Annotated in this window: 51 protein-coding genes and 3 tRNA genes (2 of these 54 cut by a window edge); 21 read left to right on the top strand and 33 right to left on the bottom strand. The window is 65.8% G+C overall.

Annotated elements, in window-relative coordinates; all coding sequences use genetic code 11:
* Together KF724_07520 and KF724_07515 are read left to right on the top strand one after the other, a co-directional pair.
* Window positions 1-548, top strand: partial view of a type II secretion system protein gene (locus tag KF724_07520; protein ID MBX3355531.1) — the 3' portion only. It extends 217 nt beyond the left edge of the window; 548 of the gene's 765 nt are visible here — the last part of the coding sequence; its start codon lies beyond the left edge, outside the window; its stop codon occupies window positions 546-548.
* A 22-nt stretch (window positions 549-570) separates the two neighbouring features.
* Window positions 571-1,401, top strand: a complete 831-nt coding sequence (locus KF724_07515) for a dockerin type I repeat-containing protein (GenBank protein ID MBX3355530.1) — start codon at window positions 571-573, stop codon at window positions 1,399-1,401.
* A gap of 178 nt (window positions 1,402-1,579) precedes the next feature.
* Here the strand turns inward: KF724_07515 and KF724_07510 are convergent, their stop codons facing one another.
* From KF724_07510 to KF724_07500, 3 genes are read right to left on the bottom strand one after another with little or no spacing between them, the layout of a single operon-like run.
* Window positions 1,580-3,340: an ABC transporter substrate-binding protein gene (locus KF724_07510; protein ID MBX3355529.1), complete on the bottom strand. Its 1,761-nt coding sequence runs from the start codon at window positions 3,338-3,340 to the stop codon at window positions 1,580-1,582.
* Window positions 3,337-4,188 (bottom strand): ABC transporter ATP-binding protein, encoded by an 852-nt coding sequence (locus KF724_07505; protein ID MBX3355528.1) that lies wholly within the window; start codon window positions 4,186-4,188, stop codon window positions 3,337-3,339. The genes KF724_07510 and KF724_07505 overlap by 4 nt, the downstream gene beginning before the upstream one ends.
* Before the next feature lie 10 nt (window positions 4,189-4,198).
* A complete protein-coding gene (locus tag KF724_07500; protein MBX3355527.1) occupies window positions 4,199-4,996 on the bottom strand; it encodes a hypothetical protein in 798 nt (265 codons plus the stop codon).
* A gap of 104 nt (window positions 4,997-5,100) precedes the next feature.
* On the opposite strand from KF724_07500, the gene KF724_07495 reads away from it, so the two are divergent.
* Window positions 5,101-6,408: a hypothetical protein gene (locus KF724_07495; protein MBX3355526.1), complete on the top strand. Its 1,308-nt coding sequence runs from the start codon at window positions 5,101-5,103 to the stop codon at window positions 6,406-6,408.
* Between the two features lie 143 nt (window positions 6,409-6,551).
* Here the strand turns inward: KF724_07495 and KF724_07490 are convergent, their stop codons facing one another.
* Complete coding sequence (locus tag KF724_07490) at window positions 6,552-7,523, bottom strand: class I SAM-dependent methyltransferase (GenBank protein MBX3355525.1); 972 nt, start codon at window positions 7,521-7,523, stop codon at window positions 6,552-6,554.
* Window positions 7,524-7,566: 43 nt separating this feature from the next.
* Here KF724_07490 and KF724_07485 point away from each other — a divergent pair, with 43 nt between their 5' ends.
* Window positions 7,567-10,128: a sodium/proton-translocating pyrophosphatase gene (locus KF724_07485; protein MBX3355524.1), complete on the top strand. Its 2,562-nt coding sequence runs from the start codon at window positions 7,567-7,569 to the stop codon at window positions 10,126-10,128.
* A gap of 34 nt (window positions 10,129-10,162) precedes the next feature.
* Window positions 10,163-11,089 carry a DedA family protein gene (locus tag KF724_07480; GenBank protein MBX3355523.1) on the top strand — a complete coding sequence of 309 codons (927 nt, stop codon included), beginning with the start codon at window positions 10,163-10,165 and terminating at the stop codon, window positions 11,087-11,089.
* Between the two features lie 63 nt (window positions 11,090-11,152).
* Here the strand turns inward: KF724_07480 and KF724_07475 are convergent, their stop codons facing one another.
* On the bottom strand, window positions 11,153-12,895 hold the full coding sequence (locus KF724_07475) for a VCBS repeat-containing protein (protein ID MBX3355522.1): 1,743 nt from the start codon (window positions 12,893-12,895) through the stop codon (window positions 11,153-11,155).
* 207 nt (window positions 12,896-13,102) lie between these two features.
* Between KF724_07475 and KF724_07470 the strand changes: the two genes are divergently transcribed.
* Window positions 13,103-13,185, top strand: a tRNA-Tyr gene (locus tag KF724_07470).
* 81 nt (window positions 13,186-13,266) lie between these two features.
* Window positions 13,267-13,341, top strand: a tRNA-Pro gene (locus KF724_07465).
* Window positions 13,342-13,459: 118 nt separating this feature from the next.
* Here the strand turns inward: KF724_07465 and KF724_07460 are convergent.
* From KF724_07460 to KF724_07440, 5 genes are all read right to left on the bottom strand, one after another.
* Entirely contained in the window at window positions 13,460-14,425 is a 966-nt protein-coding gene (locus KF724_07460; protein ID MBX3355521.1) for a hypothetical protein, read from the bottom strand.
* Entirely contained in the window at window positions 14,422-15,822 is a 1,401-nt protein-coding gene (locus KF724_07455; protein MBX3355520.1) for a glutathionylspermidine synthase family protein, read from the bottom strand. The genes KF724_07460 and KF724_07455 overlap by 4 nt, the downstream gene beginning before the upstream one ends.
* Window positions 15,819-16,607, bottom strand: coding sequence for a hypothetical protein (locus tag KF724_07450; GenBank protein ID MBX3355519.1), 789 nt, complete (start codon window positions 16,605-16,607; stop codon window positions 15,819-15,821). Before KF724_07450 ends, KF724_07455 begins: the two co-directional genes overlap by 4 nt.
* A gap of 39 nt (window positions 16,608-16,646) precedes the next feature.
* Window positions 16,647-16,719: transfer RNA gene (locus KF724_07445), tRNA-Thr, on the bottom strand.
* Window positions 16,720-16,826: 107 nt separating this feature from the next.
* Window positions 16,827-18,908: a tRNA uridine-5-carboxymethylaminomethyl(34) synthesis enzyme MnmG gene (locus tag KF724_07440; GenBank protein MBX3355518.1), complete on the bottom strand. Its 2,082-nt coding sequence runs from the start codon at window positions 18,906-18,908 to the stop codon at window positions 16,827-16,829.
* 85 nt (window positions 18,909-18,993) lie between these two features.
* On the opposite strand from KF724_07440, the gene KF724_07435 reads away from it, so the two are divergent.
* On the top strand, window positions 18,994-20,574 hold the full coding sequence (locus tag KF724_07435; protein MBX3355517.1) for a leucyl aminopeptidase family protein: 1,581 nt from the start codon (window positions 18,994-18,996) through the stop codon (window positions 20,572-20,574).
* Here the strand turns inward: KF724_07435 and KF724_07430 are convergent.
* The 4 genes from KF724_07430 to KF724_07415 all read right to left on the bottom strand — a co-directional run bounded on the left by KF724_07430 (window position 20,540) and on the right by KF724_07415 (window position 23,548).
* Window positions 20,540-21,409, bottom strand: coding sequence for a hypothetical protein (locus KF724_07430; GenBank protein ID MBX3355516.1), 870 nt, complete (start codon window positions 21,407-21,409; stop codon window positions 20,540-20,542). The genes KF724_07435 and KF724_07430 overlap by 35 nt on opposite strands.
* Window positions 21,406-22,428 (bottom strand): hypothetical protein, encoded by a 1,023-nt coding sequence (locus tag KF724_07425; GenBank protein MBX3355515.1) that lies wholly within the window; start codon window positions 22,426-22,428, stop codon window positions 21,406-21,408. The genes KF724_07430 and KF724_07425 overlap by 4 nt, the downstream gene beginning before the upstream one ends.
* An 86-nt stretch (window positions 22,429-22,514) precedes the next feature.
* A complete protein-coding gene (gene rpiB / locus KF724_07420; protein ID MBX3355514.1) occupies window positions 22,515-23,045 on the bottom strand; it encodes a ribose 5-phosphate isomerase B in 531 nt (176 codons plus the stop codon).
* Entirely contained in the window at window positions 23,042-23,548 is a 507-nt protein-coding gene (locus tag KF724_07415; GenBank protein MBX3355513.1) for a hypothetical protein, read from the bottom strand. Before KF724_07415 ends, rpiB begins: the two co-directional genes overlap by 4 nt.
* A 29-nt stretch (window positions 23,549-23,577) precedes the next feature.
* Between KF724_07415 and KF724_07410 the strand changes: the two genes are divergently transcribed.
* The gene (locus KF724_07410; GenBank protein ID MBX3355512.1) at window positions 23,578-24,327 is read left to right on the top strand and encodes a hypothetical protein; all 750 of its coding nucleotides are present in this window, start codon (window positions 23,578-23,580) and stop codon (window positions 24,325-24,327) included.
* On the opposite strand, the gene KF724_07405 is transcribed toward KF724_07410, so the two are convergent.
* Window positions 24,252-24,656, bottom strand: a complete 405-nt coding sequence (locus KF724_07405; GenBank protein MBX3355511.1) for a hypothetical protein — start codon at window positions 24,654-24,656, stop codon at window positions 24,252-24,254. The genes KF724_07410 and KF724_07405 overlap by 76 nt on opposite strands.
* 109 nt (window positions 24,657-24,765) lie before the next feature.
* On the opposite strand from KF724_07405, the gene dnaN reads away from it, so the two are divergent.
* Window positions 24,766-25,899 (top strand): DNA polymerase III subunit beta, encoded by a 1,134-nt coding sequence (gene dnaN / locus KF724_07400; protein MBX3355510.1) that lies wholly within the window; start codon window positions 24,766-24,768, stop codon window positions 25,897-25,899.
* 149 nt (window positions 25,900-26,048) lie between these two features.
* Here the strand turns inward: dnaN and KF724_07395 are convergent, their stop codons facing one another.
* Complete coding sequence (locus KF724_07395; GenBank protein MBX3355509.1) at window positions 26,049-26,762, bottom strand: redoxin domain-containing protein; 714 nt, start codon at window positions 26,760-26,762, stop codon at window positions 26,049-26,051.
* Window positions 26,763-26,865: 103 nt separating this feature from the next.
* Complete coding sequence (locus KF724_07390) at window positions 26,866-27,819, bottom strand: hypothetical protein (protein MBX3355508.1); 954 nt, start codon at window positions 27,817-27,819, stop codon at window positions 26,866-26,868.
* 146 nt (window positions 27,820-27,965) lie between these two features.
* On the opposite strand from KF724_07390, the gene KF724_07385 reads away from it, so the two are divergent.
* Entirely contained in the window at window positions 27,966-28,484 is a 519-nt protein-coding gene (locus KF724_07385; protein MBX3355507.1) for a rhodanese-like domain-containing protein, read from the top strand.
* A 74-nt stretch (window positions 28,485-28,558) separates the two neighbouring features.
* Here the strand turns inward: KF724_07385 and atpG are convergent, their stop codons facing one another.
* The 3 genes from atpG to thiE are packed head-to-tail and all read right to left on the bottom strand — an operon-like array spanning window position 28,559 to window position 31,439.
* Window positions 28,559-29,443: an ATP synthase F1 subunit gamma gene (atpG, locus tag KF724_07380; GenBank protein MBX3355506.1), complete on the bottom strand. Its 885-nt coding sequence runs from the start codon at window positions 29,441-29,443 to the stop codon at window positions 28,559-28,561.
* Window positions 29,431-30,342 carry an MBL fold metallo-hydrolase gene (locus KF724_07375; protein MBX3355505.1) on the bottom strand — a complete coding sequence of 304 codons (912 nt, stop codon included), beginning with the start codon at window positions 30,340-30,342 and terminating at the stop codon, window positions 29,431-29,433. The genes atpG and KF724_07375 overlap by 13 nt, the downstream gene beginning before the upstream one ends.
* The gene (gene thiE, locus KF724_07370; protein MBX3355504.1) at window positions 30,339-31,439 is read right to left on the bottom strand and encodes a thiamine phosphate synthase; all 1,101 of its coding nucleotides are present in this window, start codon (window positions 31,437-31,439) and stop codon (window positions 30,339-30,341) included. Before thiE ends, KF724_07375 begins: the two co-directional genes overlap by 4 nt.
* Window positions 31,440-31,643: 204 nt before the next feature.
* Here thiE and KF724_07365 point away from each other — a divergent pair, with 204 nt between their 5' ends.
* Window positions 31,644-32,276 (top strand): superoxide dismutase, encoded by a 633-nt coding sequence (locus tag KF724_07365; protein MBX3355503.1) that lies wholly within the window; start codon window positions 31,644-31,646, stop codon window positions 32,274-32,276.
* Window positions 32,277-32,303: 27 nt separating this feature from the next.
* Here KF724_07365 and KF724_07360 read toward each other — a convergent pair whose 3' ends face one another.
* Entirely contained in the window at window positions 32,304-33,077 is a 774-nt protein-coding gene (locus KF724_07360; protein ID MBX3355502.1) for a hypothetical protein, read from the bottom strand.
* 21 nt (window positions 33,078-33,098) lie between these two features.
* On the opposite strand from KF724_07360, the gene KF724_07355 reads away from it, so the two are divergent.
* Window positions 33,099-34,373 carry an amidohydrolase family protein gene (locus KF724_07355; GenBank protein MBX3355501.1) on the top strand — a complete coding sequence of 425 codons (1,275 nt, stop codon included), beginning with the start codon at window positions 33,099-33,101 and terminating at the stop codon, window positions 34,371-34,373.
* Window positions 34,370-35,029 (top strand): site-2 protease family protein, encoded by a 660-nt coding sequence (locus KF724_07350; protein ID MBX3355500.1) that lies wholly within the window; start codon window positions 34,370-34,372, stop codon window positions 35,027-35,029. The genes KF724_07355 and KF724_07350 overlap by 4 nt, the downstream gene beginning before the upstream one ends.
* A gap of 92 nt (window positions 35,030-35,121) precedes the next feature.
* On the opposite strand, the gene KF724_07345 is transcribed toward KF724_07350, so the two are convergent.
* Genes KF724_07345 through KF724_07310 form a run of 8 tightly spaced genes read right to left on the bottom strand, consistent with a single transcriptional unit; the run spans window position 35,122 to window position 46,180 of the window.
* Window positions 35,122-39,060, bottom strand: coding sequence for a hypothetical protein (locus tag KF724_07345; protein ID MBX3355499.1), 3,939 nt, complete (start codon window positions 39,058-39,060; stop codon window positions 35,122-35,124).
* Window positions 39,061-39,110: 50 nt separating this feature from the next.
* Window positions 39,111-40,034 (bottom strand): hypothetical protein, encoded by a 924-nt coding sequence (locus KF724_07340; GenBank protein ID MBX3355498.1) that lies wholly within the window; start codon window positions 40,032-40,034, stop codon window positions 39,111-39,113.
* Window positions 40,031-41,026 (bottom strand): VWA domain-containing protein, encoded by a 996-nt coding sequence (locus KF724_07335; protein ID MBX3355497.1) that lies wholly within the window; start codon window positions 41,024-41,026, stop codon window positions 40,031-40,033. The genes KF724_07340 and KF724_07335 overlap by 4 nt, the downstream gene beginning before the upstream one ends.
* Window positions 41,023-41,931 carry a VWA domain-containing protein gene (locus KF724_07330; GenBank protein MBX3355496.1) on the bottom strand — a complete coding sequence of 303 codons (909 nt, stop codon included), beginning with the start codon at window positions 41,929-41,931 and terminating at the stop codon, window positions 41,023-41,025. The genes KF724_07335 and KF724_07330 overlap by 4 nt, the downstream gene beginning before the upstream one ends.
* Window positions 41,928-42,869, bottom strand: coding sequence for a hypothetical protein (locus KF724_07325; protein ID MBX3355495.1), 942 nt, complete (start codon window positions 42,867-42,869; stop codon window positions 41,928-41,930). Before KF724_07325 ends, KF724_07330 begins: the two co-directional genes overlap by 4 nt.
* Complete coding sequence (locus KF724_07320; GenBank protein ID MBX3355494.1) at window positions 42,866-43,756, bottom strand: DUF58 domain-containing protein; 891 nt, start codon at window positions 43,754-43,756, stop codon at window positions 42,866-42,868. The genes KF724_07325 and KF724_07320 overlap by 4 nt, the downstream gene beginning before the upstream one ends.
* A 4-nt stretch (window positions 43,757-43,760) precedes the next feature.
* Window positions 43,761-44,774, bottom strand: a complete 1,014-nt coding sequence (locus tag KF724_07315) for a MoxR family ATPase (protein MBX3355493.1) — start codon at window positions 44,772-44,774, stop codon at window positions 43,761-43,763.
* Window positions 44,771-46,180: a redoxin domain-containing protein gene (locus tag KF724_07310; GenBank protein MBX3355492.1), complete on the bottom strand. Its 1,410-nt coding sequence runs from the start codon at window positions 46,178-46,180 to the stop codon at window positions 44,771-44,773. Before KF724_07310 ends, KF724_07315 begins: the two co-directional genes overlap by 4 nt.
* Window positions 46,181-46,555: 375 nt before the next feature.
* Here KF724_07310 and rpsP point away from each other — a divergent pair, with 375 nt between their 5' ends.
* From rpsP to queD, 4 genes are all read left to right on the top strand, one after another.
* Window positions 46,556-46,879 (top strand): 30S ribosomal protein S16, encoded by a 324-nt coding sequence (gene rpsP / locus KF724_07305; protein MBX3355491.1) that lies wholly within the window; start codon window positions 46,556-46,558, stop codon window positions 46,877-46,879.
* Window positions 46,880-46,910: 31 nt separating this feature from the next.
* Complete coding sequence (trmD, locus tag KF724_07300) at window positions 46,911-47,654, top strand: tRNA (guanosine(37)-N1)-methyltransferase TrmD (GenBank protein MBX3355490.1); 744 nt, start codon at window positions 46,911-46,913, stop codon at window positions 47,652-47,654.
* Window positions 47,651-48,136 carry a 50S ribosomal protein L19 gene (rplS, locus tag KF724_07295; protein ID MBX3355489.1) on the top strand — a complete coding sequence of 162 codons (486 nt, stop codon included), beginning with the start codon at window positions 47,651-47,653 and terminating at the stop codon, window positions 48,134-48,136. Before trmD ends, rplS begins: the two co-directional genes overlap by 4 nt.
* A gap of 98 nt (window positions 48,137-48,234) precedes the next feature.
* The gene (queD, locus tag KF724_07290; GenBank protein ID MBX3355488.1) at window positions 48,235-48,597 is read left to right on the top strand and encodes a 6-carboxytetrahydropterin synthase QueD; all 363 of its coding nucleotides are present in this window, start codon (window positions 48,235-48,237) and stop codon (window positions 48,595-48,597) included.
* Here queD and KF724_07285 read toward each other — a convergent pair.
* Window positions 48,526-52,515: a protein kinase gene (locus tag KF724_07285; GenBank protein MBX3355487.1), complete on the bottom strand. Its 3,990-nt coding sequence runs from the start codon at window positions 52,513-52,515 to the stop codon at window positions 48,526-48,528. The genes queD and KF724_07285 overlap by 72 nt on opposite strands.
* Window positions 52,516-52,658: 143 nt before the next feature.
* Between KF724_07285 and KF724_07280 the strand changes: the two genes are divergently transcribed.
* Both KF724_07280 and KF724_07275 read left to right on the top strand, forming a co-directional pair.
* Window positions 52,659-53,150: a DinB family protein gene (locus tag KF724_07280; protein MBX3355486.1), complete on the top strand. Its 492-nt coding sequence runs from the start codon at window positions 52,659-52,661 to the stop codon at window positions 53,148-53,150.
* A gap of 9 nt (window positions 53,151-53,159) precedes the next feature.
* The gene (locus KF724_07275) at window positions 53,160-53,366 is read left to right on the top strand and encodes a hypothetical protein (GenBank protein MBX3355485.1); all 207 of its coding nucleotides are present in this window, start codon (window positions 53,160-53,162) and stop codon (window positions 53,364-53,366) included.
* On the opposite strand, the gene KF724_07270 is transcribed toward KF724_07275, so the two are convergent.
* Together KF724_07270 and KF724_07265 are read right to left on the bottom strand one after the other, a co-directional pair.
* Complete coding sequence (locus tag KF724_07270) at window positions 53,350-54,780, bottom strand: DUF1080 domain-containing protein (protein MBX3355484.1); 1,431 nt, start codon at window positions 54,778-54,780, stop codon at window positions 53,350-53,352. The genes KF724_07275 and KF724_07270 overlap by 17 nt on opposite strands.
* A 370-nt stretch (window positions 54,781-55,150) precedes the next feature.
* The gene (locus tag KF724_07265) at window positions 55,151-56,065 is read right to left on the bottom strand and encodes a choice-of-anchor A family protein (GenBank protein MBX3355483.1); all 915 of its coding nucleotides are present in this window, start codon (window positions 56,063-56,065) and stop codon (window positions 55,151-55,153) included.
* A 329-nt stretch (window positions 56,066-56,394) separates the two neighbouring features.
* Between KF724_07265 and KF724_07260 the strand changes: the two genes are divergently transcribed.
* Window positions 56,395-57,024, top strand: a complete 630-nt coding sequence (locus KF724_07260) for an HNH endonuclease (protein MBX3355482.1) — start codon at window positions 56,395-56,397, stop codon at window positions 57,022-57,024.
* 103 nt (window positions 57,025-57,127) lie between these two features.
* Here the strand turns inward: KF724_07260 and KF724_07255 are convergent, their stop codons facing one another.
* Window positions 57,128-57,336, bottom strand: partial view of a CPBP family intramembrane metalloprotease gene (locus KF724_07255; protein ID MBX3355481.1) — the 3' portion only. Its footprint extends 1,405 nt past the window's final position; only the last 209 of its 1,614 coding nucleotides appear in the window; its start codon lies beyond the right edge, outside the window — the gene reads right to left on this strand; the stop codon is at window positions 57,128-57,130.

Raw genomic sequence — 57,336 nt, 5'->3', positions numbered from 1 at the left:
TCGATGTGGGGCTTCCCCACGGAGGCGGCGGCGACCCGAAGCGTTCGTTCGTCACCACGCTTCGAGGCTTCGGGATGGATGAAGTCGCGCTTCGCAGTCCGCTCGATCGGAGTTCGCACTGGGCGCCTGAGTTCGGCGAAGGCGTTCCGGTGAGTCTCTCGGGAGGCACCCCGCTCTATCGACGCACGAGCTTCGGCATGAACAACTACCTCTCACGGACCTACTCCCCCACCATGATCACCGGCGCCGGTGCGCCGGCCGATCGACTGTCGCGCGTCCCTCGCCCCGATCAGGTCATCTGCTTCCTGCTCATGACCGAACGGGGCAACTACGCCGGCAGCGATCACCCCCATGTCGAGAACTGGGGCGTGGTGAGCAATCCGGCGGCGCTCGCCGCCACGCAATGCCAGATCAACGCGATCGATCGGAGGCCGCCCTCCGGCAGCTCGCGCTCCAACTGGAGCTTCGTCGACGGACATGTCGCGACGCTCACCTTCGACGAGGTCTTCACCTCGCCGCAGGAGAACCGATTCAACCCCGGTCTCTGACCGGATTCAGAAGGACCCCCCAATGACCTTGTTCAAAGCTTGGCCACTTTCCCTGCCGCGCACCGGAACGGTCGCGGCCCTCACCCTCGCGTTCACGGCCTCGGCCCTCGCTGACGGCGTGCACGATGGTGACATCGTGCTGCTCATCGACAACTCTCGCATCACCACCTTCGAAGCCAACGAGGAGGGCGTCGCACCTCGTCGCGTCTTCGCCGGGACGCTCGGTGAGTTCGGTGTTCCCGGTGTCGGCGATGAGCCTGGATTCGACAACCCGGCAGGTACCTTCGAGCCGGGGAGCTTCATCAGCTTCACCATTCAATCGCCGCTGAAGGTCTGGAGCGGCGAGGACTTTCAGCCGACCGCCACGAATCCGATGGATGGCGTGCGCATCCGCCTCTCCTTCGCGTCTCTTTCCGCAACGAGCGCCGATGGCCCCGTCGATGGCTTCGGGCTCGCGGTCGCGCCGAATGGCGAGTGGCACATTCACTACATCTTCGAAGTGCTTCCGGCGCCGGGTGACGCCGAGGTCCCGGCGGGTGCCTACCTGCTCGAACTGGTGTTGCACACGACGCAGGAGGGGATCGCCTCGAGCGAACCCTTCTGGATCGTGCTGAACCATGAGCTCGACGAGGAGGCCTTTGAAGAGGCCTTCGAGTTCGCCGAGGAGACTCTCGGCGAGGCGTGCGTGGGCGATTTGAACGGTGATGGCACCGTGAATGGCGCCGATCTTGCGGTGCTGCTCGGGCTCTGGGGCGAGGAGGGCGGCTTCACCGCAGCAGATCTCAATGCGGACGGCACTGTCAATGGCGCTGACATTGCGATCCTGCTCGGCGCGTGGGGCGACTGCCCCTGAGCGACCTCGGCACCGCCGTCACTCGTGATGGTGTGCGCCAAGGCGACTCGTTGAAGGCGCTCTCCGCGCATGCCGCGCCAACGGCACGCCGGCAGGCAAGCGCATGACATTGCGGCCGGGAGTGGGTCCACACGGGCCCGCTCCCGGCCGTTTCACATGCTGAAGCGCCTTCGTTCAGTCAGCGCATGAGCGTGGCCGGTTCGTAGGTTCCCCTGATGAGTCCGAGCTCGCGCATCTGGGCCGCCAGTTCGCGCCAGCGCTCGGGGTCCATCGAGCCGAGGCCATGCTCGCGGGTCCACTCGGTCTCGATCAACGGGTGTTCGCGCTCCGCGGCGATGTTCATCGCCTCGAGAGACATCGCGGGGTTGAGTGCAGCGATCGCCGGATTGAAGCGCGCGGGGTCATCGAGATAGGCGCGCCACGCTTCGCGAAGCGCATCGACCATCTTCTCAACCACCTCGGGTCGCCGCTCGAGCGTACTGCGGCGCACGGCGATGACCGCGGTGTAGGGGTCGTAGCCACTCTCGGCCACGGGGAGCACGCGGACCGGCACGCCCTGAAGTTGCATCTGCACAGGTTCGGCGCTGATGAAGCACTGCTGCGCGAAGGCCGGATCGCGCGCGAAGAGCGCGAGCGCCCCGCCGTAGGGCACCAGCGTCACGCCACCTTCTCCGTAGCGCCGATTGAGGTAGGCGACATAGGGCAGCCCCGGCTCCACCGCGACCGTTGATCGGCTCGTCCACAGTTCACGAATGGAGGTGATGGGATTGGCTTCGTGGACCATGATGCCGACGGGACTCTGCTGGAAGATCGCGTAGATCGCCACGAGGTCACCGCCCTGCTCACGAATCTGGAGGATCTGGTCGGCGCTCACCACGCCGAAGTCGCACGCACCCGAGGCAATGAGCTGTGGTGTGGCCGTGCCGGCGCCGCCCTTGATGATCTCCACCTCAAGCCCGCGAGCATCGAACGCACCGATCGCCTGCGCCGCGTAGATGCCGCCGAACTCAGGCTCTGGAACCCAGTTGAGTTGCAGCGTGACGCGCGTGCGCTCCGACGACCCGGCGTCCGATCCACTTCGGCGCTCGCATCCACCCGAAACGAGAGAGAGCACGACGCCAACGGCAAGAAGCCAGACGACGGCGCGGACCACGCGCCCCTCGGCCGAATTCCCGGAGGCGTGCCAGCGCCGCAGGAAGAGCCATCCGCCGAAGCCCACCATGCCGAAGAGCATAAGTCCCACGAGCGACGAGAGCGCAATCGAGGCGAAGACGAGATCGGCGCGATTCTCCCGCATGGCTGAGAGGATCACGACACCGAGCGGAGCCTGACGACCGGCGTACCCCGAAACGAACTCGCCGACGATGGTGCCGATGACGGCGAGGCCCGCCGCAATCCGCAATCCCGTGATGATCTGCGGTGTCGATGCGGGGAGCCCGAGCTTCCACCAGGTGACCACGCGACCGGCGCGAGCCATCGAGAAGAGCTCTCGGAGTCCGGGGTCCACCGACCGCAGGCCATCGAGCGTGTTCGCGAGAACGGGGAAGATCGCGACGATGGCGCTTGCCGCGATCGTCGCCCCGAGGCCGTAGTGGAACCAGATCACGAGTAGCGGTGCCAGCGCCACCAGGGGCACCATCTGGAAGAGTGTCGCCAGCGGATAGAAACCGCGCTCAAGAAAGCGAGACATTGAGAGAACCGTTCCGAGGACGACACCGCCCACACCGGCGAACAGGAAGCCGAGGAGCGCACTGAGCGCCGTGCGTCCGGTCGCCGAAAGGAGTCGTTCAGCGTCGCCGACGAGCGCGCGGACCACATCAATGGGGCCCGGCAGAAGATAGGCCGCCGGTTGAAAGAGCCGCACCGCGCCCTCCCACAAGAGAAGGAGCGCCATCACGATCGTGACCGGCGGCAGTGCCGCGCGCAGGAGCGCCTTCACGCGCCACCTCGTGGCGAGGCACTCGCCGACTTTGCATCCCGGCTCGAAGACGATCCTCGCTCGCCGAGCATTTCGAAGATGCGAGCCGTCAGCGGCCCGAAGTCGGGAGTACCGCGACGAGCGACACCGGGCGCCCCAAGGTTCACGGTCAGCTCTTCACGCACGCGACCGGGCGACGAGGCCAACACCACGATGCGATCGGCCAAGGACAGCGCTTCCGAGATCGAGTGCGTGACCATCAGCACCGTCGCACCACTCTCCTGCCGAAGGCGAAGGAGTTCCTCGTCAAGCTCGAGCCGCGTCACTTCATCGAGGGCCGAGAAGGGCTCATCGAGAAGGAGAAGTCGCGGCTTGGTCACGAGCGCCCTCGCGAGCGCCACTCGCATGCGCATGCCCCCGGAGAGTTCGGCAGGCAGCGCCCTTGTGCGAGCGCCAAGTCGCACCAGTTCAAGTGCTTCGACGGCTCGGCGCCGCCGTTCCTCGCGCGGCACCCCGGCCAGTTCGAGGGGCAAGGCGACATTGTCGCGGGCGCAGCGCCACGGCAGAAGGCGCGGCTCCTGGAAGGCAAACCCGAGATCAAACCGCCGAGCCTCACTCGGTGCCGTTGCGATCGCCGCCGCCCCCTCTTCTCGATCGAAGAAATCGATTGAGCCCGCGTCACATCGCTCGAGCCCCCCGATGATCCGCAGGAGCGTCGTCTTCCCGCAGCCGCTAGCGCCGACGACCACCACGAACTCCCCCGGTGCCACCTCCATCGTGACTTGTCGGAGCGCCTCGACCTCTCCAAAGCGCCGCGAGACACTCTGCGCGCGCAACCCGAGCGCCGGTCGCCAAGCGCCGGTCGTCACACCACGCCTCTCATTGGACGCGAATGTCCACTTCGCACCCTTCGGCGGCTCGCGGAAGCTTCGCCCTCAGGCTCGTCTCAAGCTCCACGGGGTCGAGGTCCGAGGGAATGTGCGCGAGGAAGACGATCTGGCGCTTCTCTTCATAGACGCTGGCACCCTTGATGCGGCAGTGATTCTTGTGGAGGAATTCCTGCACATCGGCGTAGATGTGCCGAATGTCCAGCTTGGAGTTGAGCTTGAGGCGAATGCGCGCCGAGAGATGCGAGTCGAGCCAGAAGATGAGCCCCCACCCGGCCACGGTGACGAAGACCGCCATCGCCCACTCACCGAGACCCGCCGCGAGGCCGACGACCACCACCAGGATCGCTTTGCCGGTGACCTTGGGATTGTCGAGCACCGTGCGGAAACGAATCAGCGCACCGATGCCGAAGATGACGAAGGCGACCGCGGGATTGACCGTGAGAAGTTCAGAGGCGACGGCACCAACCATCCCCAGGAGGATCAGCGTCTTGCGCTCCTCGAGGTCGGAGAGAGGATCGACGCGCGTGCTGCGCCGCGGATGCCAGGCGATGATCCATGCACAACTGACGGCAATCGCAAGGCCCAGCAGGAGCCTTGTCAGGAATCCCCAGTGATAGAACTTCGAGGCGCTCCGGGCGATGGCGTCCCAGCTTCCAGATGCTGACGCCGCCGCGGGCGCTTGCTCCATCGACAGGATCGCGTTCTCTGCCTTGTCGGCAAAGGCCGGCCCTTCGAAGGCGAACCACGCAAAGAGAACGACGGCGAACAGAACAATCGAAGGACGCATCCGGAACTCCCAGCAGGAGGTGGCGCGAGGAATGCTCAAGCGGTGGGTATCTTGACTCGAAGTGGCGCATTCCACAAGCCACGCCTCATCCGGAGATTTCCCCAATGTCGATCCGATTCCCCTTCCCCTCCACGACCGCCGCTTGCCGCGTCGGCCTCGCAGGACTTTGTGCGGCGTTCCTCCTCTCCGCGCAGCCTCTGGTCGGATGCTCGGACGCTGGCACGCCGAGTGAGAAGGATCAGCGGCATCATGACCGGAAGGACCATGATCGTCACGACCGCGATCACGGTCACACCGACGCAAGCGAACACGACCACGATCATGATCATGACAAGGACAAGGAGAAGGAACGCCACGGGGGCCACGACCATGGTGATGGTGGGGGCCAGGCTGATGCCCACGGACATGGCGATGCGTCCGGTCACCATGGAGCCTCCGACTCCACGAGCGGCTCGAGCGGCCATGGCCATGACCCCGGCGCGGATGAGATCGTCTTCTATGTCTCGATGCATGGTGCAGACGGCGGCAACACCATCATCGGCCTGACCTCAACCGGCGAGGTCAAGGGCAGCGTGCTGCGCGGGGCTCCAGCGGGTGCCGCGGGTGACTCGCTCAAGGACCTGCGTGGCATGTGCCTCCTTGGCGATGGAAGCCTGCTGGTGGTCAACGCCTGGCTCAAGGACACGCGCATCGTGAAGTTTGGCGCGCCGGGAAGCGACGGCGTTCGTGACTTCCGGAGCGTGTTCATCCAGGGCGGCACCATGAATCCCGCGCTGATGCACACCTACTCGGTCGTTGTGGGTCCCGATGGCGCCATCTACTGCTCCAATCAGGACACCAACACCGTGACGCGCTACGCCGGTCCGGGTGGACAGACTCCCGGTGCACCGCTTCCACCACCACCATCGCTCTCAGGTTTCGGCAACCTGGCGCCGGGCACCTTCATTCCGAATGACAAGACCTCGCCGGAGGGACTTGTGTCCGTTCGCGGAATCGCCTTCGGACCAGACGGACTCCTCTATGTGGCCGATCGTGGAGCCAGCCGGGTCAGCGCCTACGACCCCGCCAGCGGAGCGCGTCGAAGCGTGGTCGCCTCGGAGCGCGACGGCCTCGGGCACCCCATTCAGCTCGCCTTCTCGCCCGACGGGCGCTACCTCTTCATTGGCGACAACAAGGAGGATTGCGTCTGGCGCAAGGATCTCGACTCGGGCGCGATCACCCGCTTTGTCGCAAAGGGAACCGGCGGACTCGAAGCACCGAGCGCACTCGTCGTGACTGACTCGCACCTCTTCGTGGGCAATCGAAAGGAGAAGGCGATCCTGCGCTTCAAGATGCCCGAGGGCCACCTCGACTCGAAGCCATTCGTCGAGAAGCTGCCGGATGACCCGGAGTTCCTTCTCTACCTTCGCTGACAGTCGCTCTGCTGAGCAGCGCCCCGCTGAACTGCGCGTCGTTGAGTGACGCTCCTCTGAGCAACGCTCGCTGGACAACACTTCGCGCTGCTGGGATCCGCCGCGCCGAAGAGCCGACGAAGATCGAGCGCACGCTGCCGATCTCACTCGCCGGCGCGATCAGCCGCAGGCTTCGACAATCGCCAGCATCGATGGATCTTCCGATTTCGGAAGTCCTGCGGCACCGTGCGATCACCAAGGTCACGGCACTGAAGCCCCGCGGGCACGGCGGCGTTCTCCCACTTCAGCCCACGCGAGTTCGTCGAAAAGTAGAGGAAGCCGCCGGTCGCGAGAAAGGGCTCGATCAGTCGCAGGAGTTCGGGGTAGTCGCGATCAATCGCCCAGGTCGCACCACCCATCCGCTTGGAGTTGGAGAAGGTCGGCGGGTCACAGACGATCAGGTCATAGGACTCACCCGCCTTTGGACCGGCGCGAAGCCACGCGAGACAGTCCGCGGTCACCAGTCGATGCTCCGGTGACTCGCGCTGGCCGTTCAGCGCGAAGTTGCGGCGCGTCCAATCCTGATAGGTCCGACTCATGTCGACGGTCGTCGATGCCCGCGCGCCGCCGGCGCGGGCATGCACCGTGAAGCTGCCCGTGTAAGCGAAGAGGTTGAGAAAGCGCTTCCCCTCGGCGTAGCGGCGAATGAGGCTGCGCGTCGTGCGATGATCGAGGAAGAGGCCCGTGTCGAGATAGTCGGAGAGGTTCACCTCGAAGCGGAGGGCGTGCTCCGTCACCACCTTGACCGCGCCGCGTGCCTGGAGCCGCTCGTACTGATCATCCCGCGAGCCACCAGCCCTCTGCCCAGCCCGCTCCTTGATCCAGAGCCGCTCGGGCCCAAGCGCAAGGCCTGCGCGGATCTCCCCGATGGCCCGCTCCCGGAATGCCCGCTCAGCCTCGGGGGTGTCATCCCGTGTCCGGGGCATGATCCACGCCACGGCGTCCCCGTCGTACCAGTCGACAATCAGCGGAAACTCGGGGATATCCCGCTCATAGAGCCTGAAGCAGGAGACCCCCTCGGCCTCCGCCCAACCGCGGAGGTGCCGCAGGCGGCGGGCGAGGCGATTGGCAAGCATGGGTTCCATCACTTTGCTAGATTCTCGCCCTTTCACAACCACCATGCGAACACTCACACTTCCGCGAATCGTCGCTCCCGCCGCACTCTTCGCCCTGGCCCTCTCCGGGGCTGCGATGGCCGGCGAGGCCAACATCCGCGTCCCGCCGGTTGCTGACGCGGTCTACAACGTCGGCAACTTCCAGATCCACGGCGGCTACCTCATGATGATGGGGCTGCTGATCTGCGTCGTGGCGACCATCTTCGGGTGGTACCAGTATGTGCAGACGAAGGCCCTGCCCGTGCACAAGAGCATGGCGGCGGTGTCGAACATCATCTGGGAGACCTGCAAGAGCTACCTGATCCAGCAGGGCAAGTTCCTGATGGCCCTCTGGGTGCTCATCGGCGCCTGCATCCTCTATTACTTCGGAATCCTGGGGCAGCAAGCCGCCGACGACAAGCATCCCTGGATGGGCTGGAGCGGCGTTACGGTGGTGCTCCTCTCCAGCGTTCTCGGCATCCTCGGCAGCTACGCGGTGGCGTGGTTCGGCATCCGCATCAACACCACCGCCAACAGCCGGGCGGCCTTTGCCAGCCTGAAGGGCGACTTCCTGCCGGTCCTCGGCATCCCGCTCCGAAGCGGCATGAGCGTGGGCCTGCTGCTGGTGAGCGTCGAGCTCTTCTTCATGATCGCGATCCTCACCTACCTGCCCGTGGAACTGGTCGGTCCCAGCTTCATCGGCTTCGCGATCGGTGAGTCGCTCGGCGCAAGCGCCCTGCGCATCTGCGGCGGCATCTTCACAAAGATCGCCGACATCGGCGCCGATCTCATGAAGATCGTCTTCAAGCTCCCCGAGGACGATCCCAAGAACCCCGGCGTCATTGCCGACTGCACCGGCGACAACGCCGGCGACTCGGTCGGCCCGACCGCCGACGGCTTTGAGACCTACGGCGTGACCGGCGTGGCGCTCGTGGCCTTCCTCGCCCTCGCCTTGGGCGAGAGCAGCATGTGCGCCGCCCTCATCGTCTGGCTCTTCACGATGCGAGCGCTCATGATCGTGACAAGCCTCGCGAGCTACTTCCTGAATGAGGCGATCTCGAAGAGCCGGTACGCCGGGAAGAAGGACTTCCACGAGGAGGCGCCGCTCACCTCGCTGGTGTGGATCACCTCGATCATCTCGATCGTGATCACCTTTGCCGCGAGTTGGCTGCTGCTCGGCCGCATCTCCGAAACGACCACGATGGTGGTCGATGCCGCTCCAGCAACCCTGACCACGCCGGGGGCCGTAGTCGAAGGCGTCGCCGTCACCACCGCCACGGTCACGCACACCTTCACCGAGCTCTGGTGGGTCCTCTCCCTCATCATCAGTTGCGGAACCGTGGCCGGTGCACTCATCCCCGAGTTCACGAAGATCTTCACGAGCACGAACAGTCGTCATGTGCGCGAAGTGGTCAATGCTTCGGCGCAGGGTGGGGCCAGCCTGAACATCCTCTCGGGCTTCGTCGCCGGCAACTTCTCCGCGTTCTGGCAGGGATTGGTGATCGCGCTGCTCATGGCTGTGGGCTGGTGGGCCTCGCTGCGTCCGGACATTCAGGCGCTGATGCCGGTCGAGTATGACTTCGCCGCGCCGATCTTCGCCTTCGGCCTGATCGCGTTCGGCTTCCTGAGCATGGGCCCGGTCACGATCGCCGTCGACAGCTTCGGGCCGGTCACCGACAACGCCCAGAGCGTCTACGAGCTGAGCCGGATCGAGAGCACTCCGGGCATCCGCGAGGAAATCAAGCGCGACTTCGGCTTCGATCCGGACTTCGAATCCGCCAAGCACCAGCTTGAGAAGGGTGACGGTGCCGGCAACACCTTCAAGGCGACTGCCAAGCCCGTGCTCATCGGAACGGCCGTCGTCGGCGCAACAACGATGGTCTTCGGCATCATCCTGCTGCTTGACAAGGAGTTCGGCGGCGTCGTCAGCAAGCTGAGCCTGGTCCAGCCCGAGGTGCTGCTGGGGCTGCTGATCGGCGGCTCGGTGATCTACTGGTTCACCGGGGCCAGCACCCAGGCGGTGGTCACCGGCGCCTACCGCGCCGTCGTCTTCATCAAGAACAACATCAATCTGAACAAGGCGGCCGCGAGTGTCGAGGACTCGAAGGAGGTGGTGCGCATCTGCACGGTCTACGCGCAGAAGGGCATGGTCAACATCTTCATCGTGATCTTCTGTCTCGCGCTGGGTCTTCCCTTCTTCAACCCGTACTTCTTCATCGGGTACCTCGTCGCGATGGCCTTCTTCGGCCTCTTCCAGGCGATCTTCATGGCCAACGCCGGCGGCGCCTGGGACAACGCCAAGAAGATCGTCGAGGTCGAGATGCGAGCCAAGGGCACCGACCTGCACGCGGCAACCGTGGTTGGCGACACCGTCGGCGATCCCTTCAAGGACACCAGCTCGGTCAGCCTGAACCCGGTGATCAAGTTCACCACGCTCTTCGGCCTGCTCGCCGTGGAGATTGCCATCCAGCCGCAGGTGCAGGAGTACAAGAACTGGATCGGCGGTTTCTTCTTCCTGGTGGCCTTGTTCTTCGTCTACCGCAGCTTCTACGGAATGCGAATTCCCTCCGAAGTTCGCAAGGGCTGACCGAACCATTTGCAGGGATATACTCTCGCCGCCCATGCGGCCGCTGCGTTCCGTCGCGTTGATCGTGCTTGCACTCTGTCTTGGTGCGGGCGGAGCTATCGCCGCGGGGCACTCCGAGCCCGCGCACGGGCTCAATGAAATCGACGCGCCGAACCCTGGCGCACAGCAGGGCGATCACCTCCCGCCTGCCACCTGGGATGGTGATGGCTCAGCGCCCGACACGACCTGGCGCCCCACCACCGAGACAGGCCGTGACCGTCTTCCGGAGTGGCTCGAAGAGGCGATCAGGAAGTACGGGCCCGTCAGTGTCTTCTTCGTCTTTGCCGGATCCGCGGTCGGCATTCATGTCAACGAGGACATGGTGCTCATTCCATCGGGGTTCCTTGCCGCGGGCGATCCCCAGCACTCTGTGCGGCTCTTCTGGCAGTTCGCACTCTTTGCGTACCTTGGCATCATCGTCGGCGATGCCGGCTGGTTCTGGCTCTGTCGGGTCTTCGGCACCCGACTCCTCCACAGCCGCTGGTTCAAGCGCCTGCTCCATCCGCGGCGACTGCTCGAGGTCAAGCACCAGATCGATGTGCGCGGGGCCTTCGTGCTGATCGCGGCCCGCTTCATTCCCGGCACGCGGATCCCCGTCATCACCATGTGCGGCATCATGCACATGCCGTGGTGGAAGTTCCTTGCTGTGGAATTCTCGTGTGTGATGATCACCGTCTCGATGCAGCTCTCGATCGGCTGGTTCGCCGCGAAGGCTGCCGAAAGCGCCGGAGTCACAAAGCTCTCGCACCAGATTGGAATCGCCCTGGCCGTCACGCTGGCGGTGGCCGTCACGATGTATCTCATTCATGTCTGGCTGCGATCCCGAAGCCGCAAGCACCGCACGCCACGGGCCGCGGCGAAGTGGCTCAGGATCTACACCGTGAACGGCAACGGGACCACGCGACTGAGCGTCACTTCGTGATCAGGAGACCGCACCACGAACGCGATCGCGGGGGGGGCGGCGCGGTGCTCGCCCGCGTAGATCTCAGGGAGTCCATTCGCCCAGCAGAATCGCCAGGTCGGCTCCGTTCACCACGCCATCGTTGTTGAGATCGCAGAGTCGCGCGGGCTTGTCGGTCACAGGCCCCCATGATCCCAGCAGAAGCGCGAGATCAGCGCCACCGACAACTCCATCGCCGTCCAGATCGGCGATGTTCGGCGGCGTCACGACCAGGCGCTGATTGGTCGGAACATTGAAGAGGGTCTTCGTGTAGCCCGGCTGGAACTCGATGACGAGCTCATCGACGACCAGAGCATTGCCCAGCCCGAAGTGGATCAGCTCCTCGCTCGAACCACCGTAGCCGTGGCCGCCGTCGAGATAGCGCAAGCGTGACTGGGCTCCCGTCTTCGCGATGACCCGCGTTCCGCGTCCAAAGGGAGGAACACGCGGGTTGTCCATGGTGTTGAACCCAATCTGGAGCCAGCGGCCGATCGGGGTCGTGTCGTTTCGATAGACCTTCAAGGGACCATTGGAGTTGTAGATGATCACCAGATCCATGTCGCCGTCGCGGTCATAGTCGAAGAGCACGAGGGTCCGAGCATCACCGGCAAAGAGGCTCCAGGGGCTTTGCACCACTTCCGTGAAGGTGCCGTTGCCGTTGTTCCGCCAGATGTACTCGGGCTCGTTCAGCCACTCGCCGGCGTTGCGTCCATTGACCTCGATGAGATCGAGCCAGCCGTCATGGTCGATGTCCACGGCCTGCGTGGCCCAGCCCCAGCCCCCGTCCTTCACGCCCGCCGGACCCGCGTGCTCCTCATACTGGTGCGGTCCGATCTGCCTGTAGAGCGTGTTTCCGTTGAAGTTCCCGGGGTTCGGGAAGTCCTGGAAGATGCTCGTCACATACCAGTCAAGCTTGAGGTCGTTGTTGAAGTCGCCGATGCACTGCCCCATGCCGAAGGACTCGATGCCAACGCCCGCGGACTGCGTCGCGTTCGTGAATGTCCCGTCGCGATTGTTCACGAAGTAGGCGGTGGTGTGGAAGTCGCCGACGAAGAGGAGCTCGGGGTAGCCGTCGCCATCCATGTCGGCGAACGCCGGCTGAAAGCCCCAGGTCGCCGGGGGAATGACCGCGGCGACACCTGTCACATCTGTGAAGGTGCCGTTCCCGTTGTTACGGAAGAGGCGATTGCCCTCCGCAGTTCCGCTCCACGCGGCAACGGCGAGATCGAGATGCCCGTCGAGGTCATAGTCACCGAAGGCACAGCCGTTACCCGAGGGAATGATCATGCCGGTGAAGGCCACTCCTGCTTCGACCGCCACATCGGTGAAGGTGCCGTTCCCGTTGTTGCGGTAGAGGCGATTCTTGCCGACCTGCCCCTGGTTGTTCGCGACGGTCCCGAAGCTGGTGACATAGATGTCGGGCCATCCATCGCCATCAAAGTCACCCACGCAGCAACTGGCGCCGCCATGCGTCTGGGCGACGCCCCATGCCGCCGCCTGATCGGTGAAGGTGCCGTTGCCGTTGTTGATATAGAGGCGATCGGGTCCCTGCCCTCCGCGCATCACGAAGATGTCGGGCCACCCGTCACGATTGAAGTCGCCGATCGAGACACCGCCGAGGGTCCACTCCTGTGCGCGGGGAATGAGCAGCGGCGCAGGTTGATAGGTCATCGAGATGCCCGCCCCGGCAGTGACATCAGTGAAGACAACGCCAGCCTGGGAAGGACCCACCGCGACGACGACGCAACCACCAAGGGCAGCGACAACGGCGCCCGCTCGATGACCCACTCTCTGAAGTCCAAACATCCCTACCCACACCCTCCCTCAAGACGCTGCGGCTGCCCGCTGTCGGCAAGCCTGCCAACAGCCTCGAAGCGAACTGTAGCCGTGGTCGAGCGGCTGTCCATCGACAATCCCGGCGAAGGATGCAGTTGCTCGAGTTCTCAGCGGGCAGTAGGCTTCTCAGCCCATCCGGGCGGGACAATTCGACCGTTCGGGCGGTTACTCAAGTGGCCAACGAGGGCAGACTGTAAATCTGCTGGCTTATGCCTACGGGGGTTCGAATCCCTCACCGCCCATTTCTCGGAGCAGCGACCACCATGGCGGCGTATGCTCCTCCGTCTTCGATCGATGCCCGTGGCGTCGATGGAACACCCTCACGGGGTGTAGCTCAGCTTGGCTAGAGCGCTTGGTTCGGGACCAAGAGGTCGCAGGTTCAAATCCTGTCACCCCGATGAACGATAAGAGCCGCCCCCATCGGGCGGCTCTTGTCATTCCCGGAAAGGCCTTTCTCGCAACTCGGGGCTCCAACCGAGGCGCTTCATCAAGTGCGGGACGACCCCGCTTCGCGGTTCACGAGAACCCGCCGCTTGAGGAGACATCCGGCACCCGGCCACCGAAGCCCCCGCCACTGTTCGTTCGAAGGCCGATGAGGAACTGCATCACATAGTCCCCGAATGCTGCGAAGCGCGACAGCTCGATGGACATCGGTGTTACAGCGCCGTCCGCAAGGGAGAGCTTCTCGATCTGAAGCATCTCGCGCTTCCAGCCTCGCAGAATGGAGCGCAGGTCGTGAATCACATCGCCCCGCTCGCGAATGACGAGCACCCGTTCGATGCCCTGAGACCGCAGCATGCGGCCCGAGGGCATGTCCTGCGGGAAGAGCAGCCAGCGATTGTCATACATCCCGTAGCTTGGCTTTCCGTCGAGTCGCGCGGAGTCGATGAGGAAGGCTGGCGGAGCGAGTGGATCGATCCGGACCTTCTCGAGTTGCGCCGTCGCCTCAAGCAGAGCCGCGATCAGAGCATCAACTCGAACGAGATCGGAGCCGCTGCTGGTGCGAGGCGGTGCCGAAGGATCGTTGCTCTGTGCCGCTTGGAACCCCGCGGCGAAGCTGCCGGGCGCCGGACCCGCGGTGCAGTTGTGCAGCGGCACCGGTCGATAGCCGCGCTGCGCAGCGACGACGCCAGCATGGAAACTCGCCGGACCGGGCAGGTCGATCACCAGCGCACAGTGGCTGGCCGGGTCGGGCAACAGGCGCGCTTCGAGCGAGATCACCTTCGGCGCAGATGCCGGCTCGGCGATCGGCAGTGGAACGGGCTGCAGAAGGGCGTCATCGGGAGTGGGCGAATCCGACTCCGTGCCCGCCAACGGCGGACTTGGTGGCGATGGTGGCGGCGGCGGTGTTGGCGATGGTTGCGATGGCGGCCTCGGTTCGGCGGCGTAGGTGAAGAGCACCGGTTTCGCCCAGTCGGACCAGGGACTGTCATCGGGCGCCCAGACTTCGAAGAGTTGGAGCGCCTTCTCTGATCGTGTCATGCCGGGACTCCTTGACGGCGGTGGGACTCGCGAAGGCGCTGCGGCCGAACACTCTCGCGATCGAGCAGCACGGGAACATCCATCGCACGACCATCGATGAGGGCTCGCTCGCTCGCTCGCGCATACACGCCGGCCGCCCGCCCTTCAACGACGAAGATGCCGAGACAGAGATGAACTTGACTCGAAGGCAGACTCGACTCGCGCGGATCAGTGACCGCGGTCGGTCTACTCGGCACGCGCCCCCGCGCGCTCGGCGAGGGCTCACCCCCACTGCCGTTCGCGTCATCGCCCGCTTCGACCGCCATCGGTGTGAAGCGCTCCTGAAGGACCCATGACCTCGGCCAGAGCCGCGCGGAGTGCTCCGCATCACGAACATCCTGCGAGGGAGTTGCCCCATGCACGACCACACCGCCGCCGACCCTGCCCCAGACCGGCTTGAGAACCCAGCCAGGTGGCGTGACATGCCATGCAAAGCGGCGCGCGCCAATCGCCGCACTCCGCGGTGTGAGGGCGCTCCAGCACGGTGCCGAGAGCCCGAGTTGCTCCATGACGATTGGAAGTCGCTTGCTCTGGAGCAGCAGCGCCGTGAGCGGATTCACCTGCGGCAGTGCGGGATCCGCAAGGACTCGCGCCCACGCCCCGCGACGCGGCAGAACCGAGAGCCACTCACCGGGATAGAAGCGGATCACGCCGTCCACCGCCTGTCCGGTTGTGGCGAGGCGCACCGGACCGCCACCCTGGCCCCTTTCAAGATGATCGGGCGCCGCCATCACGCTCGCCACGCCGTGCTGCGCAAGCGCCTCGCCCATTCTTCGGACCACCTGCTGGTCATCAACGAACGCCGTCGCGTGGACGAGCGCCACCGTTCCTCCCGCAAGCGAGTTCGAGACCGCCTTGGCGAGAACCTCCGCCGGGTCGGGCGGAGCATCGCACTCGGGGAAGAACTCCGCCGCCAAGCGCGTCAGAACGCCCGCCTCGATGTAACCCCCCGGCACATCGGCGTTCACCTCGGAGATGCGCCACCCATCGGCCGTGGGGTGAAAGTCAAAGCGAGCGACGCGCAGATCGCGGCGTCCACCGGCCTCGCGCGCTCGATCAAGCACTCTCCGAAGCACCGGGTCGATGTCGAGCCAGCGCCAGGCGCGCGCGTCGGTCGCCAGTGCTCGCTCGACTTCGAGCAACTCCGCGAACGCCTGCTCCGCTGAATGCGCCAGCGTCGCCCATGTGCTTGCCTTGAGTCGCACTGCAAAGGGCGCGATGGCCGAGCGATCAAAGGCCTGTGGATCGAGCTTGCCCGCGACAAAGATGGCCTGTCGCCGAAGCTGCCGGACGCGCGCGGGGTCAAGCGGCGTCACACTCCACTCCTGCGGCGCGACGCCTTCACCGGAGACGATCATGGCGGCATGCCCAACCAGATCACGAAACCGATCGCAGCACCTAGGTAGAGGAGCGCGAGCAGCCCATCGAGCACCAGCGGCGTGCGCGAGACACCCATGCGGGTCACGATCGTCACCATCGCATCGAGCACGATCAGGGGGAGCAGCGTCCACGACACTTCGAGAAAGTCAGTCAGCGTCGCTTCGAACGAGACCCATGTCCCCGCGACGGCGCGCCCGCCAACCACGCCGGCAGCAATCATCACCGCGGCGAGTCGAAGGGCGACACCAACATCGCGATCGACAAGGACGCGATGATCGACCCGCACAATGAAGTGCTCCGAGATGATGACCACCCAGAGAGCAAGGCTCGAGAGAACCGCCGCGAAGGTCACCACCCACCACCCCGGTCCGTCCCCGACATTCGCGCCGGCGAATGCACAGGCGAAGCCGATGACAGCGCCGAGGTACATGAGCAGCGCGCCGGGATTCCGCCGCTCGGTCACATCCGCGATCTGAAGCCCGGAGAGGCGGAGCGTCGCCACCCAGAGGGAGACCCATCCGAACCCCATCACGGTGTACATCGAGAGGTACCGCGGATCGTTCCGAACATCATGGGAGGCAACGAGGTGCAACAGTGGAAGCAGGAGCGCCACTGTCAGCACCGGTAGGAGCAAGAGCCCCCACCGCATCGGCCCGCGCGCAATGGCTGGATTGACGGAAATCGCGCGACCGACGATGCGCAACCAGAAGGGCAGCGCCACGATCAACGACACCACGGTCGCGATGACCTCATCCACACTCACGACGACGGAGTGTAGAGAACGCACCGTCGTACGCTGCAAAGCCGCCGACCGGACTTGAACCGGCAACCTCGAGATTACAAATCACGCGCTCTGCCAATTGAGCTACGGCGGCTTGAGGGTCGCGAGCAACCCGCTCGCGAGCATCGAGCATCCGGCCGACGAGACTCCATCAACCGGATGGCGAGGAGAATCCTACGCGAAAGAAGCCGGGACCTCGCTCTAGGGCGCTCGGCGTCGCTGCCGCTCGATGGCCACGGCGAGCAGCGACATGTCGGCGGGATTGACTCCGGCCAATCTCGACGCCTGCCCCATGGTTCGAGGTCGGAAGCGACCGAGCACCTCGACCGCCTCGCGACGCAAGCCTCGGATCGACGACGGTTCAAGCGCCTCCGGAATGAGCATCCGCTCCGCTTCGTGCAGACGCCGAATCTCCGCGTCCTGCCGACGCAGATAGCCCTCGTAGCGCAGATCGTGGATGAGCCGCTCGACGAGTCGAAGGCGCTCCGCATGCGCCTGTTCAACGGTGATCGGCGACGCTGGTCCTGAGGCGTTATCCAACGAGGCGCAAGCCGTGAACCGATCGCCTCGTTCGCTGCCCGCGTCGGCGCGCGAGAGATGGCGCAGGACTTCGTTGGCACTCGGCTCAGCTCGTCGAATCCAGTCAACCAGCGGGGCACTATCGACCCGGGCGGCTCGCATCGCTTCTCGAAGGGCCGCCAGCGAACACTGCCGCTCCCCAAAGAGCCTCCATCTCAGATCGCAGACCGTCCCCAGGTCTCTGCCGCGCGGGGTCAGTCGCTCATCGGTCGTGTCGGCCCGCAGTCGCAGGCGATGCTCCGCACGGCTTGTGAACATCCTGTAGGGCTCGCGGGGCGTTCTCGTCACGAGATCGTCCATCAGGACACCAAGGTAAGCCTCGTCGCGCCCGAATCGAACGGGATCGCTGCCGAGCGCCCGCCGCGCGGCGTTGATGCCCGCGACACAGCCTTGCGCCGCCGCCTCTTCGTAGCCGCTGGTGCCGTTGATCTGCCCCGCCAGATAGAGCGAGCGCACGAGCTTCGTCTCCCCCGTCGCATCGATCTGGTGGGGCCAGACCATGTCGTACTCGACGGCGTAGCCATAGCGCACAATCTCGGCTCGACTGCAACCCGGAAGCGCTCGGACGATCTGGAGCTGGATCTCCTCCGGCAGCGAGGTGCTGATGCCATTGCAGTAGATGTCACTCGTCTCGAGTGACTCAGGCTCGAGGAAGACATGGTGCGCCGCGCGATCGGCGAATCGAACGACCTTGTCCTCGATCGAGGGGCAATAGCGAGGCCCACACTCCGCGTCGACCTGGCCGCTGAACATCGGGGCGCGGTGCAGATTGGCGCGGATCAGCTCATGGATCGCGGCGCTCGTGCGTGTTTCTCGACACTCAACCTGCGGCAGCACGGGGAAGCGGCCGTCGATGAGCGCTGTCGGCGAGAGATCGGAGAAGGGCACGGGCCGGGTGTCGCCCGGCTGGGCCGGCAGTGCATCCCAGTCGATCGACGCGCGAGCAAGTCGCGGTGGTGTGCCCGTCTTCAATCGACCGAGTTCAAAGCCGAGGGCACGAAGCGCCGCGGCGATGCCCACGGCGCTCCCTTCACCGACACGGCCTCCGGCCACGCGCCGATCGCCCGTATGCATCAGTGCCCGCATGAAGGTGCCGGTCGTCAGGATGACGGCCTTGGCCGAGAGAAGCACCGTCTCCGAGCCCGCGGAGGCGCGTGCCTCCGAGGCTGTCGAAGTGCTGGCGCAATGAACTTGCGGTGCGCCGCATGGCGCGTGCGCGCCATCACCCGACGGTGAGGAATGTGCCTTGGCGGCCGCGATGCGCACACCCCGCACCTCGCCCCGCTCGACGATCAATTCCTCAACCGTTCCTGCGATCACCGCGAGATTCGGCCGTGTCCCGAGCAGGCGCTGCACCTCGCGGGCATAGGCGTGACGATCGCACTGGGCGCGCGGCCCTCGAACCGCCGCGCCCTTCGACATGTTGAGCATGCGGAACTGGATGCCCGTCGCGTCGGCGGCGAGTCCCATGACTCCCCCGAGTGCATCAATCTCGCGGACCATCTGGCCCTTCGCGAGGCCACCAATCGCGGGATTGCAGCTCATCGCGCCGATCTTCGCGGGGTCCATGGTGATCAGCGCGACCTCGCCGCGGCCGGCCAGCATGTTGGCCGCCACCCACGCCGCTTCAACACCGGCGTGACCACCGCCAATGACGATCACTTCGAACGGGCGGTGGGTTGATGTCGCGTCAAGGCCCTTCATCGAATGGGAACTCTACGCTCCGTGACCATTCGACGAGGCTTGGCCAAAGGTCCGAGGGCCCGGTGGCACCTACACTCCGCACCCCATGTTCAAGTCCATCTCCATCCGCTCGGTGTCCAAGGCGCTGCCAGTCGTCACCATCTTCTCCAGGGGTTCCGCCTCGACCGGACGCGGCCGTGCCAAGGGCGCACAAGGCAGCGCCGTCGCCCGCAAGAGCCGTCGTGGAAAGGGTCGTGCGCTCGAAGGGGGAACTTCCGTCGAACAGCTCCGGCTCCGCGCGCTTGACACCGCAGGCTTCAAGGGAGATATCGGCGAGACCATCGCCCTCGGACGGGACGGCGTGGCGGTCGGCCTTGGTGCCGAAGAGGCCTTCACGACCGCGTCGTTCCGTCGCGTAGGCGCGAAACTGGTCCGGGCGCTCGATCGCATGGGGGTCCATGCCGCAACGATCGAGCTTCCCGAGTGGCCCGCCCGCTCGCGCAAGGAGGCCATCGACCTCGAGCGCCTTGGTCACGCCTTTGGCGAGGGCATGGCGCTTGCCAACTGGCGATTCGATGAGTTCGACGGCAAGGCCTCGCGTCGACATGCCCCGCTGCCGCCGCTCGCCCTCGCCAGCGGCCATGCCGACTTCGACGCCGGGCTTCAGCGCGGTCTCCAACTTGGCGACGCTGTCAACCTCACGCGTCGCCTCGGCGCCACGCCGCCGAACATCTGCCATCCGGAGTGGGTCGTGCGCACCTCGCGGGCGCTCGCGAAGTCGCACGGACTCGGCTTCAAGGTGATCGATGCGACGCAGGCGCAGCGCCTCGGCATGGGCGGGCTCGTCAATGTCGGTCGCGCGAGCGTCAGCAAGCCGGCGCTCGTCATGCTCACCCACACGCCGCGAAAGCCCGCACCCGGCGCCCGCGGCGAACACCTCGTGCTGGTCGGCAAGACCATCACCTACGACACCGGCGGCTACAGCCTGAAGGTGAACAACGGCATGAAGGGGATGAAGTACGACAAGATGGGCGGCATGGCCGTGCTCGGCGCCATGCAGGCGATCGCGACGGCGAAGCTCCCCGTCCGCGTGACTGGCATCCTTGCGGTCGCGGAGAACATGATTGGCGGCGACGCCTATCGCCCCGATGACATCATCACCATGCACAACGGCGTGACGGTGGAGGTGACGAACACCGACGCCGAGGGACGACTGGTGCTTGCCGACGCCCTGAGTTACGCATGCCGCTCGATCGAGCCGACCGCCATCGTCGACATCGCCACGCTCACCGGCGGCGTCGTGGTGGCGCTTGGGCACTTCAGCGCGGGGTACTTCTGCGAGGATGACTCTCTTCGTCGCCGACTGGAAGAAGCCTCGTCGGAGAGCGGGGAGCGCATCTGGCGCCTGCCGCTCTGGAAGGAGCACCGCGACTTCATGCGTGGCCAGCACGCCGATCTCATCAACTCGAATCCGCAGCGCAGCGCTCATCCGATCCAGGGCGCCGCGTTCCTGAGCTTCTTTGTCGACGACGACATCCCCTGGACCCATATTGACATCGCTGGAGTCGACAGCGTCGAACGCGAGACCGACCTCCATGTCACCGGTCCCACGGGATGGGGCGTGCGCCTGCTGACCGAGCTGGCCGAGGGCTTCACTCGGCGGGCGCCGCGCGCCTCCAGCGCCTGAGCACGCTCGGCAGGAACCAAAGGGATCCGAGCGCCACGAGGGCGACGCCCGCCAGCGTGACGATGATCGCCAAAGGTGTCGACAGCGCCTCCTCGGCGATCTTCGTCCCACCTCGGACCGCCGCGGACACCGGTCCCTCCTGCCCGCTCACCAGCGCGGTGATCTCGATGACCGCCGCCGCCGAAATGGCCGCAGCACCGACGAGCACGCCAGGGTGGCGATCGAGATAGTCGAGGACCACGCCGGGTCGCTTCTCAAGCGCTGCGAGCACACTCCCCCGCTCCTTCGCGGGAAGTGATGCGACATCCTTCGACCATCGGGCCATCGACACTCCCTGTGCCTCGGTGAGCTGCGATGCGATTCGCGCGCCGTCATCACCAAGCGAGCCGACAATGGTCGCGCCGACACCCGGCAGGCGCGCCTCGGTCGCGACCGCGCGGCGCGCAAGGTCGCCGGACATCGAAAGAATGGCCGGCTCACGCTCAAGCGCCGCCACACCTCGCTTCAGCGTCTCCCCCGACAAGCCGTCGAGTGCCGCGATCGCGCGAGCCGGCGCCCGGCTGATGACACCGAGCGCCGGAGCACCCGCCTCGGACAGGAGCGTCGCCGTGCGCCGCACGAGCGCCTCGCCGCCTTCCCGCTCCGCCTGAACGAGCACGGCTTCGACGGCGGCACGGCCTCCCGCCCTCTCAAGCTGCACCACTGCAGCCCGACCGCCGGTCGCTCCGACTCGCTCGAGAACCTGTTCCGCCACCGCCCGCAGCGCCGTCGCCCCCTGGGCGAGCGTGGCTGCAAGCACCCCCACCGCCAGCGCTCCGCTCAATCCGGGGATCATCGTCGAGCTCCTTTCAACCACCGATCCAGTTGTGATTCGAGGGCAAGAGCATCCTGCTCCGCCGCCTTCTCGAAGCGATCTCGAAGGCCGCTGCCCGAAGGCGCGCCATCGCCCTCAATGAGCGCCCGTTCGAGGGCGTCGATGGCCACCTCGATGCGCTCGCGCACCACATGCCGCGCTGAGTCACTCATCCACCAGTCGACCGCGACACCTGCCGCAAGGCCCACCACGAAGCCCGCAATCGTCCCCGCCACCGGAATGAACGAACCCGACGCCGCACCACCCGCAGCACTCACGACGGCGGCGCTCGTGCCCATCGCCACGATTTCGGTCACCACGGTGGCGCCGATCAGCGTGCTCATCGCGGAGAGCAGCGATCGATCGGCCTGTTGCAGGAGCGCCCTATCAAGCCGCGAGGCGAGGCGCTCCAACTCCGTGGGCGCCATGACCTCCGCCCCGGAAGTCGACGCGGAGTGAGCCAAGTGACCTCGCACGCGAGCGAGCGCCCGCGCGCGGTCCGCGTGCAGCTCAAGGACGAGTCGCTCCTCAGCTTCGGCCACGGCCTCTCTGAAGTCGCGCTCGCTCGCCACGATTCTCTCAAAGCGCTCACGCACGAGCGCGCGACGCCGCCCGCCCTCCCGCGTGACGGCATCCTCCACACCATGCCAGGCGAGGGCCCCTCGCGTGCGCCAGCTCAGCAGTTCATCAGCCATAAGGCCCGATCGCTCGCGGAAGACCTCGAAGTGGGCTCGCAGCACCGACAGCGCCCGCGCCACGCTCATCTGCTGCTCAAGACGCAGGCGCAGCACGATCGCATCGACATCTGCAGGCTCCGCAAAGGGCGGCAGAGCGTCCGGCTGACTCCATGTCGCCTCGCGGAGCAGTGAGGTCCAGAGCGCTCCACCGACCGACGACAAGGGTGCGCTCACCACCGTGCCGACCACCAGCGCGCACCAGATCACCACGGCTCCAATCAGGCGAGCCCGCGCAAGCGGTGTCAGTCGATTTCTGGCGGCCATGGATCCGATCCTTCGGGGCATCATCGATTCGTCTTCATACGAACCGGAGCCCACCAGGTTGGATCGGCGTTTCACTGCCGAAGCGCTCAACTCCGCTGCGACCGTGACGGCTTCTCGGATCTTTCGGGCTGGGGCGTCGGAGCCTCGCGGTAGACGCCGTTGCGCTGCCCCGGGTCCCACCCCTCCTCGATCTTGGCAATCTTCTCGACGCGCCTCGCATGGCGGCCACCCTCAAAGGTGGTTCTGAACCACACCTCGACGATGCGCTTCACCAGCGCCTGCCCGAGAAGATCGGCGGAGAGGCAGAGGACATTCGCATCGTTGTGCGTGCGACTCAACTGGGCGCTGAGTTCATCTTGAGCCAAGGCCGCTCGGATGCCGCGCACCTTGTTCGCCGCGATGCACATGCCGATTCCCGTGCCGCAGATCAACACACCCCGGTCAGCCTTCCCGTGGGCGACCGCCGAGGCGACCATGAACGCGGAGTCGGGATAGTCGCAGGGCTGGCCGGATGTTTCCCCGAGGAGTTCGACCTGATGGCCATCGGCGCGAAGCTGCGACACAACCGCATGAGCCACTGCGAGTCCGCGATGATCGGCGCCGAGAGCGACTTTCATGGTGCGAGCAATTCAGCGAGGCGACCGGGAAGGAGATCCAGGAACTGCCTCGCCAGACGATCATACGCAGGCTGCCCCATGCCTACCGGATCTTCCACACCTCCCCGGGGGTTCAGCCGTTCTACGCGAACCAAGGGGGGCGGCCCGTCCCCCTTCGCCGATCCGCCCCGGCCCGCCTCGGCAAATCCCTCCCCCAGAAGTCGCCGAATCTCCGCCACATGGCCGTCGGTCATGCCCACCAGGATGGTCGCCCGGCGGGCCATCTCCGGGGTGAGACGCTTGCTGGTTCCATCATGGTCGATGTCGAGGCGGCGCAGCGCCACCACGGCTTCCTCGGAAATCGGGATCCCATCCCCCGCCGCAACGCCCGCGGAGGCGATGAAGAGCCCTTCGGCACCCGGAACACGACCTTCTTCAACAAGCCTTCGCGCGATCGCCTCCGCCATCGGTGAACGGCAGGTGTTCCCTGTGCAGACGAAGAGGAGCGTTCGCATGAGTGTCACGGACGGCGAGGGCTCGACGAGGCCGCCGTATGGACGATCCTACACCGCCCCGTGGGATCATCGCGATCATCCGCTACATTGATCGGGAGTCCGGAACCGTCACGCCGACACATCTCTCGGGCGCGAAGGAGCACACGGTGGAGTTCATCAGCTACTCGGAAGCGTGGCCCGCCCTTCAGTTGCAGGGGCTGGAGGAGGCCGATCGCAACGATCGTGAACTCCATCTCGGGCTTCTCGAGGACGAACGAGTGGTGGTGATCGATGTCGCCGCCAATGACCATCGCCTCGCCGCGACGCTGCCTGGCACCGTGCTTCGTGTCCCGCGCGAGGCCATGCCCGCCATCGTCGAAGGCGTGGTTCACAAGCTTCGAATCGATCCTGTGCTGCTCATCCCGGTGGGACACTGGCGCGATGTCTTCGATGCGGTCTCATTCGAGATGGCGGAGAACGCGCCGTGGAAGGCCATCGACCAGATGGCATCGGTGGAGCTCAACACGCGCGATCCACTGCTGCTGGGTCCCGGCGATCACCATACGCTTCGAGATCTTGTCCGCGCCCTTCTGAAGGCTGGCTCGAACGACACCCAGGGAATCTCCGTGGCGGCAACGGGCACAAAGATCCTCATCGAAGTGCTCCCCTGCGGACAGATGATCGTCTTCGCCGGCAATCCGCACCTTGGTGCGCAGGTGCGCGAGGTGATCGATCACGCCGCCGCCAACGGACCGGGCACACCTTCGCCTGACTCGGAGAAGAGGGCGCCGCAGCGGCCGCACTCATAGCAGGGCGGATCCTGCGGTCCGCGCAGCGATTCATCCTCAAAGGCGATGTCCGGCCGGACCCATCGGTGCACCGACGCTTCGGCATGGCACTCGGGGCAGCGCGAGGCGCGCAGCCATCGCCGCATCCACGCGCGCTCCAGTGCGGCCAGGCTCATCGACACCCCTACGACGACCGGCAGCGTGAAGATCGCCGCAAAGAGCATGAAGAGCGCCCCGACCGGGAAGACGACCACCACCATGGTGAACGCAAGGGCAAAGGCGATGAGGTATCCCCAGAATGCAGCCAGCGCGAACCAGTGATTCAGGCCCTTGAGGATGGCGAGAAACATCTCCTTCACGGTAGCCCCCCGCCGGCGACCATTCCACCGGGCCGAGGGAGCGCCAAGCGGTCGCGGGTACACTCCCAGCCTCCGCTGGGGAGCATGAAAGAAACACACCATGGCCGACACTCTCAAAGTTGTTTGTGACCGCACCCACCTCCTCGATGCGCTGACCACCGCCGTCGGCGTCGTGGCCCCGCGCAACACCTCCCCGGCGCTCGCCTGCGTTCGGGTGACGGCCAAGGACGGCCTGCTGACGCTCCGAGCGACCGACACCGAGGTGAGCGTTGCCGTGAGCGTTCCGCAGGTGGATGTGCAGCACGAGGGAGACACGCTGGTGCCCGGGGAGAAGCTCCTCCAGATCGTGCGCGCGAGTGAAGATGCAACGCTCACCTTGGAGATGCAGGGGAACTCGATGATCCTGCGCGGCGAGGATGCGAAGTACAGGATCTACTTCCATGATCCGAAGGACTTCCCGAAGATCCCCGAACTCCCCGAGTCGAAGACCGACTTCGAGACCACCGCGGAGCAGTTCCGGCGATTGGTGGCCCGGACGCTCTTCGCGACGGCCATGGACACGAGTCGCTACGCCTTCAACGCAGTCCTCATCGATCGAACTGGCAAGCGTCTTCGCATGGTGGCGACCGATGGCCGTCGCTTGGCAGTCGCCAGAGGCGATTGCTCCAAGGGCGAAGGTGACTTCCGCGCCATCGTGCCAACCAAGACGATGAACATTCTGAACCGCCTGATGACCGATCCGGCGGCCCCCGTGACTGTGGCTCGCGAGGAGACTCGCATCCAGTTCCGCGTCGGCACCGGTGCCGACGCGGCGTTGCTGGTCTCGCAACTCGTCGAGGGCACCTTCCCGCCCTTTGAGGATGTCATTCCCAAGGATCACGACAAGCGAATCACCTTCGACCGCGATGCGCTCGGCAGCGCCGTGCGGCGCGCGGCGCTCCTGACCAATGAGGAGAGCAAGGGCGTTCGCATGAGCTTTTCGACCGAGTCGCTGGTGCTTCGGAGCCGGGCTCCCGAACTCGGCGAAGCGGAAGTCACCATCCCGATGGAGAAGTATCAGGGCGAACCCATCGAAATCGGCTTCAATCCCAACTACTTGACTGACGCCCTGAAGGTGATCGATCCAGGCGAGGTCATCATCGAGCTCAAGGCTCCGAACAAGCCGGGCGTGCTCAAGGCCGGCGCCGAGTTCACCTATGTGGTGATGCCGGTCAATCTCGATCCTGCGGTCTGAATCGGCTGGCGCATCTCTCGGCGCCGCCGGTTGTCTACCGAAACTTGGACATGAAGAAAGGGCCCCGTCTCTCGACGGGGCCCTTGTCATTCCGTGCCAGGTCTGTTGATTGCGGGCGTGGAGCCGATCCGTACGGCCCGCAGTCGACCTCAGTTCTTCGCGTACTTGACCGTGCAGCCGTACGCATTGGTCGTTGCAGGAGACGGCGTGCGGCCCTCGTTGAGCGCCTTCACGGCCTCGACGACATAGTTCACGCCCTTCTTGCCGGAGCGGTCATCGTCAATTGCGCCCGCGTACGCAAGCACGCCCTTCTTGTCGATGACATAGAGGTGCGGAGTGGTCTTGGCGTCATAGAGACGACCGACCGTGCCCTGGCCCTCCCAGAAGGCGATCCCCTCGATCTTGTTGTTCTCGAGGTACTTGCGGCTCGCATCAACCGAACCACCATCCTCGGTGCGAGTGCTGTTCACGAAGATGAACACGGTGTCGGCGTCGACCTTGTGAATCTCGTCCATCATCTTCTTCACGGCGCCGCCCTCGAACTTCGCGCGGCAGATCGGGCAGCCGGGATGCATCCACTGAAGCACGACCGTCTTGCCCGAGAACTCGGCGAGGCTGTGGCTCTTGCCATCGAGATCGGTGAAGTGGAAGTCGGGAGCCTTCTCGCCGACCTTGGCCACCGCCTTGCCATCGTGGCTTCCGTCCTTCTTCTCCTTCTTCGTTCCGTCAGAGTCGGTCGACTTGTGACCGGCACCGCCGGAGCCCTGGTTCTGCGCACCGAGCGGCGCGGAAGCAGCCAAGGCTGAACCACCGAAAGCGAATGCGAGTGCGAGCGATGCAAGTGCGAGTGGGTTTCGAGTCATGGGTTCTCCTGCAAAGGTGTGAGTCAACAAAGGTCGTCCGGCGACACATGGTTCGCGAGCGGCCCCGCGACGAGTCATGCGGTCCCGAAGTTTGGGCCGTGCATCACGGCTCCCTCGGGGTGTCGGCGGCTTCTACCGAGAACTCGAAGCAGGGATCCTGTCGGCCCGGACCCACGGTCACAAGTCCTCCAGCAGCAAGAACTTGCCCCGGAGCATCATTGGAGTCGAGGGTCACCCTGAGGGCGATTCGGAAGCCGCCATCCCTGGCAACCCCGCGGGTGACAAGCCCATCGGGAAGTCGAAACCCGGGCAAGTCGAAGGGAAGGAACCGGATCTCCGTGGCTTGCCGGGGCGACATCGCAGGCGCTTCGGGAGCATTGGGGTCGTCTGGCTTCGGCGCCGCAGGATCACCCGCGGTGCCTTTGGCCTGGCCCTCGCTCTCGAGCGTCGGCAGCTTCGGCGCGGAGATCGTCATGATCGAGCCATCGATGCGGATCGTGGCATCGAGTTCCGAGAGCGGCCTCGGCAGAGAACGACCTTCGACGACACCTGGAAGAAGCGGCAAGTTCGCGACAGCGGCACGATCGGGCAGCGAGAGCGAAATCTCTCCATCACCCGAAAGGCAGATCCCCCGACACACGAGATAGCGAGCGGTCACGGTCGCGGCGCCACCTCCGGCATCTTCTTCAGCGTGCACGGTCAGGAGCAGGACGGCGGAGTCCTCGTAGCCGAAGGTTGTCTCATCATCGCTCGAGAAGGTGTCGGGGCGAGGGAAGATGACCTGCCTCGCGCTCCAGCCCGCGGGGAGTGTGGCGTGGAGCGTCGTGGGTAGTCCGCTCTCGCCTGGATTCGCCCAGTAGATGTGCCACTTCTCCGCCATGGTGAAGCGCACGCCGATCACAGCATTGCCGTCGGCGTTTCGCCAAGTCCCCGCATGCGTCACACGAACGACATCGCGCGCGGTCGGCGCCGCACCGGGCGCTGCGGGGGCGCCCGCTCCGGGAATTGACGGTGCGAACTGGGCCGTGGCGAACTGAAACGACGCGAGTGCGGCCAAGGCCGCCCCTACGCACGGGAGGCCACGGTTCAACAATCCCGACGCCACCTTGGGGGTCGACAGCATGCCTACTTGTAGCCGAACCGGACGCCCGAGGTTGCCCGGCGAAACTTGCATTGCGCCCGGGAAGTGGCCACGATGACCCGATGAAGTTGCACGCCCGCCTCGCCCCCCTGTTCCTCGCCATGGCCCTCCTCTCGGTGGCTCTCGTCGGCTGTGACCGCCGAACCGACGATCGCGACATCCAGTGGGTCACGGTCACCGAGGCGGAGTCGCTCACCCAACCCCGCGGCTTCTCGCTCAGCCGGGCGAAGACCATGGCCTATGTCGATCCCCGCACGGAAGCGGACTTCGCCGCCGGTCACATTCCCGGCGCCATCCTCGTTCCATTCGCCGACCTGCGCTCCGGTGCCGCGGCACCGTTGCGCGACTTTGATGTTCTGGTCGTCTATGACACCGACTTCGATGATGTCGTCGCCCGCGCCATGAGCAAGCGCCTGATCGAAGATGGCCGCTGGGATGTCTTCACCCTCACCGGCGGATTGAGAGCCTGGGAGAAGTCGGGCAACGAAGTCGCCTACGGCATGACGGATCGCGGTGGCACCACCGAGACAGGGACCGAGGCAATCGGCAAGCCGTCGTTCGGCCGAGTCAGGAGCCGCTGACGCGCTGCAGGCGGCGCAGGTCGCGCTGAATCAGACCACTTCGCCGACCCGCAGGGAGCGAGCGGCTCGCGGACTTACTCGAGCGCCGCCGCACCCGAGACGATCTCGGTGAGCTCGGTCGTGATCTTCGCCTGGCGGGCACGGTTGTAGCTGCGACGCAGCATGCGGCCAAGTCCGCCGGCGTTGTCGGTCGCGGCTGTCATCGCCACCATGCGCATGATGTTCTCGCTGACCACGGCGTCCATGAACGCCTGATAGAGCGAGACCTTCAGGCAGCGTGGAAGAAGATCGTCGAGGAGAGCACCACTGGATGGGCTGAACTCATAGAGCGGCTCAGTTCCGCCCGCGGCGGCGTCACTTCCCGTCGAGGCCGCCGGAAGCGTCATCGGCAGGAGCTGCATCACCTCTGGCACCTGGCGGCTGTTGGAAACGAACTTCATGCTCACCACGCGCGCGGAGTCGATTCGTCCCGCGAGGAAGTCCTCGATGAGACGATCCGCCAGTTGCTCGACCTCGTCGTACTTCGGACGATCGCCGAAGGCATGCCGCGCCTGAATTGCCACCTTGGCGAACTTGAAGAAGGCGACGGACTTCTTGCCGCTGGTCTCCAACTGCACGGTGCGACCTGCGGCGCGAATGCGCTTCACTTCGCCCATGGCGGTCTTGAGGACATGGCCGTTGTAGGCGCCGCAGAGACCCCGGTCGCTCGCGATCACGAGGACGAGATCGTTGCCGGACGAAGTGCGCGGCGCTTCAAGCAGCGGATGGTTGACCTCGCCCGCAGCCTCGGCCACTTCGCCCACCATCGCGCGGATGCGGTCCACATACGGGCGACTCGCCTTCGCTCGCGCCATGGCGGCGGTGAACTTTGCGGTCGCGATCATCTGCATGGTCTTCGTGATCCGCTGGATCGTGCGGACGGCGACCATGCGCTTCTTGATCTGCCTCAGGTTGGCCATGGGTAGGGCGAAGATGATAGCGGATCGGCCGCCGTGGCCGCACCCCGTCCATGGCCGATCCGGAGGCCGTCGAAGCCGAGTTGCATGCCGGGGGGCAGCTTCGGATCGAGGTCGGCGTGGCGAATGTCATGGGTCATGTGGACGAAGATCGTCCGCTCGGCGCCGATCCGCTCGGCGGTGGCGATCGCCTGGTCCACGGTGAAGTGGGTCGGATGGGCCCGAAAGCGGAGCATGTCGAGGACGAGGGTGCGAACTCCCGCGAGCGCTGGCCAGGCCGGGGGCGGAATCGAGTTCACATCGGTGCAGTAGGCGAGCGGCAGGAGTTCATCCGGCGCGGTGGCGGCGCTCTCCGCGATCGGAGGGCCGTCGAACCTGAATCCGAGGACCGGCACACGGCCGTGCAGCAGCTCGATGGGCAGCACCCGAAGCCCATGCAGAGTGAAGGCCCGTCCCGCTTCGATGCGACGAGGCACGAGGGTCGCCACGAAGGAGTCATTCACATTCTCAGCCGCGCGAAAGATGTGTCGGTAGACGCGATCGAGATGATCAAGCGTGCGCGTATCGGCATAGATCTCGATCGCCTCCTGCATGAGCGCGTTGTAGCGGCGGACCTCGTCGAGACCGAAGGTGTGATCGACATGATGGTGGGTGAAGAGAATGCCATCGCAGCGCCGCAGCCCAATGCGGAGCGACTGCTCGCGATGATCGGGAGGACAGTCAATGAGCACTTCGCGGGCGACACCATCGGGATCGGTGAATCGAAGCAGCGCTCCGCTCCGGAGTCGGCGATCTCGAGGATCATCCGAGCGACAGACTTCGCAATCGCAACCGATGACGGGGACACCTGCGCTCGTGCCGGTGCCGAGCAAGACCAGTTCTGCGTGCAGAGGAGCGCTCACCTCGAGACCTCGAGCGGGGCGGTGAGCGCCGACACAATGTGCGCGGTGACCTCACCGGGGTCTTCGGCGGCGCAGATGGCGCTTGAGACGGCGACGCCTCGGCACCCCGCCGCCGCGAGTTCCGCAATCCGTGCAGGCGTGATGCCGCCGATCGCCAGGTGAGGCACTCGCGGGTGATGCTCGAGAAAGGCCTTGAGCCAGGGAACGCCCGTCGGTGTCCGGTCAGGGCGTGTCGAGGTCGGGAACATCGCTCCCACTCCGCAGTAGTCAGCGCCCGCTTCGACCGCGTGGGCGGCCTCATCGAGATCGTGCGTGCTTGCGCCGATGAGCAGGCGGCCCACGACTCGCCGAGCGTCCCTGATCGGCAGGTCATCACTCCCGAGGTGCACGCCATCACACCCCGAGGCGACGGCGAGATCGGGTCGATCGTTCACGATGACCGCGGCACCCGTGGCTTGCGCCGCGCGGACCACTTCGCGCACTCGCTCAAGGAGGGCGCCATCGGCCATCGACTTCTCGCGGACCTGCACACAGTCAGCGCCCGCGCGCAACGCCGCATGCAGCACTTCGCGCCATGGCCGACGGCAGAGCAACTCCGTCAGCAGCAGGCAGCAGCGCCACTGCCGGGCTGAACCCGAACCGCAGAGAAGAGTGACCTTCGCCGAGAGTTCATACGCCTCGAAGCGAAGTCGCTCGACTCGTCCAGCGACGACCGGGGCGATGGCCCGAAGCGCCTCCTCGAGGGCTCGCAGCGCTTCGCCCACGCGACTCCCTGCCGCGAGTGCGATGTCGAGCGCGTGGCGCCGCGTCGGCGACTCCAAGCCGCCGCGCGACTCACCGCGCTCCGCCGACGCCGTCACGGCGTCCTCACTCCCCTGTCCCGGCGCACCGGGGTCGCCGGCCGCATCGCGCCACGCCGCCATCGCCAGCGGATCGAGGGTCGCCATCGCGTTTCGCAGGGCGTGTCGCAGCGCCTTCAGACGCCGCGTCAGCGACCCCGAAGCCCCCGTCGAGAATCGCACGAGATCTTCAAGGGTGCGCAGGCCCTCCGCCGCCCTGTTCGCGTTCGCGTCAATCATGCGGAGCAGACGATCCATGTCCCGGCAGCGTAGATCGTCGCCAGTGACGCGGCTATCCTGCTCGCTCCGATGGACGAGCCAACCCTGGAACGGCGAAACTTCCTGCTGGTCATGGCCAGCGCCATGGCGGCTGCGCTTCCGGTGTCACACCGAGCGGCTGCCGAAGAGCCCCTTTCGGTTTCGTCCGCCCCACTCCCCAACCCCCTCTCCGAGGATGCCCCCATGCCCTTCACGCTTCCCGAACTTCCCTATGCCGAGAACGCGCTTGAGCCCGCCATCGATGCGACGACGATGAACATCCATCGCACCAAGCACCATAAGGCGTATGTCGACAACCTGAACAAGGCGCTCGAAGGTCATCCGGAGTGGGCGTCGAAGTCGATCGAGGCGATCTGTGCGGAGATCACCAGCGTGCCCGAGGCGATCCGAGGTGCGGTCCGCAACAATGGCGGCGGCCACTACAACCACGCGCTCTTCTGGGTCATCATGGCTCCAAAGGGCTCCGGTGGAGCTCCCAGCGCCGAACTCGCGGCGGCCATCGACAAGGCCTTCGGTTCGATGGATGCCTTCAAGAGCCAGTTCGCCGACGCAGGCATGAAGCGCTTCGGCTCGGGTTGGTCGTGGCTGATCGTCAAGCCCGATGGCTCACTTGCCGTCACGAGCACGCCGAATCAGGACAATCCGCTCATGAAGGGTGTCGCCGATGTCATCGGCACGCCAATCCTCGGCGTCGATGTCTGGGAGCACGCCTACTACCTCAAGTACCAGAACCGTCGCGCCGACTATCTCGGCGCATGGTGGGATGTGGTGAACTGGAACGAGGTCAATCGCCGCTTCGCCGCGGCGAAGAAGTGACGCCTCCGCGAACGCGACGCATCGGATTCAGCGAGACGCAGCGGGTCGAATTCCCTCGACGAGGGCATCGAAGTCGCTGCGCGCCGCCTCCACGGTCGCGGCGGGCCCGAGCAGACGAATGAAGACTCTCGAATCTGGCGCCTCGACAATGACCGCGAGTTGCGCCGTCTCCGGCCGCGGCGCCGCGGCGCCCATGCCCATGTAGGCACCTGCAAGGTCAACGCGTGTCAGGCGCAATCCCTCGACCTCGCGCACGGAGCGATTGGTGGGCGTGACGGGGCCGCCCTCGGGTGTACGGAACTGCCCGGCCCAGCGATCGATGTTGGGGTCGATGGGACCGCCATCACCGACGGGGAAGACGCTGAAGATCAACTCCGCAGCAGGCGTGGCGCCGCCCGGCGCGGGCACGCCGTACTGAAGCGTTCGGAACTGCATCGAAGGTGGCTGCCAAACCCAGGTGACGGGCTTCGGCATCACGAGTCCGCCGATCTCGATGCGCGTCGGGTCACTGTCGGGCCCCGAGATTCCAGGTGGCGGCGAGGCGAGTCGCTCGCCCGGAGTTTGCGCCCTGGCGGTGTCTCCACCACCGGTCGTCACCGAACCATCGGGTCCTCGAGCGCCCGCGGGCGCGTCGCCGGGCTGCACCCGCGCTGCGCCCCCTGATGGCGCTGAGGGGCGTTCAGCCACTGGTGTGGGTGGCCTCGGCGCCGGGCCCTGATCGCGACACGACGAGAGCGCGCCCGCCGCGCCGAGGAGGACGAGGGAGAGACACACGGCCCGTGATCGATGGATGGACGCCATGTCCCTAGCATACGCCTTCGCATGGCTTCTTCCGATTCGTCATCTGGTTCATCGACGGGCTTCGTCGATGGCCATCTTCACCTGCTGCTCGGAGGGCTCACGCTCAAGCAGCTCGATCTCTCCGCGTGCGCAAGCCGCGATGAGTTCGAGCAACGCATTGCCGAGCGTCATGCGGAACTCCCTCCGGGGCGCTGGTTGCAGGCGCATGGTTGGGATCAGGAGCGCTGGGGCGGCACGATGCCCGATCACTCCTGGCTGCGATGCGCGGGCGATCGGCCGGTGGTTGCCTACCGCATGGATCAGCACGCCTGCGTGGTGAATCACCCGGTGCTGGCGATGATGGAGGGCGCGGCCGTTCCCGACGGGGGAACGATCGTGCGCTCCGATCGAGGTGAGCCGACGGGCCTGTTGCTTGAACAGGCGGCGTGGCAGCTTGTGAATCCCATCGTGCCGGCGCCGAGCGTCGAGGAGCGCCAGAACGCCCTTCGCGCCGCGTGCGCGCACGCCGCATCGCGCGGCATCGTCGCAGTCTGCTCCATGGAGTACGCGAAGGATCTGCGCGAGGTCTTTCACCCGATCCGCGCGGAGCTCCCCATCCGAATTGCCATCACGCTGCTCGATCGCGGTGACGCCTTCGACCCGGCCCTCGCCGAGTGCGTTCCCTCCGATGACCGGCTCTGGGTCAATGGCTTCAAGTCATTCGTCGATGGCACGCTTGGCAGCCGCACCGCCCGAATGCTCGAGCCCTACGCCGATCAGCCCGGCGAGCGAGGCATGCTCATGGAAGAGGCGGCCCGCGGCACGCTCCGCGAGTGGGCGAAGACCGTGATCGACGCGGGATTCTCGCCCTCCATGCACGCGATCGGCGACGAGGCGCTGCGCGTCGCGCTCGATGCAGTCGAGCCGATCGATCCCGAGCGCATCGCCCGATTCGAGCACGCGCAGACGATTCACCCGGCCGATCTTCCGCGCCTGCGCGGGCGTCTGGTCAGCATGCAGCCCCATCATCGCACCTTCGATCGACACTCGGTCATGGCGCGCCTCGGCGCCGGGCGTCTCGAGCGCTTCTTCCCCTTCCGCCAAGCCTGGGATGCCGGCGCAATGCTCGGCTTCGGCAGCGATTGGCCGATCGTGGATCTCGACCCCCGCAAGGGCATGCACGAGGCGATCCATGGCGCGGGAGGTCCCGGCGGTGCCGCAGGCGATGAACGACTGCTCGAGCACGAAGCCATGGCGGCCTACACAACCCAAGCGTGGAAACTGCTCCGCGCGGGCGCGATGGTGGAGGTCCCATGACCGACTGGTGGGTGCATCGCTACTGGGCCGCCGACCCCGTGCTCCTGATCGCGTGGATTGTCTGGGTCGTGGTGTCGATCGTGCTCCATGAACTCGGACATGGCTATGCCGCAGAGCGCGAGGGCGATCCGACGCCGCGCCGAAGCGGGCATCTCACGCTCAATCCCGCCGTCCACATTCCGCCGTTTGCGTGGGTGCTCTTCGCCTTCGTCGGCATCACCTGGGGACTCATGCCCGTCCGTCCAGAGAACTTCCGACGCGGACGAGTCTCGGAAGCGATTGTCGCCGTGGCAGGCCCGCTCGTGAACATCGGCCTCGCGCTGGCGCTGATTCTCCTCACGGCGCTGTGGATGCGATTTGGCACGGGCTCGCCCCAGACTCTTGCCGGCGTCTACACCTTCCTGATCGTTGGCGCATCATTGAATATCACGCTGGCGCTCTTCAACATGCTGCCCCTTCCGCCGCTCGACGGAAGTCGCATTCTCGGTGCGCTCGTGCCGCCGCTGGAGAAGTGGCTGCTCGAACCGCGCGTGCAGACCGGCGCCTTCGCGGTGCTGATCATCATGGCCATGCTCGGTCTCTTCAGCGGGATCATCTCGCTGGGGCTGAACCTCGCCCAGCGAGCAAGCATGCTGGTGGCGGGCTGGTTGCTCTGACGCCCGACGCGGCCGAGGTCCGAACAGACCGTGGGTGGACCACGGCGCGGGCACTCTCGGCGCGGATCGCACAAGCCCGGGCGATGGCCCTCCTACGCTCGACGCTCGAGGCGTGTGACCCAGGAGCGCAGGCGCCCATCGAGGTCGCCATTGCTCGACGCCTTCGAACCCACCTGCTGCTCGGGGCCGAAGTAGTGCGCTTCAATCGAACCGATTTCCGCATCGAGTGACGCGAGCATGTCCGGCGGCAGCGAGCCTCCGTAAGTGTCGCGCAGGCGGCGCAGAGTCGTCACCGTGCTCATCGGCGTGATGCGCTGCGGCATCTTGACCTCGGTCAGGGCCGGCGCCGCATGGCGCTGTCGACGGCGAATCCAGAGGACACCGCCGATTGCCACGAGTGCAACGGCCCCCGCCCCGCCCATCATGGCGAGCGTGCGCCATGGTGAAGCGCGCGGCGTGACCGCGACCGTCGGGCCCGTGACCGGGATGATGTCCATGTCGACATACTGCCGATTCTCAATCGCGCCCGCGACAACGGGCCGAAGCGTCGGCAAGGTGAAGATGCCGCCAAGCGCCGCGCGATCGCCGCCCGTCGGAAGATAGGTGATCGTCCATGATCGCTCGAAGGTCGGGCGATAGATCCCGCGCTCATCGGGCTCGGGATAGCCCCCCTTCGGCTCACGCTGCGTCTGCATGAACCATCGACCCGCCATCGTGGTCTGGTCATCACCCAGCGCCACGATCGGCGAGACTCGCGCGGTCTCAAGTTGCGGTGCATACCCGGCGATGGCGTTCGTGATGCCCGAGAGCGCCTCCTCGAGATCGGGCACGATGCCGCGACCACGCATGCGCACCTCGAGTCGAATCTCCGGGGTCGATGAGTCGCTCGCTTCGCGCGCATCCACCACTTGAACGACTTCGAGGTCGGGACAGGGCCGCGCCGAGAAGGCCGCACCTACCGCGAGCGCCGGCGCGTTCGAGAGCGCCACCAGTGTCACCGGCCCCATGCTGTCGCTGAACTGCATCTCCATGGGCACCGAGGGCAGCCGATCGACCGTCGCGTCCTGTCGCGTCACGACGAGGTACGCGAGCGGCTTCTCCACCCATCCATCCTGGCCATCTTCGATCACGCCGCGCGGCGGCACAAAGGGGTCGAAGAAGCTGATCGTCTGGAGTTCGATTCCCTTGCCGAAGGCCTCGCGAATGTCCTTCTCGAGCGTCTCGCGATGGTTCTTCTCCTGGTAGCGACCGCTCGTCCAGATCGGCACACTCGTCTGGAGATACTTGGCGAATCCACCGACCTCGCGCTCCACCGCCGCGGTCGAGCGCAGCGTCAGGAGCACGCCGAAGGGCTGCTTCACTCCGACTCGATCGTCGCCGTCGATCGTGAGGCGCAGACGGATCTCATCGCGAATGAGCTCGTGATAGAGCGTGTCGAGCGTGCGCAGGGGCGCTCCGGCGGGGTTGTCCCCGATGATGCGAAGCGCATGACGCACGAGCTTCGGCTTCACCGACGCATCGACGCCTCCCAGGAAGCCCGTGATGGCTCGCGCCAACTCGGCGACATGGCGCTCGGCCACCTCGGGCGGCAGCGCCGCGAGGGCGCGACGGATGCGCTCGACCGGATCATCGACACCCTCGTCCAAGGACGGAATGTCCTCGCTTCGGAAGGTGCGCAATCCCGGCGAACCCATGGCCACACCAAACCAGCGCAGGAAGACCTCGACATCTTCGCGCTCCTCGCCTGCGGAGACCGCGAGGGCATATCGACGAGCCGCCTCTTCGAAGGTCGCGAAGGTGGCGGCGCGCACTTCCGCCAGTGCGCCCGACGGTGTCGAGCGCTGCTGCTCAAGGAAGCTCTGCCGGTCATAGGCGAGCGCCGACTTCATGACCGCGAGTCGCCACGACTCCGGCTGCGCCACCAGCGCCGAATCCATGAGATCGAGCGCGAGCCCGTAACCGCGATCAACGAGGGCCGCGATCTCCGCGTCGGTCCGACGCACTCCGGCGCGGCGATGGACCGCACGATCGCGCCACTCGCCACCGAGGTTCGCCGCCATCGTCTGCGCGAGCGAGACCGCGATCCACGGCGGAATGCCCTCAATCGGACCGAAGACGCGCTCGACATCCTCGCGCTGAAAGACCTCGGTCGCCCCATGGCAGGAGTTGAAAATCTGCACCAGCAACGGCAGTTGATTGGTCTCGACACCAATGGCGCGGAGCGACGCCACCATCTCGCGCACCCGGTCGAGGTTCCGCCGCTGGCGCCCGCGCGTCACCGGTGCCGCTGGATTCATGTTCCAGCGCGAGAAGTAGAAGTACATGTCATCGTCCATCTCCATGCGGCGGCCAAGCTTGCCTTGCCATCGAGCGAGGAAGGTGTTGGCGAGGCGCTCCGCCTCCGTGGGAGATCGCGCCGAGGCCTCGCGAAGGAGCGTGAGCGCGAGATCGATGTCGTCCACTGAGGTGGCGATGGCGATGCCCGCAGCCGCAGTGCGAAGCGCCAGCGACGGTTCGATCGCCCGCAACCACGCCTCGCTGGGAATGGCGCGCGCGAGCGACTCGACATCGCGCGACGGCCGCTGCGGCGCCATCATCATCCACGGCGGCATCTGCTGGACCGACTCATCGCTGCCTCGCAGCGCCGCTTCCATCTCGTTGACCAGTGAGGTCGTGAGCATGCGCAGCGGAAGTTGGAACGCCGGTGAATCGGCCCCATGCCGCGTCAGCAGCATGTCGACCGCTTCCTTGAGCGCCACGATCGTGCGTGCTCGCTCCTCGCGATCACGATTGGCATCGCCGACGGAGATCGCGGTCGCGGCCATGACCTCGAGCGCCACTTGTCCGAGCGCCTCGTCATCGAAGACCCGCTCGAGCCACGGTCGAACCATCGGGCGCGGCATGCTCGGCATCATGGCCATGGCCCGGCCCATCGCCTGTCGGCGCGTTTCAAACGGCACCTTGTCCATGAGCGCCACCTCGGCGGCGATGGCCCACGCCCTGCGACGCAACGGCTCCGCATCGGCGCCACCGCTGCGCTCGGCGCGGGCCAATTCATGAGCCGCGTGCGCGAGCATGGCCTGTCCATCTCCGGCGGCACGCGCGTCGTCGAGGGGAGGCAGATACTCCGACGCATCTCGAAGGAGACCCGCCGCGGTGAGCAAGTCGATGGTGCGCTGGCGGCGCTCGGAGTCATCCATGCCGAAGAATCGCGAGCCCGCTCGAAGGCGCGTCACCATCTCCGCGGTCGCATGTCGCTCTGCAGCCTGCTGGAGCAAGGCGCCCAGTCGAACCACCTGAGCACGAGTCGGCGCGGTCGACGCAAGCTCCGCGATGGCGATGACCTCTTCCGGAAGGAGTCCGGCATTCGGACGAATCGACTGGAGCAACCCGGCGTAGACGATCTCCGCCTCAGGCCGGGGCCGGTTGATCAGGTAGTTCCGAAGCCACTCCCAGTCACCTGCAAGGAACTGGAGGTGAATCCACCGCGCGATCTCGCCGGGATCGCCTCGTTCAAGATCGGGATGGGGAATGTCGCCGAGCGCCAAGCGCGAGCGCGCATCGAGCACGGCCGCGGGTTGTCGCGCGAAGGCGAGGTTGCCGAACATCTCGATGATCTGCCGTCCCCGCCCCATCTGGGCCATGCGCGCCGCGCCGAGCCCGAGGAGCTGGTCGAGATCGAAACCGAGATCGCGATAGAAGGCGAGCATCTCCTGCTGCTCGGTCACCGGGAGCGACTCAAGCAGCGTCTTGAGATTGGCGAGCTCTTGCGGCGAAGGCGCGCTCCCATCGCCGCCGGGTGCGCCGGGAGGCGTGGCTGCTCCGGTTGGCGTCGCACCGGGTGGCTGCTCGCCGGGCGCCGGTCCCATGTTCCCTCGCAGATGGAGTCCGGATGGAGCCTCAGTCGCATCGACCGCGCCGGTGGCGGCGCCCTCCGAGTCACGACCCGACTCCACCTCGGCTCCGTTGTCAGGATCGTCGAGAAGCGCAATCCCAAGTGGGTGCGCCGACGCCGATGACAGGAGAGCCATGCACGCAACGATGCACGAGCATCGCAGCGACCCGGTCAAAGTTCGTCTGTTCACCAGCCGTCTCCGAATTCGTTGTTTCCGGCACCTGTCGAGCGATCGTCACCCTTCCTCGGTGCTGGGCGCTTGCCCTTGCTCTTGCCCTTGCAATGACCCGCGAGGCTCTTGCACTGGTTCTGGCAGTTGCTTGTTCCCGGGCATTGCTTGGGCAGTGGTCGCCCGAGGACTTCCTCATAGCTCGCCTGCTCAAGATCGAGCGCCATCTCGAGGTTGTGATGGTGCTCGTCGAAGCGCTCGCTCCCCCTCTCGCGTCCGGACTCCGCGAGGAAGCGGAACTGACGCCGTGCCGCGGTGGCGACCGCGCCCCACTCTTCCGGGCTGGCCCCCGCATGGCGGAGCAGCCGAGCGCCGAAGAAGAGACCCGTGCCGAGCTCATGACGCGCCTCTTCGAGCAGCCCGCCAGTGGCTGGATCGGAGGCGCTCCCGCGGGAACTGAGTTCGTCGACGACAGCTTCGAGTTCGACCACGCCTTCAAGGAGTTCACCCGAGCGCACGAGCGCCTTCGCGCGGGCGACACGCACCTTCGGAACGCGCGGATCACCGATCGCCTCGAGAATCGAACGAGCCTGACCGAGAGGTTCGGCGACCGCGCGCCACTGCTCGGCGGCTGCGAGATACGCGGCGTCCTCCGCCTCTCTGGCGGCGGTCGCCTCGGCGAAGTCGGCGGACGAGCCCGTCTCTTCGGCTCGAAGACGCGCGGCCAGCGCCGCTCGGTGCGCGGCGTGCGCAGCGGCCTGAGCGACCTCCGCCCGAGCCTCGGCCACGCGAGCGCTCTCGATGAGTCGCGCGGCGCGATCCCTCTCGAAGACGGCATGTCCTGGACCGAAGGCCCATGCCAGCGCGGCCACGGGAAGACACGCCCAGAGGGTCCAGAGCACCTTGGATCGAACGACACGATCGAGCAAGTTCGAGTTCATGAAGTCACCAGGAGAAGAGCGCGGCGTGGCTCCGCCGCGGACGCGGCGCGGGGCACACCGAAGAGAATGAGCAAGGGTCCGAGGCACGCGAGCGATGACGCGCCGAGCGCCGACGCCCAGAGCGCGATCGTGCGCTCCGTCACCGGCCTCCGCTCGGAAGGCGCGGTCATTCGGAGTGCATCAAGGAGTGCTGTCGGCAGGTGCCGACGGTTGCCTTCGTGATAGCGGCCGCCAAGCCGCGCCGCGAGTTGCTTCAGCGTCCATCCATCCTGACGCGACGAGTGCCCGCCGACGGTGGTCGCGCGATCGGTGTCGCCGACGCCGATCACCAGCACATCGGCGATCGACGCGGGAAGCCCGCCGAAGCTCGGCGGACGCTCGAGGTCGCCGTCGCCCACGAACACAAGCATGGCGCTGCGACGCGGCCAGCGCCGCGCCATCTCGAGCGCCATCTCGAGTCCAGCGCTCGCATCGGTGCCACCCGGCGCGAAGGCCAGGTGCATCGGGAGTCCATCGAGCATGTTCGCCACCACCTGCTTGTCGAAGGTCTCCGAGAGGATCGGCAGCGCCCCCGTGTAGAACGCGACGACGCTGATGCGTGTCTTGCGCATGTCGAGCCGATCGAGGATGGAACGGATCAGCACCCCCGCCCAGTGCGCCCGCGACACCTTCTCGAGGTCGGGTCCCGCATCCTTGACCTGCATGCTCGGCGAGACATCGAGAACGAGCAGGATCTGCTGCGAGGTCTTCTCCGAGGGGCGCTCCTCGACTGCCGTCGGATCAAGTCGCGCGAGCGTGAGCAGGCCCCAGACCAGCACACCGAGCGAGATCACCCGGATGAGCGGCGACGCGCGTGCCCAAGGTCGCGGTGCGCCGCTCGCGCCGAAGGCGAGTCGCGCGACACGGCGCACGCGCCTCGCGTGCAGCCACTCCGCAAGCAACGCGAGAAGCGCCACTCCCGCCGCGATCGCCAGCGTGGCCGAGGCGCTCACCATGGCGTGTACCTCACGCCAAGAAGTCCCACAAGGTGAAGCCCGGCGAGCACCAATCCCGCGATGGCGAAGGGGAAGAAGTCATCCATCGGCACGGCGCTGGGCACTTTGAAGCGGGCCGGTTTCATTCGATCGATGTGCCTGAAGACCTGGCGCATCGCCTCGGGATCGGTGGCGACCATCGCGTCACCGCCGGTGAGTCGCGCGAGTTCGACCATCTCCGGAGGAATGTCCTCATCTTCAGCCACATGAATGTGGAAGACCGTGATGCCGGACGCGCGGAGTCGCTCGGCAACCTCGAACTCCTGGCCATCGCCAAGGTCAAAGCTCTGGCCATCGCTCACCACGATGATCACGCGATCGCCCGGCTCGTCGCTCGTCTCCGCCTCGATGTTCTGGCGGCAGAAGTCGAGCGCCGCGCCGATCATCGTGCCCATCATGTGGCGCGGCTGACGCATGGGATCGGCAAATGGAGTGGCGTTGCGAATCGCCTGAAGATCCCGGGTCAGCGGAATCCAGCGAATCTGTCCCGTCCCGAAGAAGGTGAGCCCCATGGCGTCACCTTCGCGCTGCCGGGTGAAACTGCTGATGGCCTCGGTCGCGAGCTCATAGCGCGGTCCCGCCATGCTGCCCGACACATCGAGGCAGATCTGAATGTTCGTCAGCTCTCGTGCTTCGCGCGGGGTCTGCGGCCTTTGTGGTCCGGCGAGGATGATGATGACCACCGCGAGAATGAGGAGCGGCAGCGCGTCGAAGACACCCAGAAGCGATCCGAGCACTCGGCGACGCCGATGGGACGCATGGTCGATCGGCAGCGTCACGCCTGCCGGCCGCAGCAGCACCGCCCAGCCGAGCGTGATCGGCACGACAAGCAGCAGCAGGACCCATGGATGGAGGAAGCTCACGAAGCGCTCCCTTCGCGATGAGCGCTCATGACCGCTTCAGGACGCGTGGACCTGATGAAACGCTCAAGCTCCTGCGCCGCGCGGGCGGCGCTTTCAGAGGAGCGATCGGGATGCTGATGGAGCCACGCCTCGATCGCGCGGATGAGCGCCCCCGACTCAGGATGCGTGCGCAGAGCGCGGACAGCCTCTGCGGTGGCGGTGGTGCAGTCCGAGTGCGCCGCGCCCGCGAGGCCGGCATCAGTTCCCACTGGCGTCGCGGGGCGCAATCGCTCGCGCCAGAAGCGCAGCAGGAGCAACTCCAGACGGCCTTGTTCGTCCACGCTCAGGGTTGCCTCCCTCGCCCGCGACGCGATCGCCGCAATCTCCTCGGCGACCGTCGGCGGAGCTGGTGGCGCGGCGAGCGGTTCCGCAACACTCGGTCGTCGTTGGAGGAGCGCGAGGAGAGGCAGGATCAGCCATACCGCCACGAGGCCCACGATCAGCACGACCACTCCACCGCGCACGATCGGTACGGCCGCGCTCTCGCCACGAAGGTCGGAGTCGGTGGCCCCGAAAAGCACCGACTCGACCTTGACTCGAAGTGAGGCGCTAGGCTCGATGGCCCGCCCGTCGATGCGCTCCAGTCGATCGATCAACTCGAACTCCCCCGGCACGGTGCCCACGAACTCGATGAACTGCGTGTCGCCGGGACCATCGACCACGCGCACGACGATCGGCGCATCGAGCGGCTGATTGGGCTTGGCTCGCAGCGCACCGAACCGCGCCCGCGGCGCCTCGACGCGTTCACTGATGCCGCGCAGCGCGGTGATCGAGGCACCATCGTTCGACTCCGTGCGATCGAGAGCCCACCCGGCCCCGTTGACTGCCAGCGTGGCGCCGAGGAAGATGCCTGCCATCGCCCGCGCTGAGAGTGATCGCCGATGCGTGACTCGATTCATCGAGTCCCCCGCAGGGCCGCACCGCGCGACGAAAGGAAGCGCCTGAGCGGCGCGAGGAATGGGCGATCGGTCCGCAGCTCGAGCACCTCGATGCCGGAGCGCACCAGCTCCTGTCGAAGATCCTCGTGAATCGCCGGACGGTGTCCACCATGCGAAAGGAAGCGGCGCCCCGTCTCCGCTTCGGCACCACGGAAGAACCCGGCGCGAAGCGGCCCACTTTCCGCAGGATCGATCGTGTGGAGCACGGTGACATCATGCCGTTGGGCCGCGCGGCGCAGGGCGCCGAGGGCGCCAGGATCGTGGAGGTCGCTGATCACCAGCACCAGGCTTGCTCGCTCTGCGCGCCGCGAGAGTTCGTCGAGCCGAGTCGCAAGCCGCGTCGACTCGGCGGTGTCAGCTCGCCGAAGCGGCTCGATCGCATGCCAGAGATCGCCGCGCGCCAGGCTCGGCAGAACCGGAAGTCGGCGATCTCCACCGGCCACGATCGCCACGGGGCTGAGGCGCCTCAGCGCCACGAGCCCCAGCGCTGCAGCCAGCCAGACGGCGAGGTCATGCTTCGAGACCGCAGATGAACTGCGGCTCATTGATGCGGAGGTGTCGACGACAAGATAGACACAGACGCGCTTCAGCGCTTCGTGCTCCTTGACGAACGCCCGACCCGTCCTCGCCGTCAGTCGCCAGTCGAGGATGCGAATCGAATCGCCGGGCTGATAGGGCCGCGACCCCGCGTACTCGAGGCCGCCTCCGGTGAAGAGCGAATTGTCCGCTCCGAACGCGAGGTCGTCGGCCAGACGACGCACAACCACTTCAAAGTCACCCTGGGCCAAAGCCGCCGGCGCGGGCAGCGTCGCGTTCCTCTTCGGCGAGATGGCGCCGGCGGTGGTCACGGGTTCAGCTCAGCGTGTCGAGCAGCGACTTCAGCACATCACTCGAGCGACGCCCCTCGGCGAGCGCCTCGTAACGCAGTCTCATGCGATGGAGAACGACATCTTCGGCGAGGGCAAACAGGTCTTCCGGGATGGCATAGTCCCGTCCCTGAAGGAATGCCCGCGCACGGGAAGTGTGGACCAGCGCCAGCGCCGCGCGGGGACTGCACCCCAGTTCGATGTCCGGGTGGCGGCGCGTCAGGTTCACCAGCTCCACGCAATCGCGCACGAAGACTTCACTTACATGCACTTCCTGCACCGCGGCCATGGCCTGCGTGAGATCCCGGATCTCACGACGCCCCTCGCTGCCGATCGCGTCGAAGGCGGTCATCGGCACCGCGCCATCACCTTGCATCTTGAGCTTCAGCCCGAGGCTCCGACGCACCACTTCCGCCTCCTGATCGGGAGTCGGATAGGTCAATCGATGCCTCATCATGAAACGATCGAGCTGCGCCTCGGGCAGTTCGAAGGTGCCCGCCTGCTCAACCGGATTCTGCGTGGCGATGACGACAAACGGAGCCGGCAGATCATGCGTCGTGTCGCCGATCGAAACGCGCCGCTCCTGCATGGCTTCAAGCAGCGCAGATTGCACCTTCGGCGACGCGCGATTGATCTCATCCGCGAGCAGAAGGTTGGTGAAGATCGGTCCCTTGTGCACTCTGAAGGAGCCGCTCTTCTGTTCCAGGATTTCCGCGCCCACGATGTCCGAAGGAAGCAGGTCGATCGTGAACTGGACACGGTTGAACCGGAGATCGATGGCCTTCGCGACCGACTGCACCAGGAGCGTCTTCGCGATGCCAGGCACGCCTTCGAGAAGGAGATGGCCGCCGGTCAGGAGCGCAATGAGCACGCGCTCAACCACGACCTCCTGTCCGACGACGGTGCGCGCCACCTGCTCGCGCACCGCCTTCGCAAAGGCGTGCTCGGGCGCATCATTCCTCGGCGTAGAAGAGGCGTCGTGCCGTTGCAGCATGGTCATGGTGACTCTCCGGATGAGCTTTCGGGTGGCGGTGGCGCGAGAGCACCGTGCGGAGCGCTGGGCGCCACCGGCGGCGGCGTTGGCGCAGCAACTGCGGTCGGCGGCGCTGGTGCAGCAACTGCGGGCGGCGCTTCCGGCGGAGGAAGGCGCTTGAGTGCGTCGGGGTCCTGCTCGCCGATGATCTTCTCAACGACGGCACGCAGCCGATCCGCCCGAACCCCCGCGGCTCGAACGGTTCCAGCGCCGTCCACCACCACCGTGGTCGGAAGAAGCTTCGCGCCGTAGGCCGACGCCGTCACACCATTGGCGAATGGCGCACGGCCGACGGGCAAGGGTTGACCGGGCTGCCCCGGCGTGCCCGGCGGCACCATTGGCGTGGCAACGGGCGACGACGGCTGATCAGAAGCACTCTCGGCTTGAGCGCCAGACTCGTTGCCATTGGCGGTCGCCGCGAGAGTCGCTCCCGCGGCCGGTTCATCAAGCAGAATCGGAATCGTGAGTGATTTCCCCTCGGCAAACTTGGCGATCGCCTCGCGATCGGAGCCCGCATCAGAGATCGCCACCACGCGCACTCCCGCGGGTTCGAGCACCTTGGCGATCGCGAGCACGCGATCGAGCTCAAGGCGCGACATGGCGCTCTCCGGGGCGAAGAAGCAGAGCACGCTCACACCCTGACCGGGCGCCAGCGACTCGACCCTCTGGCCTACCCAGGCCCGCCCCGAGAGCGGCGCTGCGGGAAGGCCTTCAACGGCCCGAAGCGTGGTGGGCCTGAGCGTGCCGCCATAGAAGTGATCGGGCGAGAAGTCGCTGCCGACGGCGAGGCCGTCACCCGGCGCCGCTTCGGCGATCAGGACCTTGACCACATCCTCAACGCGGTTCGGCAACAGACCCGCCGCGCGGACCTTGCCCGTCCGATCGATGACGACATAGGTCGGAAAGAAGCTCACCTTGAAACGCGACACGCTCGACTCGGCGCCACTCAGATCGAGCGCGACCGGATAGTTGATCCGCCTCTGTGAGACCACCTGCGCCGCCTGATCCCATCCCTGCGCGGCGTCGTGCACACCGATGAAGATGAGTCCCTCATCGCGATAGCGATTGACGAGCGCGATGTTCTCGGGGATCGAGCGGATGCATGGACCGCACCATGTCGCCCAGAAGTCGACCACGACCACCTTGCCACGCATCTCCCGCAGCGTGACCTCGTCACCGATCCACTTGGCCGTCAGGAGACCCGGCGACTCCTTGCCTTCAATCGCACGAAGCGCCGCCGATCTCTCCGCTCCCCCGAAGAACCACTCATCTGGAAATGACGAGGTCGACTCCTGAACCCTGCCGTGGGAACTGGTGACCAGTGTTCCGATCAGGGCAACTCCGGCAAGCCAACAGGTCGAACTTCGACGCATGTCAACGCTCCCTTGGCCCCAAGGGCCCACGAATCTCCCGGAGAGCCGCCGCGGACGCACTCGGACGGGGCCCCGGAAGTGCCCCGTCAATCACTCGGGTGAATCGCACCGTCTCAGAATATCCGGCCTGAACGCACCTGAATCGACCCCATCCTTTACGGAGGGATCTCTCCGCGGATCTTGAGGAACGCGAAAGTTTCCGGTAGATTGCCCGATTCGCACCTGCCCGTCCAAAGGCTGCCGCACGGGTGTCGGGTGAGGAGCGTGAGTCTTCACGCTCCCCGCGCAGAACCGACGCCTCCACGGCAGTCCGCTCCTGATCCATGGCGGCGTCGCCATGCAGGGCGAGGAGGCGGCTGACGAGGAGTTCGAACAATGGTTGTTCTGCGATTGAAGCGCATGGGCCGAACGCACTCGCCTTTCTATCGGCTGAGTGCCATGGACAAGCGCTCCCCGCGCGATGGGCGCGTCATTGAGAATCTTGGCTGGTACTCGCCCACGGCCGCCGACGGGCGACAGCTCCAACTGAACATTGAGCGGGTGCAGCATTGGCTCTCCCTCGGGGCGCAGCCGTCCAGAACGGCCGCCACATTGATCCGCAAGGCTGGTGGCACCCTGCCCAAGTCCGTGGTCGCCAAGCTCCACGAGCTCGCGCACAGCCCGAAGAAGAGCAAGAAGGAGGAGGAGACGAAGGCCTGATCGCTCGTCGGGCTCGCTCGACCGGCTGATCATGCGCATCGACTTCCTCACGCTTTTTCCCGAGGTCTTCCCGCCGGTTCTCTCGGCGAGCATCCTCGGGCGTGCCTCGGAGTCGGGCGCGGTCGAGTACGCGGTTCACGACATTCGTCAGTGGGCCGACAATCGGCATCGAAAGGTCGACGACCGCCCCTTCGGGGGTGGGCCAGGAATGGTGCTCATGTGCCAGCCGCTTGTGGATGCGGTGGAGGCCGTGGAGCGAATGGACACAAGAGCCGCACTTCGAGTGCTGCTCACGCCGCAGGGCGAGCGCCTGGCTCAGCCCCGCGTGGAGGACCTTGCCAGGCGTGACCGGCTTCTCCTGATTGCCGGCCACTATGAAGGCATCGACGAGCGTGCGATCGAGGAACTTCGCCCGCTCGAACTCAGCGTCGGAGACTTCGTGATGTCAGGCGGCGAACTCGCCGCACTGGCACTCGCCGACGCCGTGACCCGACTCCTTCCCGGAGTGCTGGGGCACGACCAGTCCGCGGCGGAGGATTCATTCTCCCGCCGCGATCCGAGCGGGCGTCCACTCCTGGATTGCCCGCACTTCACGCGGCCACGCGAGTGGCGAGGCCGCGAGGTGCCCGAGGTTCTCCTCTCGGGCGACCATGCCGCCATCGAAGCATGGCGGATGGAGCAGATGGTCCGGCGCACCCAAGCGAGGCGCCCCGACCTGTGGACCACCATCGATCACGGGCCAACGCCCGACACGCAGAAGGACCGAGCACCATGAACCGCACCCAAGTCATCGAAAGCGTCGTTGCCAAGCAGCTCAAGGATCCCAAGGGGCTGCCGCTCCTTACCATCGGTGACACCATCGATGTGCACTACAAGATCGTTGAAGGCGACAAGGAGCGCACGCAGATCTTCCAGGGCGTGCTGATCTCCATGAAGGGTCGCGGCATCAATGCGGTCATCACGGTCCGCCGGATCGTGGCCAATGAAGGTGTCGAGCGCATCTTCCCGGTGCACTCGCCGCGCCTCATCAAGATTGAAGTCGTGCGCCGCGCCGACGCCCGCCGTTCGAAGCTCTACTACCTCCGCGATCGCACCGGTCGCAGCCGACGCCTGCGCGATCAGCGCCGCGGTCTCAAGCACTTCGAGGCCGAGATGATCGGCGGCTCGGAAGGTGCCGAGGGCGGCGAGAAGAGCGCGAAGGCGCCGAAGGCCGCGAAGCCGAAGGCGGAGAAGAAGGCCAAGGCCGCCAAGGCCTGAGTCGTTCGCTTCGCCTGCGTCGCCGCGAGGGCCATGGCGCCGCCGCCGGCGCCCCCCGCGGATACGGCACCGGCTCGGTGATCGGCTATCGGAGGCTCATGCGCGTTCGATTGAGCAAGCGATTCTCCTTCGAGGCGGCGCACTGGCTGCCCACCTTTCCCGATGGGCACAAGTGCCGTCGTCTCCATGGCCACTCCTTCCATGTGGAGGTGGTGGTCGAGGGGGACCTGCCGATTGAGCGCGGCTTTCTCGTGGACTATGGCGACATCAAGCGCGCCACCGAGCCGGTCGAGGCCGCCCTCGATCATCGCTGCCTCAATGAGATCCCCGGCCTCGAGAACCCAACGAGCGAGATGATCGCGGTGTGGATCTGGGAGCGGTTGAAGCCTTCACTCCCGCTCCTCTGCGAGATCATCGTCGAGGAGACCTGCACCACCCGCTGCGTCTATCGCGGGAACTAGCGCCAGTTCCAGAAGCCGCTCCGATGCCGGCACCGAGTCGTAGACCAGGAAGCCGAGGTCCTTCTTCAACATGATCCGCGACCCATCGGCGGTGAACACGGCGTTGTACAGCATGTTGGCTTCGATCGGTATGGCCAGCAGGTGCGAGAGATGCTCCGGGCACCAGAGCCGCATCGGGCCTCTTCTGGCCACGGAGAGGAGCCGTGTCCCATCTGGTGAGAGCGCGAGACTCATGATCTCACTCGTGTCGGGACCGAGCACCGCGACGATCTCACGACTCTCCATGGCCCAGACAAGGATGCTGCCGTCGCTGGTGCCAACGAGCACGCGATCTCGGGCCTCGTCGAAGATGACTGGCAATCCATCGAGGAACTGAGTGACTCGATTGCTGCTCCCAAGGTCGATCGATCCGATCGCCTGCCCGGTTCGAGCATCGTTCACAAGAACCTCTGAACTCCCTGGACCCCACACCGCGATGTGCTGGCCGCTCTTGGAAAGGGATGTTCGAGGAGACGCGATCCTGGCCGCGGGCCGAATCGTTGCCACGGCCGTGGCGCTGACCGCGTTCCAGACGACGGCCACCCCATCCGCGGTCACCGTGACGGCGGTGGATCCATCTTCGCCAAAGTTGGCGTCTGTCCACTTGAGATCCTGCATCCGCAGATCGTGAAGCCGTGATCCCGAAGTGGCGTTCCAGACGCTGACCTCACCGCTTGCGCTCCGCAAGAGGAGCAGGCTGCTCGCCGTGCTTCCACTCACGGCGGCGACACCTTCAGCCGAATTCGCCAACACTTCTCGAAGGCTCCCGGAGTCGCTCCAGAGCAGCGCTTGATCCGATCCGTTCCTACCGGCGATGAGCGCCCCACCATCCACGAACCGTGCGTTGAGCGTGACTCGCCCATGGTTCTCCAGGTACGCGACCGGCGCGCCATCAAAGATTCGCGCGACCGTGAGAGGCGCCCTCGCCGCAGTGGTCTCCCTCGATCGCGCGAGCGATCCCAGCGAGCTGGGCGGAGGTTCGATGGCGCCGACCTTGGTTGCGGCCGAGCGAAGCGGCACAATCATGGTGATGCCGTCGGGTCCCTCGGTTGGCATGCGGAACCCGACGGTGCCACGGAACTCATCGACGCGATCGAGCACGCGAAGATCCCATAGGCGCACCGAGCCGTCCCGAGACGCACTGAGCAGCCGCCCGTCGTGCATCCATCGCAAGGCGAACACCGGCGCCGTGTGGCCGTAGAGATGACCGATTCGGCCTCCTGAGTGCATGTCCAGGATCTCGATTGCTCCGCACTCGGTGCCAATGAAGAGCTGCGATCCTTGCGGCGAGAAGAGGAGCGCTGTGGCCCGCAGCGCATCTCCCGTCACCTCCAAGTCAAGAAGCCTCTCGGTTGTGTCGGGGTTCCACGCGACGACGGTTCCTCGGACGGTTTGGGCAACAAGCAGGTCGCGGCTCGGACTGAGAGCCACGCTGCCCACCAGGTCCTGCGCCGAGAGCCGGAAGACGCTGGGCGCCTGATCGCCCCGCATGCCGACGATTGTTCCGTTCAGTGCGGACACAACGAAGGAGTTCAACCCTTCGATGAACTCAATGCGGTTGAAGATCGCCTTGGGTCCCCGGCGCTCAGCGATCTTCTCGCCGGTCGATGGGTTCCACGCCGCGACAAGCCCGTCCCAATTGGCCGTCACGAGGGCGCCGCCGTCGGGTGAGAACGCGATCAGGGAGATGTTGGCTCCGCAATCGATTTCGCAGAGATGCTCGCCTCCCGTCGTCGGCCACACCTTGACCTTGCTCTGCCCGCCTCCAGCGTCCACCTCGACGGCGGCCACCAAGTCACCATTGGGGGAGAAGGTGGCGGAGAGCGCCACGAAGAGCGGACCTCCCAAGGCTCGAACGAACGCCCCTGAATCGGCATTCCAGATCCGGACACCCGTGGCCAGAGCGCCGGTGAGAACCAGCCTGCCATCGGATGAGAACTCGGCGCTCTGAACGGCGCTCGGACTCTTCATCAGCGTGCCTTGGATCAACCGGACTCCAGGCCCCCGCGCCTCGGCGGCCTTGCCATCACCCTCCTGCTCAAGCTTGGCCACAACCTGCCGACTGAAGGGGTCGATGAGGATCGGAGCCGCACCAATCGGGCAGATGAGCAACCGCCGGCCTTCCGGGGTCAGTTGGATCGCCGTGCTCGTGACTGCGTTGGTCATGAGTCCATCGACACCTTCGATGAGCGTCAAGTCGCTCTCATTGCATCGTGCATCGATCCACCGCCACTCCCAGCCACGCATCTCTTCAGGAACCCCGTCGAGTTGCGCTCGAACGGTGGCGAAGTCGAGGAGATCCGCGGAGAGGGCCGCGGTCTGCACGCGGGAGATCGCATCGTTGCGCACGACGAGATCACTCGCCTCGACCGCCGCGGCGCGTGCAGCCTCCGCTGCCGCAAGCGCCTCGGTCGCACGCTTCGCTTCCTGCTCGGCCAGCACCTTCGCGGCGTCGGCATCCCTGCGTGCAACCCGCTCCAACTCCGCCTGCTTCGCGAACTTGTAGAACCCGACGCTCGTTCCCACGAGCCCAAGAAGCAGCGAAGCAAGCACGGCGGTGGCGGCGGCGACCGGCCATCGATGCCGACGCACGAACTTCCTCGCGCGGTATGCCGCACTCGGCGGAGCAGCCATGATCGGATCGCCGCGCAGTGATCGAGCAATGTCCTCGGCGAGTTCCGCGGCGGAGCGGTACCGGCGCTGCGGCGTCTTCTCGATGGCCTTCATGACGATCCAGTCGAGATCGCCTCGAACCGCTGCGACGAGCCGCGGAACCGGCATGGGCACCGACGACGAGGCCGATCCGGAGACCGTTGTCTGCGAAATTCTCGACGAGGGCGGAGGCGGCTCCTCCTCGATGATGATCCGGAGCATCTCCATCCACGCGGCCGACTTCAATCGCTTGCGATCAATCGGCGTGGTGCCGGTGAGCAGCTCGTAGAGCAGAATGCCCAGCGCGTAGACATCGGTGCGCGTATCGATGTCCAGAGAACCACGCGCCTGCTCGGGGCTCATGTAGGAGGGCGTTCCGATCACCTGGAACTCCTCCGTCATGGTCGGGCGATCCGTGAGAGCCCCTCCCACCGCCTTGGCAATGCCGAAGTCGATCACCTTCACAAAGGGTCGATCGTCCACGGTGCTCGCGATCACATTGCTTGGCTTGATGTCGCGGTGAATGACCCCCTTGGCGTGCGCGTGCTCGATCGCCGAACAGACCTGCTGGAAGAGCTCCAGGCGCTCGCGAATGCCCAAGGAGCGGTGCTCGGCGTAGGTGGTGATCGGTACTCCCTCGACGAACTCCATCACGAAGTACGGTTGACCTTGCTCGGTGGTGCCCGCATCGAGCACGCGGGCGATGTGCGGGTGATCCATCATCGCCAACGCTTGCCGCTCCGCCTCGAATCTCCCCACGATCGCCTGACTGTCCATGCCGGGTTTGAGGAGCTTGAGCGCGACGCGCCGACGAATCGGCACGCTCTGCTCGGCCAGAAAGACTTCGCCGAAGCCGCCCTCGCCGAGCCGCCGAGTGATCTGATACGGACCGATGCTGGGCATGGACGACGGCGCATCTGTCGCCGCTCCGGCGCCGCCACCTTGCTTCGGCGCAGCCGCTTCCGCTGCACCACCGTCGGATCGAGGTTCGCGCGGCGCGGAGTCGCCTCTCGGCTGGGGATGCGAACTGGCCGCCGCGCCTCGGAACACGGAGATCGTGGGTGCCGACTCCTGGGGCTCCGAGGGTGGCACGGCGGTCGCCTCCGCTGACTCAGAAGCGCGCAGCATGGCCAGCGCCTCTGCGGCAAGAGCCTGGTCCTCTTGACACTCCCTGATGATCGCGGCCACTCGCTCCGCGTGCGGGAGTTTGATCGCGGCCTCGACCATCTCCCTGATTCGAGTCCGCCGTTCATCGAAGCTGCCGTGCCCCATGACCTTGGCCCCTTGAAAAGGCTGAAGGCACGCCGGACAGAGCGCCACCTCCGACATCAACCGAACCCACGCAGGGTGTCGAGCGTACGCTCCGTCCCATGAGCACTGCAATCATCGACCGCTACGAATCCCAGGCTGGCTCGCTTCATGCGTGGATCGACGGTCTCTCGGCCGCCGATCTCGATGCGCATCCCATCGCCGGGACATGGAGCATGCGCGAACTTGTCATTCACATGTTGGACAGCGATCTTGCCTACGGTCACCGCATGCGCAAGCTCGCGGCAGAGAAGAAGCCGCTCATCATGGGCTATGACGAAACGCTGTGGTCGGCGAATGCCGCGCTTCAGGCGGGCGACCTGAAGGTGGTGGCCTCGATCTTCGAGCTGCATCGCCGGTGGGTTGCCGCATTCCTGCGAGCGCTTCCCGCCAACGCGTGGACCCGCGAGGGTATTCACAGCGAGCGCGGCATCGTGACCATCGAGAAGCTCGTCCGCACGATGACCGAGCATGTGCCTCACCACGCGACCTTCGTCGCGGCGAAGCGCGAGAAGCTCGGCAAGCCGCTGCGCGAAGCGGTCGGAGCGTTCTGATCGACGACCATGGGCGCCCCCGTCCGCGGCCTGCAACGGTGGCGCGGGCGACTTCGGGCGGAGCTACTGCCTGACGCCGCGAGCGTCGAGACCCGGTTCCTTGTCTCGGTCACCGACATGGGCCACCGAGCGCCGCTCGCTTCTCACGGTGCACTCCGCCGTCGTGACCTCACTCTGGCGGAGCACGCAGCGCAGCGTCTCACGGATACGGCCTGACGAAGATGTTCATGAACTCGACCGGCGAACCGTGGCTTTGAAGTCCGATGGGTCCGCGCGGCGGCAGTCCGGGTAGTTCCGCGCCGTCAATCACCAGCGTGCCGTTGAGGTGCACGGTGACGCTCGATCCGCGGACGGAAATCTCAAAGCGATTCCACTGTCCCACTGGAGCATCCGCCGGGTGGTTCGGCGTGCACGCCGCACGAAGCTCTGCAGATGACGCCGGATCGACTCGATAGCCGTAGATCTCCCCGCTGCCGACCGGCCACATCCACATGTTGACCTGCGCCTTCGTGGAGCCGCGCAGGAAGATGCCGCTGTCCCTCTCCTCAACCTCCACGGTCTTCACCGAACCATCCTCGTGTGTTGCCTCGCTCCCGTCGGGGAGGATGACTGGGCGGTGCATGAGTCCCTGGTGCTCCTTCGTCCAGCGCCAGTCCACCACGAGGTCGAAGTCACCGAAACTCTCTCGCGTCCAGAGGTCGCCACCTCGCCCGTCGAAGCGCAGCGTGGTGCCGTGGACGCTCCAGTGTTTCGCGAGTTCGGTGTCGAGCTTCCAGGGTGCGAGGTCGGCGCCGAAGAGTGTCTTCCACCCGTCACCCCCACGCATGGCAAGACTCGGTGAACCTTCCTCGCTGCTTTCTCCGACCGGCAACTCCTTGAGTCGGATGTTGCGGAAGCGGATCTCGCTGCCCTCGGGTTCGAGCGAGAGGAAGCCGCTTCGCGGGTTGCCATCACGGACTTCGGAGACCTGGTGTCCGTTCACCGAGAGCGTGATGGTGCCGTCGCGCGCCTCGATGCGATAGTGATTCCACTCCCCAGCGCCCTTCGTGTGGCGCGCCGCTGGAAGCGCACGCTGCCACCCTGCCGGATGCGGATTGACGGGTGTGCATCGGGCACCGTGAATCGAGAAGATGTCCCCCTGCCCTGTGTAGAGCAGGCGCCCCTGCTCATCGTGTACATCGTCGGTCAGCATCACCTGCACTTCGATCGATCGCGGGAAGGGGACCCCCTTCGCGGGAATTGGATCACCCCAGATGAAGATCCCCGCATTGCCGCGAGGGTCAATGTGCTTCCACTCCAACTCGAGAATGAAGTTGGTGAAGGGGCGGCGAGTGCGCAGCATGCCATAGGGCACGCCCGTGGAGATGAGTTCGTCTCCCTCCTGCCGCCATGTGGTTGATGTGCCGTTGACGACGACCCAGTGTTCGAGCGAGTTGAGGTCCAGCCAGTCGCCCCCTGCGGCGGTTCCGGCCCCACCCGCGGGCAACACCTGCTCCGACCCGGCCGCGACCGAACTTGCTGCGGCGATGCCGACGGCGTGTGAAGTGAGCAGGAGGGTCACGAAGGCGTGGAGCGGGAGGCCGTGCAGACCTCTGCCTCGAGCGTCGGCTCTCGAAGAACGCGTGCACATGACTGCATCGTAGAAGACGACCCATGAAGGCGCGTCATGGCGCCAGCCACCTCGAGTGCCGCCATGCGCCAACTGCCGCGCGTGCCGCCGGCGCGCGAGTCGTTGCGGATGTCGCAGCGGGAGCCTCCGCGGAGCGCTGACCTTCACTTCGGGCTGACACTGACCCCGCCGTGCGCTGCGCCCCGCCCCGAGTGGTGCACCCGTCCAGGGGGTGGTGCCCCGCGATTGACGAATTGGCCGAAGCCATTCGGCCCGGGGCTGCGGGTCGGGCGCACAACTTGCCCGACCCGCACTTCTCCCCTCCGCCGGGAAACCGTTTCGACGCCGAACTCACCAGAGCGCGACGACGATGATCCATCGCACCACCGCCTTACGCGGCGCGCCGGCGCCGACCGGCGAGCACGCCCGCCGCCGTCAGAAGCAGGGCCGCTCCGGGAGCGGGAATGACGCCGGTGTAGTTCGGAAGGTGAACTTCGCCGAACTGACTGAACGACCCGACGAAGACCGACCCGTCGATGTCATTGATGTTCGTGAGGTGGGCGTTGGGCGCCAGAATGGCGCCATTGAAGCCCCGCTGGAGATTGATGTCCGTCGCGTCGACGAAGTTCCAGATGACATTCGCCCGCGCGAAGTTCGAGGTGAACGCGCCGACGAAGTTGCCGCTGTTGTAGAGGACATTCTGACCGGTCACATTCACGACGATCGACGAAGCACCGTTGGCGTTCAGCTCGATCTGCTGCACCAGGCCATTCGAGAAAAGTGACGAGGCCGCCACACTGAAGACGGCAACGCCGTTGACCGGATTGGCGTTGAAGACGGCAGCGCCGGGCTGGCCTCCGGGCGTGACCACGGTGCTGTTCGTCGTCAAGGCCGCGAGCGCCGACGAAGTCGCGGTGAGCTGAGCGGCGATCCCGGGAATCTGACTGGAGACGGTCGGGTCGAGGATGAGCGATCCACCGCCATTGAAGTTCAGGTTCGCCGACGAGCTCCCACCGAGCCGCAGATTCCCCGCCTGGATGTTGAGGTTCGACGCGGTGATGTTGCCGCCGACGACGAGGGTGTCGATGCCCAGCCAGTTGACCGCCGGATTCAACTGGTACGCCCAGTTCGATGCGGAGCCACCGAGATTGCCTCCGATGAACGCACGACCGCCAACCTCCGAAGTGCTCGAGAGATTGCCGAGAACGACCAGATTCCAGTCATACAGCACATTGGCCGACGCAGACATCGTCATGGCGCAGGCCACCGCCAGCGCCGAAACAACCTTGGAGCAAAGGCGACTCATGAGGTTTCTCTCTCTTCCCTTCTGATGAACATTGCGAGGCACCGAAAGGAGCCAGGCGGGCTGGACAACAAGCCCGAACAGAAAACCTGCACTCCCCCAGCCAACTCGCAAGCCGTCTTTCGACAGCACTCTTCCCGAACGGAGGATCGTACCGATCGCGCCCCGCGGATCAAGGATTCTCTAAGTTCTCGGCGGCGCGCCTTGAGCGACACCCCAGCGCCGAGAACGCGCGATCCCAACACGATGCCGACACTGGCGCTTCCCATGACCGATATCGCGGCTAGACTCTCCGCGTCCCAGAGGATTGGGACACGGAGGTGCCTGTCAGGATGACGCCGGTCGCTTCTGCGCTCGACGCCAGAGTTCTGGTCCTCAATCGGCTCTACAACGCCATCAGGGTCATCGAAGCCCGCCGCGCCTTCAACATGCTGCTGAAGGGCGTCGCGGAGGTGATCGCGGTCGAGGGTGGGAACTATGTCAACTACAGCTTCGACTCGTGGCAGGATGCCGCGGAGTTCCAGCGCGCCTATGAGATCGACGAGCACGACTGGGTCTTCACCACCCGCGTGGTCATCGCCGTGCCGAAGATCATCAGGCTGCTGGGCTACGACCGGATCCCGCGCGAAGCCGTGAAGCTCAATCGGCGCAACATCTACGCGCGCGACGGGAATCGCTGCCAGTACTGCGGCAAGCACTTCTCAACGCGCGAGCTCACCCTCGACCATGTCCGTCCGCGCGTGCAGGGCGGTGAGAACACCTGGGCCAACCTCGTCTGCGCTTGCGTCAAGTGCAACGCCCGCAAGGGTGGCCGCACACCCCAGCAGGCGGGCATGACGCTGATCCGAGCACCGATACGCCCGCGGCGCAATCCAGCCATCACTATCCGGCTTGGAAGTCCTCGATACCAGAGCTGGAAGGCGTTCCTTGACGAGGCGTACTGGACGGTCGAACTCCAGTAGCCGAGCGCGTGAGCGATGGCCCGGGAATCGAGCCATGTGGACCGCTCTCCATCGCGCGTTGTCGCGCTGACGACATCGACCCGGGAGCGATCGGGCGCCGCACTCACCGCAGCAGCACCACCGACAACAGCAGAATCAAGCCGTTGTTGAGGGCGTGCCCGATCATGCCCGGGATGACGCTCCCGGTCCACTCGCGCGTGATGCAGTACCCGGCACCGATCCCCGCGAGGACCGGCGCGAAGATCAGCCCCTGCGGATGAATGGCCGCGAAGAGGAAGCTCGAAACCACCGTCGCACCGATGGCGCCGCACA

It is taken from the genome of Phycisphaeraceae bacterium, assembly GCA_019636735.1.
Lineage (GTDB): Bacteria > Planctomycetota > Phycisphaerae > Phycisphaerales > SM1A02 > VGXK01.
This window is presented reverse-complemented; position numbering and strand designations above follow the sequence as displayed.

Bases quoted from the DNA above. Each gene is read 5' to 3' on its own strand.
- KF724_07515 (MBX3355530.1), top strand. From the start codon at position 571: ATGACCTTGTTCAAAGCTTGGCCACTTTCCCTGCCGCGCACCGGAACG.
- KF724_07500 (MBX3355527.1), bottom strand. From the start codon at position 4,996: ATGCGTCCTTCGATTGTTCTGTTCGCCGTCGTTCTCTTTGCGTGGTTC.
- KF724_07495 (MBX3355526.1), top strand. From the start codon at position 5,101: ATGTCGATCCGATTCCCCTTCCCCTCCACGACCGCCGCTTGCCGCGTC.
- KF724_07490 (MBX3355525.1), bottom strand. From the start codon at position 7,523: ATGCTTGCCAATCGCCTCGCCCGCCGCCTGCGGCACCTCCGCGGTTGG.
- KF724_07485 (MBX3355524.1), top strand. From the start codon at position 7,567: ATGCGAACACTCACACTTCCGCGAATCGTCGCTCCCGCCGCACTCTTC.
- KF724_07480 (MBX3355523.1), top strand. From the start codon at position 10,163: ATGCGGCCGCTGCGTTCCGTCGCGTTGATCGTGCTTGCACTCTGTCTT.
- KF724_07460 (MBX3355521.1), bottom strand. From the start codon at position 14,425: ATGACACGATCAGAGAAGGCGCTCCAACTCTTCGAAGTCTGGGCGCCC.
- KF724_07455 (MBX3355520.1), bottom strand. From the start codon at position 15,822: ATGATCGTCTCCGGTGAAGGCGTCGCGCCGCAGGAGTGGAGTGTGACG.
- KF724_07440 (MBX3355518.1), bottom strand. From the start codon at position 18,908: ATGAAGGGCCTTGACGCGACATCAACCCACCGCCCGTTCGAAGTGATC.
- KF724_07435 (MBX3355517.1), top strand. From the start codon at position 18,994: ATGTTCAAGTCCATCTCCATCCGCTCGGTGTCCAAGGCGCTGCCAGTC.
- KF724_07430 (MBX3355516.1), bottom strand. From the start codon at position 21,409: ATGATCCCCGGATTGAGCGGAGCGCTGGCGGTGGGGGTGCTTGCAGCC.
- KF724_07425 (MBX3355515.1), bottom strand. From the start codon at position 22,428: ATGGCCGCCAGAAATCGACTGACACCGCTTGCGCGGGCTCGCCTGATT.
- rpiB (MBX3355514.1), bottom strand. From the start codon at position 23,045: ATGAAAGTCGCTCTCGGCGCCGATCATCGCGGACTCGCAGTGGCTCAT.
- KF724_07410 (MBX3355512.1), top strand. From the start codon at position 23,578: ATGGACGATCCTACACCGCCCCGTGGGATCATCGCGATCATCCGCTAC.
- KF724_07405 (MBX3355511.1), bottom strand. From the start codon at position 24,656: ATGTTTCTCGCCATCCTCAAGGGCCTGAATCACTGGTTCGCGCTGGCT.
- dnaN (MBX3355510.1), top strand. From the start codon at position 24,766: ATGGCCGACACTCTCAAAGTTGTTTGTGACCGCACCCACCTCCTCGAT.
- KF724_07395 (MBX3355509.1), bottom strand. From the start codon at position 26,762: ATGACTCGAAACCCACTCGCACTTGCATCGCTCGCACTCGCATTCGCT.
- KF724_07385 (MBX3355507.1), top strand. From the start codon at position 27,966: ATGAAGTTGCACGCCCGCCTCGCCCCCCTGTTCCTCGCCATGGCCCTC.
- atpG (MBX3355506.1), bottom strand. From the start codon at position 29,443: ATGGCCAACCTGAGGCAGATCAAGAAGCGCATGGTCGCCGTCCGCACG.
- thiE (MBX3355504.1), bottom strand. From the start codon at position 31,439: ATGGATCGTCTGCTCCGCATGATTGACGCGAACGCGAACAGGGCGGCG.
- KF724_07365 (MBX3355503.1), top strand. From the start codon at position 31,644: ATGCCCTTCACGCTTCCCGAACTTCCCTATGCCGAGAACGCGCTTGAG.
- KF724_07360 (MBX3355502.1), bottom strand. From the start codon at position 33,077: ATGGCGTCCATCCATCGATCACGGGCCGTGTGTCTCTCCCTCGTCCTC.
- KF724_07355 (MBX3355501.1), top strand. From the start codon at position 33,099: ATGGCTTCTTCCGATTCGTCATCTGGTTCATCGACGGGCTTCGTCGAT.
- KF724_07350 (MBX3355500.1), top strand. From the start codon at position 34,370: ATGACCGACTGGTGGGTGCATCGCTACTGGGCCGCCGACCCCGTGCTC.
- KF724_07345 (MBX3355499.1), bottom strand. From the start codon at position 39,060: ATGGCTCTCCTGTCATCGGCGTCGGCGCACCCACTTGGGATTGCGCTT.
- KF724_07340 (MBX3355498.1), bottom strand. From the start codon at position 40,034: ATGAACTCGAACTTGCTCGATCGTGTCGTTCGATCCAAGGTGCTCTGG.
- KF724_07325 (MBX3355495.1), bottom strand. From the start codon at position 42,869: ATGAATCGAGTCACGCATCGGCGATCACTCTCAGCGCGGGCGATGGCA.
- KF724_07315 (MBX3355493.1), bottom strand. From the start codon at position 44,774: ATGACCATGCTGCAACGGCACGACGCCTCTTCTACGCCGAGGAATGAT.
- KF724_07310 (MBX3355492.1), bottom strand. From the start codon at position 46,180: ATGCGTCGAAGTTCGACCTGTTGGCTTGCCGGAGTTGCCCTGATCGGA.
- rpsP (MBX3355491.1), top strand. From the start codon at position 46,556: ATGGTTGTTCTGCGATTGAAGCGCATGGGCCGAACGCACTCGCCTTTC.
- trmD (MBX3355490.1), top strand. From the start codon at position 46,911: ATGCGCATCGACTTCCTCACGCTTTTTCCCGAGGTCTTCCCGCCGGTT.
- rplS (MBX3355489.1), top strand. From the start codon at position 47,651: ATGAACCGCACCCAAGTCATCGAAAGCGTCGTTGCCAAGCAGCTCAAG.
- queD (MBX3355488.1), top strand. From the start codon at position 48,235: ATGCGCGTTCGATTGAGCAAGCGATTCTCCTTCGAGGCGGCGCACTGG.
- KF724_07285 (MBX3355487.1), bottom strand. From the start codon at position 52,515: ATGGTCGAGGCCGCGATCAAACTCCCGCACGCGGAGCGAGTGGCCGCG.
- KF724_07280 (MBX3355486.1), top strand. From the start codon at position 52,659: ATGAGCACTGCAATCATCGACCGCTACGAATCCCAGGCTGGCTCGCTT.
- KF724_07275 (MBX3355485.1), top strand. From the start codon at position 53,160: ATGGGCGCCCCCGTCCGCGGCCTGCAACGGTGGCGCGGGCGACTTCGG.
- KF724_07270 (MBX3355484.1), bottom strand. From the start codon at position 54,780: ATGTGCACGCGTTCTTCGAGAGCCGACGCTCGAGGCAGAGGTCTGCAC.
- KF724_07265 (MBX3355483.1), bottom strand. From the start codon at position 56,065: ATGAGTCGCCTTTGCTCCAAGGTTGTTTCGGCGCTGGCGGTGGCCTGC.
- KF724_07260 (MBX3355482.1), top strand. From the start codon at position 56,395: ATGACGCCGGTCGCTTCTGCGCTCGACGCCAGAGTTCTGGTCCTCAAT.